Raw genomic sequence first — 55,748 nt, forward strand, 5'->3', positions numbered from 1 at the left:
GAGGAGGGCCAGGAGGTCAAGGAGGGCGACCTGATCGTCGTCCTGGAGGCCATGAAGATGGAACAGCCCCTCAACGCCCACAAGTCGGGCACCATCACCGGCCTCAACGCCGAGGTCGGCGCCTCCGTCACCTCCGGCGCCGGCATCTGCGAGATCAAGGCCTGACCACGGACTGGCCATCGTTTGGCCGCGCGGCCGTCGGAGCCCGTGGACACGTGGTCCGGCGAGCACGCGGGCCGATGGCCACGCAGCCCGGTGAGCACGCAGCGCAGTGGGCACGCAGCCCCATGGGCACGAGGGCCGACGGATGTGTATCCGTCGGCCCTCGGCCGGTGGACGGAGGCCCTCGGCCGGCGTCCCGAGACGCCCGGTGGGCGGCGGGCGGCGACGAATCCGGCGGGCCGCTGCCGTGCGGACCACCGCAGAGGCCCCGTCGTACGGGGAAGGCCGAGCTCTCAGGGCTCGGCCTTCCCCGTATGGCGGGGCCGGAGGATCAGCGGGCCGCCTCGGCCGTCGCCCGGCGGGTCAGCGTCTCGTGCACGTCCGTGGCGTGGTAGTACGCGCGGCCCCCCTCGTTGCGCCGGCGCCACTTGTCGGTGCTGGCGTGACGGTAGACGCTGCCCATCGGCACGCCCCAGAGGCGGGCCACGTCGGCGGGAGCCACCCAGCGGGACGCCTCGGAGGCCGGCACGTGCCCGCCGCCGTCGCCCCCGGCCGGGCGGTCGCCCCGGGCCCGTGCGCGCGGTGCCGCCGGGGAGTGGTGCCGTGCCGCGCCGTGCCGCCGGCTGAGCTGGAGCCAGCGGTGCCCCAGCCAGCGGTGGGACGGATGCGCGTCGCAGCGGATCTCGGCGGGCTGCTCGGGCCGCTCCGGCCACACGACCGCCGTCAGTCCGCCTCCGCAGCCCGGCTCCACGCACGCGCCGATCCCGACCCGCTGGCCCGGCGGCGGGGCGATCGCCCGGCGGGCGCCGCGCGCCGTCCGTGCCACCTCCTCGGACACCTCCCCGGCCGCCTCGTGCGCCGCGAGCCAGGCCGCGTGCCGGACCAGGAAGCCGACGAGCGGGGCGATCGCGCGCCGCGGGGCCGCCAGTTCACGCTCCTCGGCCACCCGGCCGGCCCAGCTGCTCAGGACCTGGAGGATCAGGGTGCGCGTCTCCACGGCCCGGACGTCGAGCGGGGCCTCCGGCACCGTGCTGCCCAGGGCCGGGCCGCCGGTGCGGCCGGCGTCTCCGTCGAGGCGGCGACCGCACTCCTCGTACAGCTCCGCCAGATCCCTCAGCTCCCGGCCCAGCCGCCCGCGGCAGGACGGGCACAGCCGGCTCCCCGCCACCGGCGGGCGGCGGGTCCGGCCCGCCGCTTCCCGGAGGCGGCAGTCGGTGCCCGCGCAGGCGGCCGTGGCCGTGGTCGTAAGGATCGTCCCGTGATGCACCGCATCCCCCTCGTGGTCGCTGGAATCGGTGGCGACGCTAATTCCGCCGCACGGGCGGCGGCAAGAGCGGAAAGCTCATTCTGTACGGCCTCTGACATCCTCCGAAAGGTTTCCTGTCGGTGAAGCGGGGCAGAGGTGGGGGGAGTTCGGCATTCCGTGCCGAGACCCCTCGCTCCTGGCGCCGCGACATCCCCCCGAAGAACAGTCGTGAGAGCGCCTTTTTGCATTCCTCTGACATTCTCCGCACCGGGTTCTGTGCCGAGCGGAAAGACATGACGAAAACTCACAGAGGTATGAACTTGGTCCGGTTGAATTCACCTTTCCCGGCGGACAGGATTGTCATCAGCTTCCGCTGCTCTGCTCTGAGCACACGTCACTCCGGCACACGGGATTCCCCGCGCACCGGAACTCCCACCGAAGGAACCCTTGAGATGGCCGAGGAGAGGTACATGGACGCCGACGCTGCGGTGATTGTCGTGGGCGCTGGTCCGGCCGGGCTGACGCTCGCCGCCGAACTGCGCCTCGCGGGAGTCGACGTCATCGTCCTGGAGCGGCTCGCGGAGCGCACCGGCGAGTCCCGGGGCCTGGGATTCACCGCCCGCACCATGGAGGTCTTCGACCAGCGGGGGATCCTGCCCCGGTTCGGCGAGATCGAGACCAGCCGGCAGGGCCACTTCGGCGGCCTGCCCGTCGACTTCGGAGTCCTGGAGGGAGCCTGGCAGGCCGCCAAGACCGTGCCGCAGTCCGTGACCGAGACCCACCTGGAGCAGTGGGCCGTCAGCCTCGGCGTCGACATACGCCGCAGCCACGAGCTGCTGTCCCTCACGGACGACGGCGACGGCGTCGAGGTGGAGGTCCGCGGCCCGGACGGCGTCCAGACCCTGCGCGCCGCCTACCTGGTGGGCTGCGACGGCGGGCGCAGCACCGTCCGCAAGGCGGCCGGCTTCGACTTCCCCGGCACGCCGTCGACGATGGAGATGTTCCTCGCCGACCTCAAGGGCATCGAACTCGAACCCCGCATGATCGGGGAGACCCTGCCCGGCGGCATGGTCATGGTCGGCCCGCTGCCCGGCGGCATCACCCGCATCATCGTCTGCGAGCGCGGCACGCCGCCCCAGCGGCGGGAGACCCCGCCCTCCTTCGACGAGGTCGCCGACGCCTGGAAGCGGCTGACCGGCCAGGACCTCTCGCACGCCGAACCGGTGTGGGTCAGCTCCTTCGGCGACGCGACCCGCCAGGTCACCGAGTACCGCCGCGGCCGGGTGCTGCTCGCGGGCGACTCCGCACACATCCACCTGCCCGCCGGCGGACAGGGCATGAACACCAGCATCCAGGACGCCGTGAACCTCGGCTGGAAGCTCGCCGCCACCGTCAGGGGCACGGCCTCCCCGGAGCTGCTCGACACGTACCACAGCGAGCGCCACGCCGTCGGCAAGCGCCTGCTGATGAACACCCGCGCCCAGGGCCTGCTCTTCCTCAGCGGACCCGAGGTGCAGCCGCTGCGCGACGTCCTCAACGAACTCATCCGCTACGAGGACGTGTCCCGGCACCTCGCCGCCATGGTGAGCGGACTGGAGATCACGTACGACGTCGGCACCGGCGACCACCCCCTGCTCGGCAAGCGGATGCCCCACCTGGCCCTGACCACCGGGGACCGCACCACCGACAGCACCCGACTGCTGCACTCCGCCCGCGGCCTGCTCCTCGACCTGGCGGACAACCCCCGGCTCCGGGCCCGCGCCGCCGCCTGGTCGGACCGGGTCGACATCGTCACCGCCGAACCGGGCGAGGTCTCCGCCGACAGCGGACTGCGCGGCACCACCGCCGTCCTCGTCCGCCCCGACGGCTACGTCGCCTGGGCCGCGCCCGGCAGCCACCACGACCTCCCCATGGCCCTGGAGCGCTGGTTCGGCCGACCCCGCGCGCTCTGACCAGAGCCCCGTACCCCGCAACCGGTCCCACCCGCCACCCCGGAGGAGCAACCCCATGGCCACGCCGGAAGCAACCGCCACCCGCCCCCCGCAAGCCGGCCCCGCAGAGCAGCGCCGCCACATCGTGCGGACGGCCCGAGACGTCTTCGCCCGCGAAGGCTGGACCCACGCCACCGTGGAGACCGTCGCGGACGAGGCGGGCGTCACCCCGGAGACGGTCACGCACTACTTCAAGGACAAGGAGCAGCTGCTGCTCTCCGTCCTCCTGGAGAGCGCCGCCGCCGTCGCCGCCTCGCTGACCGTCATCGCCGAGGAGCACCTGGTCGACGTCGTCGACCTGGAGCAGGACCTCGCCGCCCTCGGCCGCGCGTGGCTGACGCCGCTGACGAGCTTCCCCGAGCACTTCGCCATCGTCCGGCACATCGGTGCCGAACTCGACCGGCTGCCCGCCGGGGTGCTGGAGATGTGGCAGACCGCCGGCCCCCGGCAGGCCCGGCGCGAACTGGCCCGCCGGCTGAAGCGGCTGGCCGACGCCGGACTGCTCGACATCGCCGACGCCGACCACGCCGCCGACCGGTTCATCCAGCTGGTGGCGCAGGGCGTCGTCCAGCGCTCCTTCCACGGCGCTCTGGAGCTGCCGGACTTCGAGGTCGACGCGCTCATCACGGACGGCGTGACCGACTTCGTCCGGCTGTTCAGCCCCCGAGCCACCCCTTGACGCACGGAAAAGAGGAAGAGATGCACAGCACCCTGATCGTGGCCCGTATGGACCCCGCGTCGACCGCCGATGTCGGCGGGCTCTTCGCGGAGTTCGACGCCACCGACATGCCGCACCGCATGGGCACCCGCCGCCGCCAGCTGTTCGCGTACCGGGGCCTCTACTTCCACCTCCAGGACTTCGACGCCGACAACGGCGGAGAGCTGATCGAGGAGGCCAAGTCGGCCCCCTCCTTCGTGAAGATCAGCGACGACCTGAAGCCCTTCATCACCGCCTACGACCCGCGGACCTGGCGCTCGCCCGCCGACGCCATGGCCACCCGCTTCTACGACTGGACGGCTTCCCGGTGACACCGCGACACGACGACACGAGGGGAGGGCGCGACCAGTGGGCCGCCGCGTAGTGATCACAGGGGTCGGAGTGCTCGCCCCCGGAGGAATCGGCACCAAGAACTTCTGGAGCCTGCTGAGCGAGGGACGCACCGCGACGCGGGGCATCACCTTCTTCGACCCCTCCCAGTTCCGCTCCCAGGTCGCGGCGGAGGTCGACTTCGCCCCCGAACTCCACGGGCTCACCCCGCAGGAGATCCGCCGCATGGACCGCGCCGCGCAGTTCGGCGTCGTCGCCGCCCGCGAGGCGCTGGCCGACAGCGGCCTCGACCTGGCCGGCTTCGACCCGCACCGCACCGGCGTCACGATCGGCAGCGCCGTCGGCGCCACCACCGGCCTGGACGACGAGTACCGGATCGTCAGCGACGACGGCCGGCTCGACCTGGTCGACCACACGTACGCGCCGCAGCACCTGTACAACTACTTCGTCCCGAGCTCGTTCTCGGCCGAGGTCGCCTGGGCCGTCGGCGCCGAGGGCCCCGCCACGGTGGTCTCCACCGGCTGCACCTCCGGACTGGACTCGGTCGGCCACGCCGTCGAGCTGATCCGCGAGGGCACCGCCGACGTGATGATCACCGGTGCCACGGACGCCCCGATCTCGCCGATCACCATGGCCTGCTTCGACGCGATCAAGGCGACCACCCCGCGCAACGACGACCCCGAGCACGCCTCGCGGCCCTTCGACGGCACGCGCAACGGCTTCGTCCTTGGCGAGGGCTCCGCGGTCTTCGTGCTGGAGGAGCTGGAGAGCGCGCGGCGCCGCGGAGCGCACATCTACGCGGAGATCGCCGGCTACGCCTCGCGCTGCAACGCCTTCCACATGACCGGACTGCGCCCCGACGGGCGCGAGATGGCCGAGGCGATCAACGTGGCCATGGCCGAGGCCCGGATGAACCCGGAGTCGATCGACTACATCAACGCGCACGGCTCGGGCACCAAGCAGAACGACCGGCACGAGACGGCCGCGTTCAAGCTGAGCCTCGGCGACCACGCGTACCGCACCCCCGTCAGCTCCATCAAGTCGATGGTGGGCCACTCGCTGGGCGCCATCGGCTCCATCGAGATCGCCGCCTCCGTGCTGGCGATGGAACACCACGTGGTGCCGCCCACCGCCAACCTGCACACCCCCGACCCGGAGTGCGACCTCGACTACGTCCCGCTCCACGCCCGTGAGCACCGCACCGACGCGGTCCTGACCGTGGGCAGCGGCTTCGGCGGGTTCCAGAGCGCGATGGTGCTGGCCCGACCCGAGAGGAGCGCGGCATGAGCGCCAAGGCAGTCGTCACCGGCATCGGTGTCGCCACCCCCAACGGCCTCGGCGTGGACGACTTCTGGGCCGCGACCCGGGTCGGCAAGAACGCCATCGAGCGCGTCACCCACTTCGACCCGGAGCAGTACCCCTCCCGGCTCGCCGGCGAGATCCGCGGCTTCGAGGCGGAGAAGCACCTGCCGAGCCGCCTGCTCCCGCAGACGGACCGGATGACCCGGCTCGCCCTGGTCGCCGCCGACTGCGCCTTCGAGGACGCGGGCGTCCAGCCCGGCGACATCCCCGAGTTCGACATGGGTGTCGTCACCGCCTCGACCTCCGGCGGCTTCGAGTTCGGCCAGAACGAGCTCAAGAAGCTCTGGAACCAGGGCAGTCAGTACGTCAGCGCGTACCAGTCCTTCGCCTGGTTCTACGCCGTCAACAGCGGCCAGATCTCCATCCGCAACGGCATGCGCGGCCCCAGCGGCGTGGTCGTCAGCGACCACGCGGGCGGCCTGGACGCCATCGCCCAGGCGCGCCGGCAGATCCGCAAGGGCAGCAAGCTGATCTTCTCCGGTGGTTTCGACGCGTCGATCTGCCCCTGGGGCTGGGTCGCCCAGATCGCCGGCGGCCGGCTGTCCACCAGCGACAACCCGGACCGCGCCTACCTGCCCTTCGACGCCGCCGCCGGCGGCTACGTCCCCGGCGAGGGCGGCGCGCTGCTGATCCTGGAGGACGAGCGGACCGCCCGCGAGCGCGGCGCCGACAACGTCTACGGCGAGATCGCCGGATACGGCGCCACCTTCGACCCGAAGCCGGACAGCGGCCGGGAACCCGGTCTGCGCCGCGCCATCGAGGTCGCCCTCGCCGACGCGGGCGCCCAGGCCGGCGACGTCGACGTGGTCTTCGCGGACGCGGCCGGCACGCCCCGGCTGGACCGCGAGGAGGTCGACGCGATCACCGCCGTCTTCGGGCCCTCCGGAGTCCCGGTCACCGCCCCCAAGACGATGATCGGCCGGCTCTACTCCGGCGCCGCGCCGGTGGACGTGGTCACCGCCCTGCTCGCCATCCGCGAGGGGCTGATCCCGCCCACCACCAACGTCGAGCTGTCGCCCGCGTACGACATCGACCTGGTGGTCGGACAGCCGCGGACCACCTCGATCCGCACCGCCCTGGTCCTCGCCCGCGGCTACGGCGGCTACAACTCGGCGGTCGTCATCCGGGCCACGGACTGACCCCCCCGAACCGCGCCGGCCGCGGCGTCCAGCCCCCCGCCGACGGCCGGCGCACCCCCCACGTCCCGTACTCCGGTACGCAGTCACCTCGAAAGGACCCTCATGTCCACGCAGTTCACGATCGACGACCTCAAGCGCATCCTCCTGGAGGGCGCCGGTGCCGAGGAGGGCGTCGACCTCGACGGAGCCATCCTCGACACCGACTTCGAGGAGCTGGGTTACGAGTCGCTGGCCCTGCTGGAGACCGGCAGCCGCATCGAGCGCGAGTTCGGCATAGCGCTCGACGACGACGTCTTCACCGACAACCGGACCCCCCGGGCCCTGGTCGCCGCCATCAACGAGACCCTTTCCGCCCTCGCCCCCCAGGCCTGAACCGGCCCGGCACCGTGTGGTGGCCGCCGGCGCGTCCCCGCGCGGCGGCCGCCCGCCCCAGATCCCCTTTGGAGAAGAGAGACATGTCGCAGCAGGACAAGCGGGTCGCCCTGGTCACCGGCGGGACCAGCGGGATCGGACTGGCCGTGGCCCGCCTCCTGGCGAACCAGGGCCACGCCGTCTTCATCGGCGCCCGCAGCGCCGAGAACGTGGCCGAGACCGTCAAGCAGCTCCAGGCCGAGGGCCTGGAGGTCGACGGCACCACCCTCGACGTGCGCTCCTCGGACGACGCCCGCGCCTTCGTGCAGGCGGCGGTCGACCGCTTCGGCACCGTCGACGTCCTCGTCAACAACGCGGGCCGCAGCGGCGGCGGCGTCACGGCGGACATCGACGACGAGCTGTGGAACGACGTCATCGACACCAACCTCAACAGCGTGTTCCGGCTGACCCGCGAGGTCCTCACCACCGGCGGCCTGCGCCACAAGGACCGCGGCCGGATCATCAACATCGCCTCCACGGCCGGCAAGCAGGGCGTCGTCCTCGGCGCCCCGTACTCCGCCTCGAAGCACGGCGTCGTCGGCTTCACCAAGGCGCTGGGCAACGAGCTCGCCCCCACCGGCATCACCGTCAACGCCGTCTGCCCCGGCTACGTCGAGACGCCCATGGCCCAGCGCGTCCGGCAGGGCTACGCGGCCGCGTACGACGCCACCGAGGACGCCATCCTCGCGAAGTTCCAGTCGAAGATCCCGCTGGGCCGCTACTCCACCCCCGAGGAGGTGGCCGGCCTCGTCGGCTACCTGGCGTCGGACACCGCCGCCTCCATCACCTCCCAGGCCCTCAACGTCTGCGGCGGCCTCGGCAACTTCTGACCGGCCCACCCGACCGAACGACCCCAAGGAGCACGAGCATGACGCAGTCCGGCCTGCGCGAGGTGGAGCACGAGATCGCGATCTCGGCTCCCGCCGCCGCCGTCTACCGGCTGATAGCCGACGTGGAGAACTGGCCGCGGATCTTCCCGCCGACCATCCACGTCGACCACGTCGAGAAGGACGAGCGCACCGAGCGCATCCGCATCTGGGCCACCGCCAACGGCGAGCCCAAGAACTGGACCTCGCGCCGCACCCTCGACCCGGAGAACCTGCGCATCACCTTCCGGCAGGAGGTCTCGACGCCGCCGGTCGCCGCCATGGGCGGCACCTGGATCGTCGAGGCCCTCTCCGACACGGAGTCCCGCGTCCGTCTGCTGCACGACTACCGGGCCGTCGACGAGGACCCCGAGAGCATGAAGTGGATCGACGAGGCGGTCGACCGCAACTCGCGCTCCGAACTCGCCGCCCTGAAGAAGAACGTCGAACTCGCGCACGCCACCGAGGACCTGACCTTCTCCTTCGAGGACACCGTGCAGATCGGAGGCTCGGCCAAGGACGTCTACGACTTCGTCAACGAGGCCCACCTGTGGTCCGAGCGGCTGCCGCACGTGGCGACCGTCCGCCTCCAGGAGGACACCCCGGGCCTCCAGGAGCTGGAGATGGACACCCGCGCCAAGGACGGCTCGGTGCACACCACCCGGTCGTACCGGGTGACCTTCCCGCACCACAAGATCGCCTACAAGCAGGTCACCCTGCCGGCCCTGATGACCCTCCACACCGGCTACTGGACGTTCGCCGAGAACGAGCACGGCGTCGCCGCCTCGTCCCAGCACACCGTCACCCTCAACACCGACAACATCGCCCGCGTCCTCGGCCCCGACGCCACCGTGGCCGACGCCCGGGAGTACGTGCGCACGGCGCTCAGCACCAACAGCCGCGCCACCCTGAACCACGCGAAGAGCCACGCGGAAGCCAGGGCCTGACGATGACCGAGGACCGCACGGAGACCCAGGTGGTCGTGGTGGGCGCGGGGCCGGTCGGCCTGATGCTCGCCGGGGAACTGCGGCTGGCCGGCGCGGACGTCGTGGTCCTGGAGAAGCTCACCGCGCCGACCACCGAGTCACGGGCCTCCACCCTGCACGCCCGCACCATGGAGATCCTCGACAGCCGCGGCCTGCTCGACCGGCTCGGCGAGGTGCCGGCGGAGCCCCGGGGGCACTTCGGGGGGATCCCCCTCGACCTCCGGCTCCCCAGCCCCTGGCCGGGCCAGTGGAAGGTGCCGCAGACCCGCCTGGAGGAACTCCTCGGGGAGTGGGCGAGCGGCCTGGGCGCGGAGATCCGGCGCGGCCACGAGCTGACCGGTCTGACCGTGACCGGCGACCACGCCGAGGCCGTCGCGCGCACCCCCGACGGGACGACGGTGTCCCTGCGGGCCAAGTGCGTCGTCGGCTGCGACGGCGAGAACAGCACGGTGCGCCGGCTGGGCGGCTTCGACTTCCCCGGCACCGACGCCACCCGCGAACTGCTGCGCGCCGACGTGGCGGGCATCGACATCCCCGACCGCCGCTTCCAGCGGCTGGCCGGGGGACTGGCCATCGCCGCCCGGCGTCCCGACGGAGTGACCCGGGTGATGGTGCACGAGTTCGGCGCCCGGCCGAGCGGCGGACAGCCCTCCTTCCAGGACGTCGCCGACACGTGGAAGCGCGTCACCGGGGAGGACATCGGCGGCGGCACCCCGCTGTGGGTGAACTCCTTCGGCGACGCCTCCCGGCAGACGACCCACTACCGCGACTACCGGCTCCTCCTCGCCGGGGACGCGGCCCACCAGCAGATGCCGATCGGCGGCCAGGCCCTCAACCTCGGCCTCCAGGACGCCGTGAACCTCGGCTGGAAGCTCGCCGCCCAGGTCGCCGAGCGCGGCCCGGACGGACTCCTCGACAGCTACCACGACGAGCGGCACCCGGTCGCCCGGCGGGTGCTGAGCAACATCAGGACCCAGGCCCTGCTCCTGCTGGGCGGACCCGAGGTCGACGCCGTACGGGAGGTGCTCGCCGAGCTCACCCCCCGTGAGAACGTCCGCACCCACCTCGCCGGAATGATCTCCGGCCTGGACGTCCGCCACGACGTCGGCCCCGGCCGGCACCCCCTGCTCGGCCGGCGGCTGCCGCCCCGACCGGTCACCACCCCGGACGGACCGACCACCAGCGCGCGCCTGCTGCGCTCCGGCCGAGGCGTCCTGCTCGTCCCCTCCGGCGAGGAGGCCGCCCGCCGCCTGCGGGAGACGGCCGCCCCCTGGGCGGCCCTGGTGGACACGGTGGACGTCATCCTCCCGCCGCACGCGACGGCGGAGGACTCCGCCGCCCTCCTCGTCCGGCCGGACGGTCACGTCGCCTGGGCCGGCGAGGAGGCGGACGGCGCTGTCGGCCTCCGTACGGCGCTGCTCCGCTGGTTCGGCACACCGAAGGCCCCGGCGGCCTTCGCCCCCACCCCCTCGAAGACCCCGGCGGCCTCGGCACAGGCCCCGGACACGGCAACAGCGAAGAAACGGAGAACAGACATGGGCAGGCTCACGGGCAGGACGGCACTCGTCACCGGCGCGAGCCGGGGCATGGGCCGCGCGACCGCCATCCGCCTCGCGCAGGAGGGCGCGCTCGTCGCCGTGCACTACGCCACCGGCCGCGAGGCGGCCGAGGACGTCGTCGCCGTCATCGAGAAGGACGGCGGCCGGGCCTTCACCGTCCAGGCGCTGCTGGGCGTCGACGGCGACGTCCATCAGCTCTTCCTCGGCCTGGAGGAGGGACTGCGGGAGCGGACCGGCTCCACCGATCTCGACATCCTCGTCAACAACGCCGGTGTGATGGGCGGCGTCAAGCCCGAGGAGACCACGCCGGAGAAGTTCGACGAGCTGTACCGGGTCAACGCCAAGGCGCCGTTCTTCCTCGTCCAGCGGGCGCTGAAGAACATGCCGGACGGCGGCCGGATCATCAACATCACCTCCGGCCTCACCCGGGTCGCGAACCCGGACGAGATCGCGTACGCCATGACGAAGGGCGCCGTGGACCAGCTCGCGCTGCACTTCGCCAAGCACCTCGGCCCGCGCAACATCACCATCAACAGCGTGGCGCCCGGCATCACCCGCAACGACAACCCCGTCTTCGGCATCCCCGAGGCGGTCGAGCAGATGGCGGCGCTGTCCGCCTTCAACCGGGTGGGCGAGCCCGAGGACGTCGCCGACGTGGTGGCCTTCCTCGCGAGCGACGAGGCCCGGTGGATCACCGGCTCCTTCGTCGACGCCACCGGCGGCACCCTCCTCGGCTGAAGAGCCCCGACGGCCGGCGGACCGGGACCCCACCCCCCGCCGGCGCGGCGGGCCGGCCGCGACCCCCGCACCCCCGCGGCCGGCCCCCCGCCACCCCCACTCCCACCCCCACACCCACTCACCACCACCACACGGAACGGGATCATGACGTCCTCGACGACACCCCGGCCCGGTGCGCCCCGCGCCACGACGGACGGGCACCGGAGCCCGGCCCTCTGGGGCCTGCTGTTCGTGCTCGCCGGCAACATGCTCATCGACGCCCTGGAGGTGTCGGTGGCCCTCGTGGCGCTGCCCTCCATCGGCGACGACCTGGGGCAGAGCGCCGCCCGGACGCACTGGGTGGTCACCGGGTTCGCCATCGGCTTCGGCGGCCTGATGCTCTTCGGCACCCGGCTGGTCGCGATCCTCGGGCGCCGGCCGGTCTACCTCACCGCGCTGGCCGTCTTCGCCGCCGCGTCCCTCGTGGGCGCGCTCACGGACGACTGGTCCCTGCTGATCGCCACCCGCTTCGTGAAGGGCGTCTGCGCGGCGCTCACCGCGCCCACCGGACTCGCCATCATCACCTCGGCGTTCCCCCCGGGGCCCGCGCGCGCCCGGGCGGTGTCGGTCTACTCGTTCTTCGGCGCGTCCGGCTTCACGGCGGGGCTGCTGCTGTCCGGCCTGCTCACCGAGGAGGGGTGGCGCTGGACCTTCGCCTTCCCCGCCCCGGTCGCCCTGCTGCTGTTCGCGGCCGGCCTGCGCCTGATCCCGAAGGACGACCCGGACCGGCCCAGGCCCGGACGGTACGCCGCCCCCTCCGCGCTCGCCCACACCGGGGCGCTGCTGGCCCTGGTGTACGCGATCTCGGCCGTGCCCGGCGCGGGCTGGGGCAACCCGCGCACACTCGCCGCGCTCGCCGCGGCGGCGCTGCTCGCCGCCCTGTTCGTCCGGGCGGAGCGGACCTCGCCCGAGCCGCTGGTACGGCCCGGCCTCCTGGGCCACGGCCCGCTGGTGCGCTCCGCGCTGGGCGCCGCCGCGCTCAACGGCTCGTACCTCGGCCTGCTCCTCGTCAGCACCACCCACCTGCAACGGAGGGCCGGCTGGGGCCCCTGGGAGACCGGACTGGCGTTCCTGCCCGCCGCCCTCCCGCTGGCCTGCGTCGCCCTCGGCTCGGGCCGGCTCGCCACCCGCGTCCGCCCCGCCCTCCTGATCGCGGCCGGCGCCGCCGCCGCACCGCTCGGCTACGCGCTCTACCCGCGGGACGCGCCGGCGGACGTCCGGTACGCCACCGACGTACTGCCCACGATGCTGCTCGTCGGCGCCGCCTTCGTCCTCGCCTTCACCGCCCTCCACCTCCAGGCCACCGCCTCGGTGGCCGAGGAGCTCCGGCCCGCGGCGGGCGGGCTCTACCAGACCGCCGTCCAGACCGGCGCGGCGATCGTCACCGCCCTGACGTCGACCCTCCTCGACACGGGATACGGCCCACCGCTCCTGCTGGTCACCGCCGTCGGCACGGCCGGACTCCTCGTCGCGCTCCGCGGCCTCGCGCCGCGCCCGGCGGCGCACCCGGCCGCCCCCTGATCGTGCAACACCCCGTTGCGCCCCTGTGAAAGGAACCCTTCATGTCCCACGCACCCCTGCGGCTCGCGGTGATCATCAGCAGCGTCCGCGAGGGCCGCTTCGGCCCCGTGGTCGGCACCTGGTTCGCCGGTGAGGCCGAGAGCCGCGCGGACCTGATCGTCGACGTGATCGACCTGGCCGACCACGAGCTGCCGGCCGCGCTGTCCCACAACCCGTCGCCCGAGACCGCCGAGGCGCTGGCGGCCGTGTCGCCGCGGCTGGAGCAGGCGGACGCCTTCGTGGTCGTCACGCCCGAGTACAACCACAGCTTCCCCGCCTCGCTGAAGCACCTCATCGACTGGCACTACACCCAGTGGCGCGCCAAGCCGGTCGGCTTCGTCTCCTACGGCGGCCTCTCCGGCGGCCTCCGCTCGGTGGAGCAGCTCCGCCCGATCTTCGCGGAGCTGCACGCCGTCACCGTCCGTGACGCCGTCAGCTTCCACACCGCCTGGGAGCAGTTCGGCGAGGACGGCCGGCCGAAGGACGAGACGGGCCCGGCCGGCGCCGCCAAGGTGCTGCTCGACCAGCTCGCCTGGTGGGCCACCGTCCTGCGCGAGGGTCGCGAGAAGACCCCGTACCAGGCCTGAGTTCCGCCCCGGGCCACCGCGTCCGGGACGGGGACGCGCGGCACACGCCGCGCGTCCCCGCCGCCCTCGATCACGGGAAGAGCATGACAGCGAACCTGAAGGCGTGCACCGGCTCCGCCGGCACCCGGCCCGCCGACGTGACCGCCCCCGATCCGGGCGCCCTGGCCGCCGCCGACCACGGCGAACGGACGCGGCTGCTCGACCAGTACGTCCGCCAGGAGCTCGGCAGGATCCTCGGCATCGCGCCCCACCGGGTCGACACCACGGGCCGCCCCATGAACAGCCTGGGCATCGGCTCGATCGCCGGCCTCGAACTCCAGCACCGCATGGAGGCGGCGCTGGGGGTCGAACTCCACCTTCAGATGCTGCTGCTCGCCAACAGCGCCGCCGAACTGGTCGACTGCCTGGTCCGGAAGTTCGCACCAGCCGGCGACGGGCCCCGGCACGGCGCCTCGGTGCCGGTATGACGGGGCACGCCACCCTGGCACCGGAGCGGCCGGCCCCCGCCCGGCGCGCCGCCGCCCCGCTCGCGGCCGTGCCGTCCGACCGGCTCGACCTGTGGCTGGTCCGCGCTCCGCGGACGGCGGACGCCGCGGCGCTCGACCGGTCGGACCTCGACGCGGCGGAGCGCCACCGGGCCGACTCCTTCATCCGGCCCGCCGACGGGCTGCTGTACGCGGCGGCCCACGTGGCCCTGCGCAGACTGCTCGGCCACTACACCGGACGGCACCCGGCGGACCTGCGCTTCGTGCGTGAGCCCTGCCCCGGATGCGGCGGGGCGCACGGCCGGCCGGCCGTGGCGGACGCGCCGTCCCTGCACTTCTCCCTCTCGCACAGCAGCGGCCTCGCGCTGGTGGGCGTCGCGGCCGTCCCGGTCGGGGTGGACGTGGAGCGGCTGCCGCGCGACGAGACCGTCGAGCTCTGCGTCGAGGCCCTGCACCCCGGCGAGCAGGCCGAACTCTCCGGCACCGGGGGGCGGGAGCGCACCGAGCTCTTCGGCCGGATCTGGACCCGCAAGGAGGCCTACCTCAAGGGCATCGGCACCGGTCTCAGCCGCGCGCCGTCCGCGGACTACCTCGGCGCCGCGCGGGACCGGCACCCGGAGGGCTGGAGCGTCCTCGACGTGCCCTGCGGCCCCGGCCACGCCGCCTCCGCCGCGGTGCGGGGCCCGGCCCCCCGGGAGGTCGAGGTGCGCACCCTGCCCGGGGCCTGGCTCCAGGGCCGCCCCTATGACCGGACCGCCGCCCCGGCCCTCCCCGCCCGCTGAACCGAACGACTAGGACGTGACAGGATGACCCGCACCGCCTTCGTCTTCCCCGGCCACGGCTCCCAGCGCGTCGGCATGGGGAAGGAACTCCTCGCGCGCCGCCCCGACCTGGCCGACGCCTACTTCCGTCCGGCCGAGGACCTCCTCGGCATCCCGCTGGGGCGGCTCTGCCGGGAAGGGCCCGCCAGGGACCTGGACGACCCGGCGGTCACCCAGCCCGCGGTCTTCCTCACCAGCCTGATCACCCTGGACGTACTGCGCGGGCAGGGCATCGAGCCGGACGCGGTCGCCGGGCACAGCCTGGGGGAGTACGCGGCGCTGGTCGCCGCCGGCGTGCTCGACTGGACCGAGGCGCTCTGGCTCGTCCGGCTGCGCGGCGAACTCGTCGCGACCGTCGGCGACCGGGTGCGCGGCGCCACCGCGGCGGTCCTCGGACTGGGGTACGCCACGGTCGTGCGCCTGTGCGCCGAGGCCGCGGCGGAGACCGGGCAGACCGTCGAGGCCACGGGCGACAACGGCCCCGGGCAGGTCGTCGTGTCGGGCCGGGCGGAGGCGGTGGCCGCGCTCACCCGCGCGGCCCTGCGCGCGGGCGCCTCACGCGTCGCGCCGCTCGACCCCGGGGGCCCCTTCCACTCCAGCCTGCTGCGGTCCGTCCGGGGGGAGTACGCCGAGGCGCTCATCCGGACCGACTTCCGCGAGCCCCGCGTCCCCTTCGTCTCCAGCGTGACCGGGACCCGGCTGTCCACCGCCGCCGAGATCGTCGTCGCCCTGAGCGACCAGCTCACCGAACCGGTGCGGTGGACGAGGACCGTCACCACGCTCTCCGGCATGGGCGCGGAGCGCTTCGTCGAGGTCGGTCCCGGCCTGGTGCTCGGCGGGCTGATCCGCCGGATCGCGCCGGGCGCCGGTGTCCACGCCACCGGCAGCGCGCGCCAACTGGCCCGGACCGAGCGGGCCTTCGCCACCGCCACCGTCTGAAACCCCACGACCGAACGGAGAGGGAAGAGCGACATGTCCACCGCAGAGGGCACGATCCGCAACCGCATCGAGGAACTGAACCAGATCAAGGAGACCGCCCACGAGGGCGACCGGGCCGCCACCGAGCGGCAGCACGCCAAGGGCAAGCTGACCGCTCACGAGCGCATCCGGCTGCTCCTGGACAAGGGCTCGTTCAACGAGGTGGAGCCGCTGCGCCGGCACCGCGCCCAGGGCTTCGGCCTGGAGGACAGGAAGCCGTACGGCGACGGCGTCGTCACCGGCTGGGGCACCGTCCACGGCCGTACGGTCTTCGTCTACGCCCACGACTTCCGGATCTTCGGCGGCGCCCTCGGCGAGGCCCACGCACAGAAGATCCACAAGATCATGGACCTGGCGGAGGCGGCCGGCGCCCCGCTGGTCTCCCTGAACGACGGCGCCGGCGCCCGCATCCAGGAGGGCGTCACCGCCCTCGCCGGCTACGGCGGCATCTTCCGGCGCAACACCCGGGTCTCCGGGGTGATCCCGCAGATCTCCGTGATGCTCGGCCCGTGCGCCGGCGGCGCGGCCTACAGCCCCGCCCTCACCGACTTCGTCTTCATGGTCCGCGAGACCTCGCAGATGTTCATCACCGGCCCGGACGTCGTCAAGGCGGTCACCGGCGAGGAGATCAGCCAGAACGGCCTCGGCGGCGCCGACGTGCACGCGGCGACCTCCGGCGTCGCGCACTTCGCCTACGACGACGAGGAGAGCTGCCTGGAGGACGTGCGCCACCTGCTGTCGCTGCTGCCCGCCAACAACCGCGAACTGTCGCCCGTCGAACGGTCGGGAGACCCGGCGGACCGGCTCAACGACACCCTGCTCGACCTGGTGCCCGCCGAGGCCGGACGGGTCTACGACATCCGCAAGGTCGTCGAGGAGATCGTGGACGACGGCGACTACTTCGAGGTGCACCCCGCCTGGGCGCCCAACATCGTCTGCGCCCTGTCCCGCCTGGACGGACACGTGGTCGGCATCGTCGCCAACCAGCCGGCGGCCACGGCGGGAGCGCTGGACATCGAGGCGTCCGAGAAGGCCGCCCGGTTCGTCCAGTTCTGCGACGCCTTCAACATCCCGCTGATCACCCTGGTCGACGTGCCGGGCTTCCTGCCGGGCGTCGACCAGGAGCACAACGGCATCATCCGGCGCGGCGCGAAGCTGCTGTACGCCTACTGCAACGCCACGGTCCCCCGCGTCTCCCTGGTGCTGCGCAAGGCGTACGGCGGCGCGTACATCGTCATGGACTCCCTCTCGATCGGCGCCGACCTGGCCCTGGCCTGGCCCACCAACGAGATCGCCGTCATGGGCGCCGAAGGCGCGGCGAACGTCGTCTTCCGCCGCGAGATCAACGCGGCCGACGACCCGGAGGCGGTCCGGGCGCAGCGGATCGCGGAGTACAAGGACGAGCTGATGCACCCGTACTACGCGGCCGAGCGCGGCCTCATCGACGACGTCATCGACCCGCGCGAGACCCGCTCCGTCCTGATCCGGTCGCTCGACATGCTGCGCGCCAAGCACGCCGACCTGCCGTCCCGCAAGCACGGCAACCCGCCGCAGTGAGCACCCCGGAGCCCACCGAACGACCCCGAGACGCCCCGCACACCGAACGAGGGAAGGCAGACATGCCGCAGCACAACACCGTCCTGGTCACCGCGGCCACCGGAAACGTCGGCCCGCACGCCGTCGCGCAGCTCCTGGAGGCGGGCGCCACCGTCCGCGCCCTGGTGCTGAAGGACGACCCGAACATCGGCCGGCTGCCCGAGGGCGTGGAGATCCACGTGGGCGACCTCACCGACCCCGACAGCCTCGACGCGGCCCTGGACGGCGTCGACGGCGTCCTGCTGATGTGGCCCTTCTTCACGACCTCCGTCGACACGGCCCCCGAGGTGGTGCGGAAGATCGCGGCCACGGCCCGCAAGGCCGTCCTCGTCTCCTCCGTCGGCGTCCACATCGGCCTGGAGCGGACCGACAACAACTGCCACGCCTACCTGGAGGAGCTGCTGGAGGCCACCGACCTGGAGTGGACCTTCCTGCGCACCACCGGCTTCCAGGCCAACGCCCTGGGCTTCGCCGCCCAGATCCGCGACGGCGGGGTCGTGCGCTTCCCGTACGGGGAGGCCGTCCGGACCTCGGTGCACGAGGCGGACCTGGCCGCGGTGGGCGTGGCCGCGCTCACCGGCGAGGGCCACGGCCGGCGGAAGTACCTGGTCACCGGCCCGGAGGCGCTGTCGCAGCGGGAGCAGGTGGCGATCATCGGCGAGGCCGTCGGCCGCGAGCTCGGCTGGGAGGACGTGGCGCACGACGCGGCCCGCGCCGCCATGGTCGCCACCGGCTGGCCGCCCTCGTACGCGGACGGCGCCCTGGACTACTTCGCGATGCTCACCAAGGAGCCGGAGGTGGGATCGACCGTCGTCGAGGACGTGACGGGCCGGCCGGCCCGCACCTTCCGCGACTGGGCGCGGGAGCACGCCGCCGCCTTCCAGTGACCGTCCCACCCCCACAAAGGAGTTTCCCCATGCCCGACGCACGTGCCGCCCGTCCGGGGCGGGAGGCCGGCTTCGTCTCCTTCGGCGTGCTCAGGACGACCGGGCCGGAGGCCGCCGCCGACCTGGTCGCCGTCCTCAAGGCCGAGGTGACCGCGTGGGTCCGGCACGCGCCGGGCTTCGTCTCCTCGCGGGTGCACCTGAGCGCGGACGGCGCCACGGTCGTCAACCGGGGCGAGTGGACCGACGAGGCCGCCTACCGCACCTCGTTCCAGGACAACCCCGCGGGAGGCGTGCTGCACGGCCTGGGCCGCCGGCCCGGGGTCGTCTCGGCGACCGTCTTCCACGGCGCACCGGCCCCCGGCATCGAGGGCCCCGAGAGCGACGGGCGGCCCGGTGTCGTGGTGGTGGCCACCCGGCACCTGGACGGCCACGGGTCCGCGCGGGCGGTGCTCGACCTGCTGGAGCGCAGCAGCGAGTGGAAGCGCGGATTCCCCGGCTTCATCTCGGCCACCCCGTACGTCGACCGGGACGGCACCACCTTCATCAACTACCCGATGTGGGTGAGCGAGGTGGCGTACCGGTCGTGGATGGCCGATCCGCGCATCTCCGAGGGCCAGGAGGAACTGGCCCGACTGGAAGTCGCACCGCCGGAGTACGTGCTGTGCACCGTGGCCGCCCACATGGACGCGGCCCCCCGAACCGAGCAGGAGAGTGGACCCGCATGACCACGGAGACCCGGACCCCCGAGAGCCGCCGCATCGAGGCGGCCCTGACCGAACTCTGGGAGCGGATCTACGACCCCCAGAGCCGCGCCGTGATCGACGGCCTGCCCGCCGCGGACCGGCGGCGGGTGCTGGAACTGGGGGCCGGCGCCGGATCGATGGCGTACTGGCTCGCCGAACGGGCCGACACCGCCTCGGTCCTCGCCGTCGACACCGACGTCAGCGCCCTCGACACCGACCGCTCACCGAAACTGACGGTGCGCCGGCTCGACGTCACGGAGGCGGAGTTCGAGGAAGGGTCGTTCGACCTCGTCTTCGCCCGGGCCCTCTTCGAGCACCTGGACGGAGCGGAGGAGGTCCTCGCGCGGGCGGTGCGCTGGCTCGCCCCCGGCGGCTGGCTCGTGGTGGAGGACTTCTACTTCCTGCCCAGCGAGCACTGCGCGACCCCCGCGGGCCGGGCCCTGGTCGCGGCCTACCTCCAGGGGTGGAAGGCGGCCGGCGCCGACATGCACTGGGGCCGCAGGCTCCCGTCCACGCTGGCCCGCGCGGGCCTCGAAGCGGTGGACCTGCGGGTGACCCCGCTCGGCCCCGGGCAGCACCCCGACGACAACGAGCTGATGCGCCTGCGCATGGCCCTCCAGGGCGAGGGGCTCGTCGCGAACGGACTCGTCGGGGCCGAGGACCTCGCACAGTTCGTCGCGAACCTGGACGACCCGCGGGCCCGGGACGTCACCACCCTGCTGTTCTCCGCGTGGGGCCGGCGCCCGAGCGCATGAGCACCCCCGCACGGCACGAGAGAGGAACGATGACCGCAGTGACGACAGAGCCCCGCGGACAGGACACGGCGAAACCGGCCGGGGGCCGGCAGGGAGCCACCCTCGTCCTCGCCGGCACCTTGACCATCATGGCCGGGGCGACCGTCGCCCCGGCGATCCCCGGCATCCGCGAGAGCTTCGCCGGCGCCGCCAACGTCGACCTGCTGGCGCGGATGATCACCACCACCCACGCGCTGGCGATCGTCCTGTTCTCGCCCCTCGCGGGACTCTTCGTGGAGCGGGTCGGACGCAAGCGCGCCCTCGTCATCGGCATGCTGGCGTTCGCCCTCGGCGGCAGCTCGGGCTCCTACCTGCCCGACCTCCCCAGCATCCTCGTCGGCCGTGCCGTGCTGGGGATCGGCGTCTCGCTGATCATGACGAGCAGCATGGCCATGATCGCCGACCTGTACGAGGGCGACGAGCGCCGGAAGCTCCTCGGACGGCAGGCCGCCGCGGGGTCGTTCGGCGGAGTGGTGCTGCTCCTCGGCGGCGGCGCGCTCGCCGGCCTGGACTGGCGCGTGGTCTTCCTCATCTACCTGCTCGGCGGCGCGCTGGCCGTCCCGGCCCTGATGTTCCTCCCCGGCAGCCGGCAGGCCACCGCCGCCCCGCGGGCGGCCGGGGCGGAAACCGGCCCGGCCGGCCGGAAGGTCCCCGCGGGGATCGTGGCGGCCCTCCTCGCGATGATGCTGGGCCAGATCGCCTTCTACTCGGTGCCCGTGCAGGTCCCCTTCCTGGTGGAAGGCCACTTCGGGGCCGCCTCGGTGGTGTCCGGCGGCGTGCTGGCCGTCCAGACCCTCACCACGGGCCTGGTCGCCATGCGGTTCGCCTTCTTCGGGCGGCTCGCCGGCGAGTACTCCCTCGCCGCCCTGGCCTTCCTGGCGATCGGCCTCGGCTACGTCGTCCTGGCCCTGGCCCCCAACATCACCGTGCTCGTGCTCGCCCTCCTCGTCATGGGCACCGGCCTGGGCCTGCTCATGCCCAACCTCAACAACTGGGTCCTGGCCGAGGCCCCTGCTGCGGTGCGCGCCCGCTACGCGGGACTGCTGACCACGGCGCTCTTCCTCGGGCAGTTCCTCGCGCCGCTCGTCACCCAGCCGATCGTCGGCTCGCTCGGCATCCAGCCCACCTTCGGGGTGATAGCCGCCGGCGCGGTGCTGGTCGCCGCCGCCTACCACCTGGGTGGCCGCCGCTCGGCCCGCGCCCGGGCCGGAGCGCCCGGCCGGCCGGCCGAACCGCTCCAGGCCGAGCCGAACCCCCACACCACCGAAGGGACCGCCCGGACATGACCACCGCCGACCGCGCCGCCGTGCGCGTCGAGATCACCCTCGACCTCACCTGCGTCCACTCCTACCTCGGCTTCACCCGCTTCGAGCGCGCCGCCCGCCGGCACCGGGACACCGGCGGGACGCTCGACGTCACCTTCCTGCCCTTCCGGGTCTCCCCGGACGCCCCGGCCGCCGGACGGCCGCTGTCCGAGGTCCACGCGGAGTTCTTCGGCAGTGCGGAGAACGCCGCGCGGGCCACCGCGGGGATGGCGGAGACCGGCGCCCGCGAAGGGCTGGAGTTCGACTTCGCCCGCGCCGTCCACGTCGACACCTTCGAGGCCCACCGCCTCCTGGCCGCCGCCGGGGAGCAGGCGCTGGCGGAGCCGATGGCCGAGCGCCTGTTCCGGGCGTACCTGACCGACGGCCTGAACATCGGCGACGCGGCGACGCTCACGCGCCTCGCCGCGGAGATCGGCGTCCGACGGGCCGAGACCGGGCCCGAGGCGGACGCCGAGGCGTCGAGGCTCCGGGCCGAGCTCGACCGGGTGCGGGCGCTCGGCGTCCGCTCCGTCCCCCTCTTCCGGTTCGAGGGCGCCGGCCTCCTTTCCGGCGCGCAGCCGGAGGAGGCGTTCCGCCGCGCGATCGAGACCGCCGCCCGCAACGGCGGCTGAGCCGCCGCCCGTCGGCCGCCCGGGCGGCCCCGGTCCGGACGACCCCGCGCCCGCCCGGCGGGCGTCCGGTCGCGCGCTGCGCCGGCCGTGCCGCGCGGCCCCTGCCGTATCCCCACGTCCCGAGGAGAGACCATGCGTGCGAAGCGCACACGTTCCACCCGCGTCGGAGCGGTGGCCTGCCTGCTGCTCGCCCTCACGGCCACCGCCGGCCCGGCCCCCGCCGTCGCCGCGTCCGCGCCCGCGCCCGCCGCCGTCGCACCGGCGCCCGACGGACGGTCGGCCCAGGTCCTGGACATCAGGTCCTCCGCGGAAGGACTCTCGGCGCCGGCCACCGCCCGGCCCGGCAACGTGACCTTCCGCGTCACCACCACCGACCCCGCGTCCGGCTGGGTCTCGCTGGTGCGCCCGAAGCCGGGGGTGACGTTCGAGGAGTTCCGTTCCAGCCTCCTGAAGATCATCAACCACACGGCGCCGGACATCATCGAGGGCAGCGCCGAGCTGAGGGACCGGGCGGAGCTGCTCGGCGGCACGGTGATCCACCCGAACCTCCCGGCCTCGTTCAGCAAGACGCTGACGCCGGGCACGTACTGGTTCTTCGACTACCAGAACATCCGGAACGCCCAGCCGCGTTTCGCCACCCTCACCGTCGGCGGCGCGCCCGCCACCGCCCCGCGGCCCGTGCCCACCGCGAGCCTGACGGGGCGTCTGGTCGACGGCCGGCCGGTCTGGGACCTCCAGGGCACGGTCCGCGCCGGCCGCCCGCTGGTCTTCCGGAACGCGATGCCCGCCGGGCAGAACATCGAGGCGATCTTCTTCCGGCTCGCGGAGGACACCACGGAGGAGGACCTCAAGGCGTACATCGCCGAGTTCGGCGACCACGGCAAGTTCCCGGACCACTCGGGCGCCCTCGACCTCGCCCAGGGCACGGGCGGCCTCCCGATGAACTCCGGCGAGTCCTCGGTGCTGAACCTGACGCTCCAGCCGGGCCGTTACGCGGTGGTGGACTTCTTCGTGGACGCGAACGACGGCACCATCTTCATCAAGCGCGGCCACTGGAAGATCTTCGAGGTGCGCTGACCGCCGGCCGCCACCCTGTCGGCGTCCCCCACCGCCGGTGAGCGTTCCCTCCACCTGAGGCCCCTGAGGCCCCTGAGGCCCCGGAACCCCCAGAACCCCCGAAGCCCGGCCGCCGTGCGGCCGGGCTGCCGGGGCGCACCCCCCGAGCCGCCCACTCCCCGCCCGCATCGACCCGACTCGACCCGACTCGACGGAGACGATCACCCATGACCCTGCCCGACCTGACCGCCGACAACTTCCTGCGCATCGAGAGGGGTTCCGCCGACCCCGAGGAACTCGCCGCGCTGGTCGCGGTGCTGTTCTCCCGGATGACCGGACCGGAGGAACCGGACGGGACGTCCGCGGGCCGCCCCGTCGCCCGCTGGCAGCGCCTGGAGCGCGCCCCGGGCCACCACACCCCGCGCAGCTGGCGGGCGTCCGCCGCGAAGGCCCAGGCGGCCGCGCACCGCGGGAGGCACGAGTGACGACGCCGCTGCGCGCCGAAGAGGCGAGGATCACCGCGGAGCTGGACCAACTCCGCGCACGTCTGCGCGAGGTGACGGACCGTCTGGAGATCAGGGAGCTCTTCGACCGGTACGTCGTCGCGCTGGACACCGTGTGCGAGCGGGACTACGGCGACGACTGGTTCCGGACCGTCTTCACCGAGGACGCCCAGTTCGTCTTCCCGATCGGGACGCACCGGGGGGTGAGGGGATTCGCGGCCTTCCAGCGCGAGGCCCGCTCCTGGTGGGAGAGGACCCACCACGTCAGCGCCAACCACCTCGTGGAGCTGGACGGCGACCGGGCCACCCTGCGGGCACACCAGCTCGCCACGCACGTGCACGGTCCCGGAGGGCCGGAGGAGCACTTCCGGGTCGGCGGGCACAGTGAGGTCCGCGCCGTGCGCACGGCCGCCGGCTGGCGGTTCCACCGGCTGGTCTTCCGGATCGCCTGGACGTCGGGGGAGCCGCTGGAGTCCATGCGGGGCGTGGACTTCTGACCGCCGGCCGCCGGCCGGTCCGCGGGCGCGAGCCGGGGCGGACCGGCGGCGGGGAGCCTCAGTCGACGGTGAACAGGTGCCGCAGGGCCGGTGGGTACGCGCCCGCTTCGGCGGCGGTCGCGACGAAGCCCCCGACCAGCTCGGTCAGGCGTGCGACGCCCTCCTCGCCCAGCCGGGCGTAGGGGGCGGCGTCGAGGCGGTCCGTGTCGGACTCCAGCTCCTCGCGGAAGCGCCTTCCCCGCTCGGTGGGCGCGGAGTCCGAGCCCAGCAGTCCGCGGGCCCGCAGCCGCTCCTCGGAGGCGTCCCATTCCGCGCTCGTCCAGCCGTGGTTGGCGAGGACGGCCTCCTTGGGCACGCCGTCGCCGCTCGCCGTGTGCAGGACCAGGGCGTCGAGGCCGGCGAGTCCGGCGCCGAGCAGGAGGGCGATGTGTCCGTCGCCCCGGTACTCGCGCAGGCGGGTGGCGGCGTGCCACAGCGCCAGGTGCGGGGCGTCGGGCATCGGCAGGTCGGCCAGCGCGGCGTACATGGGGCGGCCCTGCGGGGCGCAGCCGGAGACGGCCCGTACGGCCAGTCCGGCCGCCTGCGCCATCTCGGGCGAGGAGACGACCTCCTCGCCGAGGAGGCGGCGCAGGAGGGTGTCGGCGGCCTCGGTCCGCAGGGCGACGACGGTCCGCGGGTCGACCCGGTCCCAGACCGCGGGGAGGTGGCGGGCGATCAGCCGGTGCGCGAGGCCGTTGAGCGCGGCGGTGGCCACGCCGGGGCCGACGCGGCCGAGCGCGGCCGTCTCGCAGGCGACGTGGGCGGCGAGGGGGTCCTCCACCCCGTACCCGGCCAGGCTCCGGCCCAGGTCGGGGGCGAAGTAGACGGTGCTGTGGAAGGAGTTGAGGACCGTCTGGCAGCGGCGGGCGACCGGGACGGTTGCGAGTGATGTGCTCATGACATGGCAGGTTAGTGAGGATTGATCCAGTAATGGAAGGGATGTCTGGAAAAATGCCTGAAAGTGAACAAATACTTGCCAGAGGTGAAGCACCCCCGGATGCCGGCCCCCCGCCCCCCGAGGCCCCGGAGGTGCGCCCCGTCGTCCTCGACGCCGGGGGCGTACCGGTCTCGGGGCTGCTCGCCGAGCCCCTGCGGACACCGCCCCGGGCCGTGGTGGTCGCCGTCCACGGCGGCGGGATGAGGGCCGGGTACTTCGACAGCCGGGCCCGTCCCGGCCTCTCCCTGCTCACCCTCGGTGCCGAACTGGGCTTCACCGTCCTCTCCCTCGACCGTCCCGGCTACGGCGTCTCCGCCCCCCACTTCCCCGAGGGGCTGCCGCTCGCCGACCAGGCCCGGACCCTCTACGCGGCCCTGGACGACTTCGCCCGCACCCACCCGCTCGGCGCCGGCTTCTTCCTGGTGGCGCACTCCAACGGCGGCAAGCTGGCGCTGACCGCCGCCGCCCAGGAACGCGGCGACTCCCTCCTCGGCCTGGACGTGTCCGGCCTCGGGACCCGGCTGGCCGTCACCCCCGACCAGCTCCCCGGCGCGGGCGCCCCCGGGGCCTGGCGCCGGCACTGGGGCGCCCTGCGCCTCTACCCGCCGGACGCCTTCCGGCTCGGCCGCGAACTGGTCGCCCCGGTGCCCGCGGTGGAGGCCCGGGAGGCGCCGCTGTGGCCCGAGGCGTATCCCGACCTCGCCGCCCGGGTGCGCGTGCCGGTGCGCTTCACCTTCGCCGAGCAGGAGCAGTGGTGGCGCTTCGACCCCGGGGCGGTGGCGGCGCTGACCGCCCCGCTCGCCGCGCCCAAGGTGCGGGTCGACCAGCTCCAGGACGCCGGGCACAACATCAGCCTCGGCTGGGCGGCCCGCACCTACCACCTCCAGGCGTTCGGGTTCCTGGAGGAGTGCCTCCTCGCCCGCGACGCGGCGATACCCCGGCCCCGGGACGGGGCCCTGAGGAGCCAGAGCCCCACGGCGGGAACGGAGCGGATCCACGCGGCCCTCCACCGGACGCGCGTGCCCGTCCCGGCGCCGGAACGCGCGGCGTGCTGAGGCCCGCGCGGAGCCAGGGAGGCCCGCGCGGGCGCGGGCCCCGGCGGCCCGCACCCACGAACCCGGGCCCGGCGCCCTCCTCCCCCCGGCGGCCTCGCCCCGCCGGCCGGACGGCGGAGGGGCCGGGCACCGGATCCCGAACGAGCAGCGGAACGACGACGAGAGGCTGGGACGCATGAACACCGACATCAGGGAACACGACACGGCCGGCGCGGAGCGGATCGTCCACGTGCGGGCCGCCCTGCTCGCCGGAGAGGAGGAGGAAGCGCCCGACCTCCACATCTTCCGCGGCCTCGACTGAGGCCCGCGCCCTCCGCCACGGCCGGATTCCACCCACGCGAGGAACGATGAAGCGCCCCCTGCACCACACCTTCCAGTCCCTGACGGTACGCAACTTCCGGCTGTTCACGGCGGGCCAGCTGGTCTCCGTGACCGGCACCTGGATGATGGTCGTCGCCCAGGACTGGCTCGTCCTGTCCCGGACCGGGAACTCGGCGACCGCCCTGGGGGTGGTCACGGCCCTGCAGTTCGCGCCGCTGATCCTGCTCACCCTCTGGGCGGGCGGGCTCGCCGACCGGTACGACAAGCGCCGGCTGCTCATGGCCGCCAACCTCGCCTCGGGCGCCCTCGCCCTGGGGCTGGCCGCCCTGGTGCTGGCGGGCGACGTGCGGCTGTGGCAGATCTACCTGTTCGCGCTCGGGCTGGGCACCGTCAACGCGGTCGAGGTGCCCGCCCGGATGTCCTTCGTGAGCGAGCTCGTCGGCCCCGAACTGGTGCCCAACGCCTCCGCGTTGAGCGCCGTGTACTTCAACGTGGCGCGGGTGGTCGGGCCGGGGGTGGCGGGCCTTCTGATCAGCCGGGTGGACACCGGCCCGGTGATGCTGGTCAACGCCTTCAGCTACCTCGCCACCTGGGTCGGGCTGCGCCTGATCCGGCCGGCCGAGCTCCACCGCGCCGCCCGGCGGCCGGCCCGGGCCCCGGTGGGGGAGGGGATCCGGCACGTGCTCTCCCGGAGGGACCTGGCGCTGCCGATGGCCCTCGTGGCGGTGGTCGGCATGTTCGGTTTCAACTTCCAGCTCACGCTGCCGCTGCTCGCCAAGGTGGTCTTCCACGCCGACGCCGCCGCCTTCGGCCTGCTGACCACGGCGCTGGCGGCCGGGTCGCTCGTCGCCGCGTTCGTGACGACGGGGCGCCGGACCAGACCGGGGCTCGGCCACGTCGTCGCGGCGGCGGCCGGTTTCGGAGTGGTGGAGGCCCTGGCGGCCCTCGCCCCCGGCTTCGGGGCGGCGGCCGCCCTGCTCTTCCTGACGGGCTTCGGGTCGATCTACTTCTCGCAGGCGGCCAACCACTGCGTCCAGCTCGGGGCGGACCCCGCGTACCGCGGCCGGGTGATGGCGCTGTTCACGCTGGTCTTCCAGGGCACCACACCGTTCGGCGCACTGCTCGTCGGTGCCCTCGCCGAGAGCCACGGCGCCCGGTCGGGGCTCCTCCTCGGCGGGGTGGCGTCGGCGCTCGCCGCCGCCGTGGTCCTCGGAGTCCACCGGACGCTCCCGCCGGGGGTGTCCCCGGAGCCGGGCGCGGCCGTCCCGGACCCGGCCGGCGGTGACCCGCGCGGGGCGCAGGCGTCCGCGGACCGGGCTCCCTGACCCCGGGGTGCCGACGCGGTCAGACGGTGTAGGGCTGTTCGAGGCGGGCGGTGCGCAGCGCCCTGCCCCACCAGGCCACCTGGTCGATCAGCTTCTTCGCGGCCCCGTCGGCGCCCTCGGGCGCGCCGCCGTCCTCGCCGAACGCGCCCCACGGGTTGTGCAGGCTGACCATCTCGCGCACCGTCATCGCGTGCACCTCGGCGAAGACCTGGCGCAGGTGCTCCGCCGCGCGCAGGCCGCCGCCCATCCCGCCGTACGAGACGAGTCCGACCGGCTTGGCGGCCCACTCCTGGAGGTGCCAGTCGATGACGTTCTTCAGCGAGGCCGGGTACGAGTGGTTGTACTCCGGGGTCACCACGATGAACGCGTCCGCCGCCGTGAGCCGCGCCGACAGCGCGTCCTTGACCAGCCGGACCTCCTCGGCCGGCGCCTCGCCCATCGCGGGCATGGCCAGGGGCAGCGGGTGGTCGAGGACGTCGATCACGTCGACGGTCACGTCGTCCCGGCCGCGGGCCTGGTCGGCGACCCAGTGGCCGACCTTCTCGCCGAGACGGCCGCCGCGGACGCTGCCGATGATCACGGCGAGGGCCAGGGGCTGAGCGGACATGGGATACCTCCAGGGGGACGGCGTGGACCGGGGGAAGGGCGGGCCTTCCGAAAAGTAAACTACACCGTGCAGATCAGAAAGTCAGCCCTTTGCCCCGTACAGACGGAGGAAGGCGTCGACGCCCGCGTCGACCGACGCGTCCACCTCGGCCTGGGGGAGGGGGAGGGCGCCGTGGAAGGAGCGCTCGTACACCTCCGAGGTGGCGAGCTGGGTGAAGTGCGCGGCGGCGCGCGCCGGGTCGTCCGCGCGCAGGTGGCCGGCGGCGGTGAGTCCGGCCAGCCGGGCGGCGAGCCGCTCGGCGATGCGGCGGGGTCCCTCCTCCCGCCAGCTGTCGATGAACTCCGGGGGCAGCCGCGGCGCCTCCGCGAAGATCACGCGCACCAGCGCGAAGTGACCCTCGAAGCCCTCCTGGGGGGTGGCGAGCGCGCGGCCGAGCGCGGTCAGGCCCGCCGTCAGGTCCGCCGGGTCGGACAGGTGCCGGTCGATGAGCTCCTCCTGATGGGCGGCGACCGCGTGGGTGCTCTCCCTCAGCACGCTCAGGAAGAGCTGCTCCTTGTCCTGGTGGTGGTTGTAGATGGTGCGCTTCGAGACCCCGGCCTCGGCGGCGATGGCGTCGACGCTGGCGCGGGTGAAGCCCTCGCGTCCGAAGACGGCGCGGGCGGCGCAGTCGATGGCGGCGCGCTTCGCCGGCCGTCCTGAGCGGGGTGCGGTGGTCTGCTCCACGGGGCTCGCCTTCTCTGAAAATGCACTGGGTGGTGTACATGAGGTACTGCACGGTGTAGTTTACATCTGCGGGCGGGATTCCACGAGGAAATCCGACCCCCGTCTTCCGCGTGTCCGTCCCGCCCGCATCCCCCAGTCGTCCGCCCCGCCACGGCGGGGCGCGCTCCGAGGAGACGCCATGTTCGGCAAGCTCACCGTCACCAAGATCTTCTGCACCGACCTCGACACGATGGTCGCCTTCTACCGCGACCGGCTCGGACTGGCCGTCCGCGAGGAGTACCCGGGGCACACCGTGGTCTTCGACACCGGCCACGGCGGCGAGCTGATCATCAGCAAGGGCGACAAGCCCGTCCACATCGCCTTCACCGAGGCCGAAATCCCCGCCGCGCACGCCGCGCTGAAGGACCTCGGCGCCACCGAGATCGTCCCCCACAAGACCGGTGAGCGCTTCGAGCTGACGGACCCCGAGGGCAACCACCTCATCTTCGTCAACGCCTGACCCCGGCCGCCGCGTTCGGCCCCGGCCCACCGGCCCACCGGCCCACCGGCCCGAGCACCGGCCGGCTCTCCGCCCGACCCGGCCCATCGGCCCGGCCCATCGGTCCCGCGCATCGGTCCGCTCTCCGTCCGGCCCGGCCCACCGGTCCGCCGACCGTCCGACCCGGCCCACCGGCCACCGGTCCGCCCACCGTCCGACCCGATCTCTCTCCTCCCCCCTCTCCGGGCCCCGCCCCGGCGGCCCGGCCCCGCACGTACCGGTCCGCGCCGTCGTACGCCCCGCTCCGCCGGGGCGGCCCGCGCCTCCCCCCACCCGTCCACGAAGGAAGAGGCCCCCATGCCGCACTCGCTCACCTCCCCTTCGAGCGCAGCCCCCGGACGCACGCGCCGAAACCTCCCCCGCTACCTCACCTATCTGGCCGGCTGTCTCGTCTTCGCCGCGGGAGCCACCCTGTTCATCCACTCCGGCCTCGGCGTGGACCCGCTGGACGTCCTCTCCCTCGGCCTGCTGGAGCACTTCCCGCTCACCATCGGCCTGGCCCAGGCGCTCATCGCCGCCGTCTGCATCGTCATCTGGTCGCTGTGGAACCGCTGCCGCCCGGTCCTGATGCCCTTCGTCACCTTCCTCCTCTGCGGCAGCCTCATCGATCTGATGCGCCTGGCGGACCTGGACGCGATCGCCCCGGTGCCCGCCCTGGTCGTGGCCGTCCTGCTGTGCGCCTACGGATCGGCCCTCATCATCATGAGCGGCACCGGCATCCGCGCCATGGACCTCCTCGTCATCTCCCTGCACCGCAAGTGGCACCTCCCCTTCTGGGGGGCCAAGATCGGCGTCGAGGCCGTCCTCCTCGGGGCCGGGTGGCTCCTCGGCGGCCCGGTGGGCGTCGGCACCCTCGCCTTCCTCGTCTTCGTCGACGGACTGATCCAGCCCCTGATGGCCTTCAACACCCGGGCCCTGCACCTGCCCAACCTCGGCCTCGCCCCCGCCCCCCGCACCCCCCGCGGCGACCTGGCCCTGGGCGGTGCCCGATGACCACCGCCGCCAAGCCGCCCACCGGCACCGCGGACCGGGCACCGTCCCCCACGCCCCGTTCCGGCACCCTGCCGCTCGTGCTCTTCGCCTCGACCCTCACGGTGATGGCGGGCTCCATCCTCGCCCCCGTCGTCCAGGTCATCCGCGAGGACCTGGCCCTCAGCGGCACCGCCGCCGGCCTCATCGTCACCGCGCACAGCCTCGCCATCGCCGTCGCCAGCCCGCTGGCGGGTTGGATGCTCGACCGCTGGGGGCTGCGGCTCCCCCTCGCCGGCGGCCTCGCCGTCTACGGTCTGGCCGGCGCCACCGGCCTCGTCACCGAGGACTACGCCACCCTCATCGCCGGCCGGATGGTCTTCGGCGTGGGCGCGGCCCTGGTCTTCACCGGCACCACCCTCGCCCTGCTCAACCTCTACCAGGGGAGCGACCGGGAGCGGGCCATGGGCTGGCGGTCGACGGCGACCAGCATGGGCGGAGTGCTGTGGCCGCTCCTGGCCGGCGCCGTCGGCGGGATCTCCTGGCACCTGCCGTTCGGCGTCTACCTGCTGGGCCTGCCGCTGGGCCTGGCCACCCTCTTCCTGCTGCCCGGCGGGAGCCCGGCCGGCGAGGGCGGTCCGGCGGAGCGGATCGGCACGAGGCCGCTCCTGCGCCGCCACCGCGTCCTCCTCGTCTGGTACGCCCTGCAGTTCTCCGCCTCCCTGCTGCTCTACGCGCTGCTGCTCTTCCTCCCCCAGCGCCTCTCCGAGACGGGCGTGGACGATCCCCTGCTGGTCTCCCTCTACACCGTGGGCATGTCCGCCACGATGAGCGTCATCGGCCTCTTCTACGCACCGCTCGGCGCCCGGCTGGGCAGGATGACGCTGCTGCGCGGCGCCCTGGCCCTGTGGGCGGCGGCGTTCCTCCTCCTGGCCGCGGCGCCCTCGGCCCCCCTGCTGTTCCTGGCCCCGGTGCTCTTCGGCCTCGGCCAGGGGGTGTTCTTCCCGGTGACCACCGTCCTGATCGGGGAGGAGGTGCCCGTCGCGGTCCGCGGCAAGGCCACCGCCCTGTCGGGAACCGCCGCCTTCGCCGGGCAGTTCGTCTCCCCGCTCCTGGTGGGCCCGCTCATCCAGGCCACCTCGCCCACCACGGGCTTCCTGGTGGCGACGGCGCTGCCGGTCCTGGCGCTGGCCGCGGTGTGGCGGGTGCGCGTCGAGGGTGCCAGGCCGGCCGAGGACGCCGGCGACGGCCCCGAGGTCGCCGCGGCCACTCCGGCGGCCCCGGCGCCCTGACCATCGGAAGACATGGGCGAGAAGCACCTCGCACACGCGAAGCCCCGGCCGGGATCCCCGAGCCGGGGCTCCGCCATGGCCGACCGCGACGGGGGATTCGCCGCGTCATGCCGAGCGCGGGGCGCTCTCGGATCCGGACACCGACCGGCCCGGTGTCGGCCTACGAGGTCATGGACGAAAGTGGGCTTCGCAGGGTCCGTCTGTACGATGCACGGGCGTCGTGCTCGACCTTCCCGGCGACCAGCGGGGTGCCGGATCACCTGCTCGCGATGCGGGCCGGGCACACGAAAGTGAAGACGACCCGGCGGTGGCACGTGACCGGACGTGGCGGACCTGCTCCCAGCAGCGGAAGCATGGGGAGGTCTGGCGGGGGGTGTGTGACAGATCGTGACAGATGAAGGTGTGAACCGGTGAGCGAGACCAAGATAGATACGCTGCAGTACCGCGTGGACGGGCCGGAACAGGCCCCCGTCCTCGTCCTGGGGCCCTCCCTCGGTACCACGTTCCACATGTGGGACCGCCAGATCCCGGAGCTGACCCGGGACCGGCGCGTCGTCCGGTTCGACCTGCCCGGCCACGGCGGCGCCCCCGCACAGCCCTTCACCTCCGTAGCGGAGCTCGGCGACCGGCTCCTCGCCACCCTCGACCACCTCGGCGTCCAGCGCTTCGGCTACGCCGGCTGCTCCCTCGGCGGCGCCGTCGGCCTCGACCTGGCGCTGCGCGCCCCGCACCGGGTGGCCTCGCTGGCGCTGGTCGCGACCGCGCCCCGCTTCGGCACCGCCGACGAGTTCCGCCAGCGCGGGGTGGTGGTCCGCACCAACGGCCTGGAGCCGATGGCCCGCTCCGCGCCCGAGCAGTGGTTCACCCCGCACTTCGCCGCCAACCAGCCCGCCATCGTCGACTGGGCCGTGCAGATGGTGCGGACCACCGACGCCCCCTGCTACGTCGCCGCCTGCGAGGCCCTCGCCGTCTTCGACGTCCGGGCCGCGCTCGGCAGCATCGGGGTGCCCGCGCTGGTCCTGGTCGGCTCCGAGGACCGGGTCACCGGCCCGGCCGAGGCCCGTACCCTCGTCGCCGGCATCGCCGACGCCAAGCTGGCCGTCGTGCCGGGCGCCTCCCACCTCGCGCCCGTCGAGCAGCCGGCCGCCGTCACGGACCTGCTCCTGGAGCACTTCTCGGCGACCGGCCACGACACCAGCGGCACCCTCGCCGTACCGCCGCCCGTCCCCGCGGCGCCGCCGGCCCCCGCCGAGCCCGTCCCCGCCCCGGCCGACGCCGAGGAGGGTGAGGAGGCGGAGGAGACCCGCCCCGACCCGTACGAGAAGGGGCTGGGGCTCCGCCGCGAGATCCTCGGCGACGCCCACGTCGACCGGGCCCTCGCCGACGAGGACGCAGGCGACTTCCAGGAGCTCGTCACCCGGTACGCCTGGGGCGAGGTCTGGGCCAGGGAAGGGCTCGACCGCCGCACCCGCAGCGTCGTCACCCTCACGGCCCTCGTCGCCGGCGGGCACCGGGAGGCGCTCGCCGACCACACCCGCGCCGCGCTCCGCAACGGCCTCTCGCCCGCCGAGATCCGCGAGATCGTCCTGCACACCGCCGTCTACTGCGGCCTCCCCGCCGCGGAGAGCGCCCTCGGCACCGTCGGCCGCGTCATCACCGAGGAGACCACGCCCCCGGCGTAGGCCGCCACCCCCTCCTCCGGACCCCGCCGCACTCGCGGCCCGGGAGCCGCCGACGTTCCACCCGAGCCGGGCCCGCACGCCCGGCGTAGGGTGGGGCCGTGAAGCTGACCAAGAAGTCCCACGCGTGCGTGCGGCTGGAGAAGGACGGGCGGACGCTCGTCCTGGATCCCGGGGCGTTCACGGAGCAGGACGCGGCGCTCGGCGCCGACGCCCTCCTCGTCACCCACGAACACCCGGACCACTTCGACGAGGGCCGGCTGCGTGCCGCGCTCGACGCCGACCCGGCCGTCGAGCTCTGGACCCTCCGCAGCGTCGCCGCCCGGCTGGCCGCCGCGTACCCCGGCCGCGTCCACACCGTCGGACACGGCGACACCTTCACCGCCGCGGGCTTCGACGTCCAGGTCCACGGCGAGCTGCACGCCGTCATCCACCCCGACATCCCCCGCATCACCAACGTCGGCTACCTCGTCGACGGCTCCGTCTTCCACCCCGGCGACGCCCTCACCGTCCCCGGCACCCCGGTCGACACCCTGCTGCTGCCCGTCATGGCCCCGTGGAACAAGATCTCCGAGGTGATCGACTACGTCCGCGAGGTGAAGCCGCGCCGGGCGTACGACATCCACGACGCCCTCCTGACCGACCTCGCCCGGCCCCTCTACGACCGGCAGATCGGCGAGCTCGGCGGCACCGACCACCGGCGGCTCGACCCCGGCGCCTCCGCCGAGCTGTGAACCGGCTCCGGGCCGCTGTCGGTGCCCGCCAGTAGGCTGGGCGTCATGCGCATCGCGACCTGGAACGTCAATTCGATCACCGCCCGACTGCCCCGGCTGCTGGCCTGGCTGGAGAGCAGCGGCACCGACGTGCTCTGCATCCAGGAGACCAAGTGCACCGCCGAGCAGTTCCCCACCGAGGAGCTGCGCGCGCTGGGGTACGAGTCGGCGGTCAGCGCCACCGGCAGGTGGAACGGCGTGGCCCTGCTCTCCCGCGTCGGCTTCGAGGACGTGGTGACGGGCCTGCCCGGCGGCCCCGAGTACGACGGCGCGCAGGAGCCCCGGGCCATCTCCGCCACCTGCGGCCCGGTCCGCGTCTGGTCGGTCTACGTGCCGAACGGCCGCGAGGTCGCCCACGAGCACTACGCCTACAAGCTGCGCTGGCTGGAGGCGCTGAAGGCGGCCGTCGGCGAGGACGCGGCGGGCGAGCGCCCCTTCGCCGTCCTCGGCGACTACAACATCGCGCCGACCGACGCCGACGTCTGGGACATCTCCCTCTTCGAGGGCGCCACCCACGTCACCGAGCCCGAGCGCGCGGCCCTCGCGGGGCTGCGCGAGACCGGCCTCACTGACGTCGTCCCGCGCCCGCTCAAGTACGACCACCCGTACACCTACTGGGACTACCGCCAGCTCGCCTTCCCCAAGAACAAGGGCATGCGCATCGACCTGGTGTACGGCAACAAGCCCTTCGCCGAGGCCGTCAAGGACAGCTACGTGGACCGCGAGGAGCGCAAGGGCAAGGGCGCCTCCGACCACGCCCCGGTCGTCGTCGACCTCGACCTCTGACCCGGCCCCCGATCCGGGTTTCCGGCCTCGGTGACCTGCGCGGGCGGTCCATAACGATCTCAGCGTGCCGGGTGGTGGTCCGGCGGGTGGCGGTGCGACGCTGTTCCGATGAACATCCCGTTTCTCGACCATTGGCGCAAGCGGCGCGAACCGGACCCGTCCCCGCTGGCCGCGGCCTTCGACCGCGACCCGGAGGGCGTGACGGAGCTGCTCGCCGAGTGCGAGCTGCTCCGCGCCCGCGTCGAGGCGGCGGGCGTGGCGCTCGACGACACCCCGCGCTCGCTCCAGGAGCTGGACCAGCTCCCGCCGCGCTGGCGTGACGATGCCGAGGAACTGCCCTGGTTCGGCAACGACGCGGGCCTCTACCTCGGCACCGTCGTCGTCCGGAACGTGCCGGGCGCCCACTGGCGGGTGTGGCCGGGCGGCGGCCCGGTCGTCGTCCTGGAGTCCGGCCGGGAGATCCCCGTCGTCGAGTACGGCGTCGAATGGGCGATGTCCGGTGCCCCCCAGCTCTCCCAGGTCTACGCGGAGGCCGCCGAGGAGTGAGCCCTCCTCGCGCCGCGCCCTGCACCACCCGATTGCCGTAAATACGGCTAATACCGTCTTGCCCGCTTTCAGGCGTGTCGGGTGTGAAGTCCCTTTTCTCGGCGGATAGTTTGCGCTGTCTCGACACAACGCGTCGGCACACCGCTGAGAAATGGGGCAGGGCAGCGTATGACCGTCGATCCGCTGATCGAACTGCGTGGCGTGAACAAGCACTACGGCGCGCTGCACGTCCTCCAGGGCATCGACCTCACCGTCGGCCGCGGCGAGGTCGTCGTCGTCATCGGCCCCTCGGGCTCCGGCAAGTCCACCCTCTGCCGCGCGGTGAACCGGCTGGAGACCATCGAGTCCGGCGAGATCCGCATCGACGGGCGGCCCCTTCCCGAGGAGGGCAAGCAGCTCGCCCGGCTGCGCGCCGAGGTCGGCATGGTCTTCCAGTCCTTCAACCTCTTCGCCCACAAGACCGTCCTCGCCAACGTCTCCCTCGCCCAGATCAAGGTCCGCGGGCGGAAGAAGGAGGAGGCCGACCGGCGCTCGCGCGAGCTCCTGGACCGGGTCGGCCTCGCCGCCCACGCCGAGAAGTACCCGGCGCAGCTCTCCGGCGGCCAGCAGCAGCGCGTCGCCATCGCCCGCGCCCTCGCCATGGACCCCAAGGCCCTCCTCTTCGACGAGCCCACCTCCGCCCTCGACCCCGAGATGATCAACGAGGTCCTGGAGGTGATGCGGCAACTCGCCCACGAGGGCATGACCATGGTCGTCGTCACCCACGAGATGGGCTTCGCCCGCTCCGCCGCCAACCGGGTCGTCTTCATGGCCGACGGCCGGATCCTGGAGGACCGCGCCCCCGAGGAGTTCTTCACCGCCCCGCGCAGCGACCGCGCCAAGGACTTCCTGTCCAAGATCCTCTCGCACTGACCGGGGTGGGAACCATGCAGCGCTCGCACCGACGTCCGGCCGCCCTCGCCCTCGCCCTGCTGCTCGCCGCCACGGGCTCCCTGCTCGCCGGCTGCGGCCGGCCCGGCAGCCCGCCGGTCAAGGGCCCTCAGCCCGACCAACTCCCCTCCTATCGCGTCCGGTCGGACTTCCGGCTGCCGGAGTCCTCCACGTGGAGCCGGGCGCGCAAGCGCGGCCGGCTGGTCGTCGGCGCCAAGGAGGACCAGCCGTACCTCGGCGAGAAGGACCCCGCCACCGGCCGCTACTCCGGCTTCGACATCGAGATCGCCAAGATGATGGCCGCCTCGCTCGGTTTCGACCCGGCGACCGGCGTCGAGTTCCGCACCATCGCCTCCGCCAACCGCGAGACCGCACTGCAGAACGGGCAGATCGACTACTACGTCGGCACCTACACCATCAACGACAAGCGCAAGGAACTCGTCGGCTTCGCGGGCCCGTACTACGAGGCCGGCCAGTCCCTCCTCGTCCGCACCGACGAGGACGACATCCACGGCCCCCAGGACCTCGACGGCAAGCGCGTCTGCTCGGCCGCGGGATCCACCCCGTACCAGCGCATCCAGCAGGACTACCCGAAGGCCGACCTCGTCGCCTACGACACCTACTCGATCTGCGTCGACAACCTCCTCACCTATCAGGTCGACGCCGTCACCACCGACGACACCATCCTCATGGGCTACGCCGCCAAGGTCCCCGACGAACTCAAGCTCGCGGGGAAGCCGTTCTCGAAGGAGCCGTACGGGATCGGCGTGCCGCGCGGTGACACCGCGCTCCGCTTCGCCCTCGACGACGCCATCGCCGCGCACGAGAAGAACGGCGACTGGAAGAAGGCGTACGACGCGACCCTCGGTCTCTCCGGGGTCCCCGCCCCGACGCCGCCGCCCATCGACCGCTACCCGGCCAACTGAGGACCCCCACCGCTGACATGGACGTACTGACAGAGAACTTCTCGCTCTACGGCGAAGGTTTCCTCGGCACCCTCCAACTCACCGTCTACGCCTCGGCGCTCGCCCTCGTCCTGGGCTTCGTCATGGCGGCCTTCCGGGTCGCACCCGTCGGCTCCTTCCGGGTCTTCGGCACGGTCTGGGTCACCGTCCTGCGCAACACCCCGCTCACCCTGCTCTTCTTCGCGGTGATGCTGGGCCTGCCGCGCTTCGGACTGGTGCTGCCCTTCGAGGTGTTCGCCGTCCTCGCCCTCGGCTGCTACACCTCCGCCTTCATCTGCGAGGCACTGCGCTCGGGAATCAACACCGTCCCCGTCGGGCAGGGCGAGGCCGCCCGCAGCCTCGGGATGAGCTTCACCCAGACCCTCGGCGCGGTCGTCCTCCCGCAGGCCTTCCGCTCGGTGATCCCGCCGATCGGCTCCACCCTGATCGCCCTCGCCAAGAACTCCGCCATCGCCGGCGCCTTCAGCGTCACCGAACTCCTGGGCACCTACAAGACCTTGAGCGAACTCGGCTACAACATCATCTGGACCTTCGTCTGGATCGCCGTCGGCTACCTGATCATCACCCTCGCCATCAGCGCCGTCTTCAACGTCATGGAGAAGCGCTGGGGGGTGGCCCGATGAGCCGCACGCCACACGCCAGCGCCCTCTACGACATCCCTGGACCCCAGGCCCGCCGCCGCCACCTCCTCTACGGCCTGGCGTCCACCGCCGTGATCCTCGGCATCGCCGCCTGGATCCTCTATCTGCTCTTCGACACCGACCAGTTCACCGCGGTGAAGTGGCGCCCCTTCCTCTACGAGGGCATCCAGGAACTGCTCCTCGAAGGGCTCGCCAACACCCTCAAGGCGTTCGCGCTCGCCGCCGTGTTCTCCCTGGCGCTCGGCGCGGTCCTCGCCGTCGGGCGGCTCTCCGACCACCGGCCGGTGCGCTGGATCGCCACCCTGCTCGTGGAGTTCTTCCGCGCCATGCCGGTGCTGGTGATGATCTTCTTCATCTTCGTGGCGCTCAAGGTGCAGCCGCTGCCCGCGCTCGTCGCCGGACTCACCCTCTACAACGGCTCGGTGCTCGCCGAGGTCTTCCGCACCGGCGTGCACGCCGTGCCCCGCGGGCAGGGGGAGGCGGCGTACGCCCTGGGCATGCGCAAGACCCAGGTCATGACCTGGGTCCTGGTGCCGCAGGCGGTCCGCGCGATGCTGCCCGCCATCATCAGCCAGCTCGTGGTGGCGCTGAAGGACACCTCGCTCGGCTACCTCATCACCTACGAGGAGTTCCTCCAGGCCGGCAAGCTGATCGCCTCCAACCTCGACTACGACCTGCCGTTCATCCCGGTCGTCCTCGTGATCTCGCCGATCTACATCGGCATGTGCATGCTGCTCTCCTGGTTCGCGACCTGGGTCGCGCGACGGGAGCGCCGCGACCCCCGCACCAAGGGGGTGGACGTCGCTCCCGCCGCACCGGTGACCACGCTGCCGGGCCGCGAGTGACCCCCGTACGGGCCCCCGCACGGGCCTGAAACCGGCCCGGCAGCAGCCGTGATCACTCCTCCCGCATCGGCACCGACAGGTACGAGGGATCGGACGCGGGGGAGGAGAAGGTCAGCTGCGCGCCGGCCGGGTTGTGCTCGATGTACAGCGGGTCGACGGTGTCGACCACGAGCGCCAGCCGGTGTCCGGCCGGGACGTCGTAGGCCGTGGAGAAGAGCTCCAGGTCCACGGCGAACGGCTTGCCCGGCGTCTTGTCGTGGAAGGTGTACGGGGCGTTGCTCACCAGCTTCCCGACGCCGAGCGGGCCCACGTCGTAGAGGTACGCGACGAAGGTGCCGCTGGACCTCGTCGGCGTGACCGTGGTGTGCAGCACCGGCGTGCCGCGCACCGCGGCGCCCGAGCCGTACCGCCCGGACTGCCAGACGGCGGCGAAGGAGCGGGGGAGGAGGGGGACGGAGACGGCGGGCGGGGTCTGCGCCAGCTGGTCGAGGAGGTTGCTGAGCAGGACGATGCCGCCGTTGGCGCCGGAGTCGACGTTGGCCCAGACGTGCTCGGAGTCGTTCAGGGCGAGCCGCTCGCGGTGCGCGTTCACCGACTTCCAGTCGGCGTACCCCTCGTAGCCGCCGTCGGAACGGGGCTTGAGCTGGACGGGCGGCTCGCGGTCGATGCCGTTGTCGGTGCCCTTGAGGTAGCGGTCGAACCAGCGGTGGGCGCTGGTCCAGGTGTCGTTGGGCAGGCCGAGGATGCCGGTGGCCTCGGCGGTGGCGTGGTCGCCGGGGCGGAACTCCAGCCGCTTGGGGCCCTTCAGCTTCTCGTAGAAGCTCGCGTACTGGTTGGGCGGGAAGATGGTGTCGCCCCAGGCGTTGCCGAGCATGACGGCGGCGCCGTTGGCGTTGATCCGGTCGAGGTACGTGGCGGCCGACCGCTGCCGGCCCCAGGCGATCATCTCGTCCTCCTGGTCCAGGTTCGACGAGAGGAAGTCGCCCAGGATCTTCTCCAGTTCGGGGCCCGGCCTGCCGGTCAGGTACCCGGCGCCGCCGAGCAGGGCGGCGGCCTGGAGGTGCTGGGTGCGCCCGCTGTAGATGGACTCGATGAGGTCGGCCCAGCCGCTGAGCGCGGCGACGGCCTTGATCCGGGAGTCGTGGGCGGCGGCGAGCAGGGAGATTCCGGCGCCGTAACTCACCCCGGCCATGCCGACCTTGGCGGGATCGGCCGGGGTGTTGGCGAGCGCCCAGTCGATCACCTTCGTCGCGTCGGCGACGTCCTTGGGTCCGGCGGTCTCGATCTCGCCGCCGGACTCCCAGAAGCCGCGCGAGTTGTAACTCACCACGACATAGCCGGAGTCGGCGAGCTTCCGGGCCTGTGCGAGGTACTCGATCTGGGGCATGGCCCAGCTGGTGGGCAGCACGATCACGGGGTAGCGGGCGGAACCGCCGGCACCGGCGGGTGTGACGACGTTGGCCTTGAGGACGGTGCCGCCGTCGCCGGCGATGTCCACGAACCGGATCGACGTGCCGCTCTCGGCGGCCTGGACGGCGGGCGCCACGGACAGGGCCGTCCCGGCCACCAGGACGGCGGAGGCGGCGAGGGCCAGGGATGTGCGCACGGGCCACTCCTCGATGGGGGGTCACTGATGGGGGGCAGTGAAGTGGCCCGACGCTATCCGCGGTGTGCTACCCGTGGTAACCGGTCGGTAAGTTACGTGCGGGTAACGATTGGGGGGCGGGTGCGGGTGCGGGTTCGGGATGGTGGTCGGCGGGCCCGGAGGGGCCCGGCGGGGCGGGGCAGGGCTTCGGGCCCGGCGCCCTGCCCCCACCCCATGCCACCCCGCCCCGCCGGGCCCGTGCCGCCTACCCCGCCGCCGCGGGCACGGTCGCCGGAGCCTCGCGCAGCGCCTGCGCCGCAGCGAAGTCCGCGTACGCCTCCCCGTGCATCCCGGCCGCCAGCAGCATCGCCGACCGGTCCGTCAGCGCCCGGGCCTCCGCCGCCGGGGAGAGCCGGCGGGCCAGCGCCACTCCCTCGTCGAAGAGCGGACGCAGCGGGCCGTGGACCCGGCGGGTGCCGCCCTCGGTGCGCAGTGCGACGCGGAGCGTGAACCGCCGGTGCGCGGTCACCAGTTCCGGCAGCCCTCGGTCCGGATCGGCCTCGGTCCGCCGCCTCAGCTCCGCCACCCGCGCCTCCAGGGACTCCGTCGACCCGTCGAACGCACGTCGCACGTCGGGCGTCCAGTGCATCGGGTCCTGGCCGAGGAAGGGGACCGGCGCCTCCGCCGAGGCGGGCGGCTCGTCCGCGCGGCCCGACAGCAGGAGGAGCGTGACCCACCAGGCGAGGGTGTTGCCCCCGCGGGGGTCCCCCTCGGCGGCGAGCCGGGCGAGCGCCTCGCCCGCCTCCCCGCGGTGTTCCGCCGCCTCGCGAACCCTCCCGGCCCGGTCCAGCACCTCGGCCTGCCGCACCAGCGACCACACCAGGAACGCCGCGGTCGTGCGCCCCTCGGCCACCGTCGTCCGCAGTTCCGCCAGGAACGCCCCGAACGTCTCCACCGCCTCCCCGGCCCGCCCCGCGGCCTCCAGCACCGCCGACGTCTCGACCGCCCCCCAGAAGTCGGATCCCGCCGGCCGCCCGTGCCACTCGGCCGCCTCCGCGTACCTCCCCTCCTCCATCAGCACCGTGACCAGCCGCCCGCTCATGGCGTGGGGCTGCCCGGTCCGGCCTCGCTCGTACTCCGCCCGGCCGAGCGCGGCCAACTCCTCGCACAGGGCCCGGCCCTCGGCGCGCCGCCCCAGCTCGAACAGCGCCCGCTGGTGCCGGTCGAGGGCCCGGCGCAGCGTCTCCGCCCGCTTCGCGTGGTCCTTCCGCATCAGGCGCGCCACCTCGACCGCCTCCCCGGCCAGCTCCTCGCTCCGTGCGGGCGTCGCGCCCGTCTGGCTCAGCGCCGCCCCCAGCGACCAGGCCAGCTTCGGCGCGTACGCGTCGGGGCTCACCCGTGCCAGCACCCGGTACGCCTCCACCTGCTGAGGAATCGACAGCCGCCACGACGCCAGCAGCAGCACCCGCGCCCTCAGCACCTCGTCCTCGTTCACGGCCCTCACGTTCCCCGTCCCACCCCTGTGTGTCATGGCGGAGATTCTGGGCGTCGGCCGACAGCCCGGACAAGGCGCGCGAACTGTGCGTTCCGTCCTACGAAAACCGGCTCTGACCTGTCATGATGGACACGTCTTCACCCCTCCTCCAGGCTGGACCCGTGAAGCGGACGAGCCTTCCCGACGTGTTCGACCCACGGATCCACGCCGCAGGGCCGCCCCACGACGCCTACCGGGAACTCCGGGACCGGGCGCCCGTCGCCCGGCAGGACGAGCCCGCGGTGCTCGGCTGGCCGGCCGGTCCGGGGTTCTGGGCGGTGACCCGGCACGCCGACGTGGTGCGGGTGCTCAAGGACGCGGGGACGTACTCCTCCTGGCTCGGGGCCACCCAGATCCGCGACCCCGACCCGGCCGACCTGCCGTTCATCCGGCGCATGATGCTCAATCAGGACCCGCCGGAGCACGGCCGGTTGAGACGGCTCGCCAGTCGCGCCTTCACCCCCCGGCGGATCGAGCGCTTCGAGGCGACCGCCCGCGCGCGGGCCAGGCGGCTGCTCGCGGCGGCGCGGGAGGAGGGTGGCGAGGTCGATCTCGTCCGGGCCGTCACCGACGACTACGCCCTGCTCAACCTCACCGACCTCCTCGGGGTGCCGGCGGGCGACCGGGCGCTGCTGCACGCCTGGACCGAGCGGGTCATCGCCTACCAGGACCCGGACGAACCGCCGGTGCTCGGCGCCGACGGGAGGCCCGTCAACCCCAGGTCACCGGCGATGCTCGCCGAGATGTTCGGATACGCGCAGGAGCTCGCCGCGCACAAGCGCGAGCACCCCGCCGACGACCTCATGACCGCCCTCGCCACCACCGAACTCGCCGGCGCCGAACTGGAGATGTTCTTCTTCCTGCTCACCGTCGCCGGCAATGACACCGTGCGCTCGGCGGCGCCGGGCGGGGTGCTCGCCCTCTGCGGGCACCCCGGCGAGCAGGACCGGCTGTGGCGCGGCGAGGTGGGCATGGACACCGCCGTGGACGAGCTGCTGCGGGCGCACCCGCCGGTGCTCTCCTTCCGCCGCACCGCCGCCCGGGACGCCGAACTCGCCGGGGTGCGGATCGCGGAGGGCGACAAGGTCGTCGTCTTCCACGTCTCCGCCAACCACGACGAACGCGTCTTCGCCGACCCGCACCGCCTCGACCTCGGCCGCCGCCCGAACCCGCACGTCTCCTTCGGCGACGGACCCCACGTCTGTCTGGGCGCCCACTTCGCCCGGTTGCAGCTCCGCGTGCTCTACGAGGAGCTGAGGGACGCCTGCGCGGGCGTCGAGGCCGCCGGGACGCCCCGACGGCTCGTCTCCAACTTCATCAACGGGATCAAGTCGCTGCCGGTACGGCTGCGGGAGCCCTGAGCGCCGCCCGCGTCACGTCGGCCACCAGCTCGACGACGTCGGGGCCGTACGCCTGGGAGTTGACGACCTTCAGCAGCAGGACGAACGACCCGCCCCGGTGGGTGCGGGCCAGCCGCTCGTGGTGGCGGGCGAGGTAGCGGGTCGCCGCCTGGTTGGTGATCGCCCGCTGCCCGCAGAAGAGGAAGACCGGCCGCCCGCCGTCGCCCGCCGCGATCCGCGCGAGCACCACGTACTCGACGGCGCCCGGGTCCATCAGATACCGCTCGCCGCCGACCTCGATCGCGCCCCGCTCCTCGACCGGGTCCTTCTCCGTGTTCATGGAGAGCCCCGGCAGCAGGGTGCCGAGGTGGGCGGCCGACCGGCGGTTCGACCCCGGCCCGCCGAGGCAGAACTCGGTGCGGTCCCCGAAGCCCAGGTGGGTGCGGTCGTGCTGGACGATCTGCGCCTGCGCCCCGCAGTCCTTCACCAGCGCGGCGAGTTCGAGCAGCGCGAAGACGTCGAAGCGGTGCACCGCCCCGTCCCCGCCCGCCTCCCGGTTCACCACGAGCAGGCACTCCGCGTGGCCGGGCAGGCCGAAGAACGCCTGCTTGCGGCGGAGCCGCCGGCGCCACACGTAGGTCCGGGTGAGCCAGCCCAGGGACGCGCTGAGGCCGGTCGCCAGCACGCCGAGCACGATGTTCCGCAGGTCCTCGTCCATAGGGGCGCATGCTAGCGGCGGTCGGGTGACCGTTCGAGAGGGCCGGAAAGCGGTCCTGACCTCCGGGCGCCGGGGAAGTTACGCTGCGTGGAACGACGTTGACGGGAGGTCAGGGATGTCCGCATCCGGCCGGCGGTACGGGGTGATCGCGGCGGCGGTCGTGGCGGCGCTCTCGGTGGGTGCGGCGGCCCCGCCCACGACCGCTCCGCCCGGCGCGCCGGGCGACGTGCCCGTGAGGACGTCCGCCGGCGTGCCCGCGAAGGTGCCCGTCGCCGTCGGGTACGGCGGGGCCGTCGCCAGCGTCGACGCCGACGCGAGCGCCGCCGGCATCGAGGTCCTGCGGCGGGGCGGCAACGCGGTCGACGCGGCCGTCGCCGTCGCCGCCGCCCTCGGCGTCACGGAGCCGTACTCGGCCGGCATCGGCGGAGGCGGCTACCTCGTCCACTACGACGCCCGGAGCCGTACGGTCCACACCGTCGACGGCCGCGAGACCGCCCCCGCCTCGGCCGACGCCGGCCTCCTCACCGAGAACGGCGCGCCGCTCCCCTTCGCCGAGGCGATGACCAGCGGGCGGGGCGTCGGCACCCCCGGCACCCCCGCCACCTGGGCGACCGCGCTCGACGCCTGGGGCAGCAAGCCGCTCGGCGAACTTCTCGCCCCGGCCGAGCGCCTGGCCCGCGAGGGCTTCACCGTCGACGCGACCTACCGGGCCCAGACCGCGGCCAACGAGGCCCGCTTCCGCGACTTCCCGGCCTCCGCCGCGCTCTTCCTGCCCGGCGGCCGGCTCCCCGAGCTCGGCTCGGTCGTGAAGAACCCGGACCTGGCCGACACCTACGCGACCCTCGGCGAGCGGGGCGTCGGCGCGCTCTACCGGGGACCGATCGCCCGGGACATCGTCCGCACCGTGCGCACCCCTCCGGTCCGCGCGGGCGCGGACCGCGTCGTCCGGTCCGGCGACCTGACGGAACGGGACCTCGCCGCGTACCGGACGGTCCGGCGCGCGCCCACCGAGACCGCCTACCGGGGACTGCGCGTCCTGAGCATGGCCCCGTCGTCCTCCGGCGGCACGACCGTCGGGGAGGCGCTCAACATCCTGGAGTCCACGGACCTCTCGGCCGCCCCGGAGCCGCGTTACCTCCACCGCCTCATCGAGGCGAGCCGCATCGCCTTCGCCGACCGGGGGCGCTGGGTCGGTGACCCCGCCTTCGAGCGGGTGCCCGTGCGGGGTCTGCTCTCCCAGCGGTACGCCGACTCCCGTGCCTGCCTGATCCGCGACGACGCCGTCCTGCGCAGCCCGCTCGCTCCCGGCGACCCGCGTCACCCGGTGCCGTGCGGCACCGCCGGGGCCGCGGCGCCGACGACGTACGAGGGCGAGAACACCACCCATCTGACCGTGGCGGACCGGTGGGGGAACGTCGTCGCGTACACCCTCACCATCGAGTCCACGGGCGGCAGCGGCATCACCGTCCCCGGGCGTGGCTTCCTGCTCAACAACGAACTGACCGACTTCTCCTTCGTCCCCGCGAACCCGGCCGTCCACGACCCGAACCTGCCCGGGCCCGGCAAGCGCCCCCGCTCCTCGATCTCCCCGACGATCGTGCTCGACCGGCACGGCCTGCCGGTCGTGGCGCTCGGCTCACCGGGCGGCGCCACCATCGTCACCACGGTGCTCCAGACCCTCACCGGCTTCCTCGACCGGGGCCTGCCGCTCGTCGACGCCATCGCTGCCCCGCGTGCCAGCCAGCGCAACCAGGCCGACACCGAGCTCGAACCGGGCCTCTGGGACAGCCCCGTACGGACCCGGCTCGAAGCCCTCGGGCACACCTTCCGGCAGAACCCGGAGATCGGCGCCGCCACCGCGATCCAGCGCCTCCCCGGCGGGCGCTGGCTCGCGGCGGCGGAGACCGTCCGCCGGGGCGGCGGCTCCGCGATGGTGGTCCGGCCGGACCGCTGACCGGGCGCCTTGGCCGGTCCGGAAGGTGCGGCCCGGAGTGCCGTGAGGATCCGGGTGCCGCGGCGGTCCGGCCCGGAGTGCGGACAGGCGGGGCCCGGCGCCCCGGCGGTCCGGCTCAGAGCGCCGTGAGGATCCGGGGGCCCGCGTCCGTGACGGCGACCGTGTGCTCGGCGTGGGCGGCCCGGGAGCCGTCGAGCGTGCGGATCGTCCAGCCGTCCCGCGCCGTGTAGTGGCCGTCGCCGCCGCCCCCGACGAGCATCGGCTCGATCGCCAGGACCATGCCGTGCCGCAGCCGCATCCCGCGTCCCGGCCGCCCCTCGTTGGGCACCCCCGGGTCCTCGTGCATCTCCCGGCCGATGCCGTGTCCGCCGAAGCCGTCCGGGACGCCGTACCCGGCCTTCCGGCACACCGTGCCGACGGCGTGCGCGATGTCGCCGATCCTGTTGCCGACCACCGCCGCCGCGATGCCCGCCGCGAGGGCCTCCTCGGCGGCCCCGATCAGCCGGGTGTCCTCGGGGCGGGCACGGCCGACGGTGAAGCTGATCGCCGCGTCCCCGACCCAGCCGCGCAGCCGGGCCCCGCAGTCCACGGAGACCAGGTCCCCGTCCCGGAGGACGGTCCCGTCCGGGATGCCGTGCACGATCGCGTCGTTGACGGACACACAGACGACGCCCGGGAAGGGCACCGGGGCCCAGTCCGGGTGGTAGCCCAGGAAGGGCGAGCTCGCGCCCGCCCCGTCCAGCACCTCGCGGGCCGCCCGGTCCAGGGCGGCGGCCGGCACGCCCGGCGCCGCCAGCTCGCGCGCCGCCGCCAGGGCGCGCGCCACGATCCGGCCCGCCTCGCGCATGGCCGTCAGGTTCTCTTCGGTCTTGATCTCCACCATTCCCATTACTATACCGGTATAAAAATGGGAGGGGGTCGGTAGAGTGGTGAGCATGGTGCGCACCCCCCTGACCCCGGAAGAGCGCGAGCGCGGCGAGCGGCTCGGCCGACTGCTCCGCGACGCGCGCGGCGAGCGTTCGATGGTCGAGATCGCCGCGGCGGCCGGCCTCTCGGCCGAGACCCTGCGCAAGATCGAGACCGGCCGCGCCCCCACCCCGGCCTTCTTCACCGTCGCCGCCCTCGCCGGCGTCCTCGACCTGTCGATGGACGAACTGATCGTCCACTGCGCGCTGCTGCCCGTCTGAACACGGGCGGCGGCGGACCGCGAAGGGGCGGACCGCGAAGGGGCGGGCCGAGGCGCCGGGGCGCGGCGCGCCGCCCGGTGGCCGCCGCCCCTGCCGGGGTGGAGGCTGGAGGTGGGACGTCCGGGTGGACCGAGGCGTACCGCACGGAGCCTCCGCCCGGCGGGAAAGGGGCCGTGCCATGCGCATGCTCCTCAAGGTCGAGATGAACACCGAGTACTCCAACGACCTCATCCGGCAGGGCGCCATCCAGGGACTCATGCGGGAGGCGCTCGGGCGGATCCGTCCCGAGGCCGCCTACTTCACCGTCGAGAACGGCTGCCGCACCGGCTACTTCTTCTTCGATCTGGCCGAGACCGCCGACATGCCGTCGATCGCGGAGCCGTTCTTCATGCGGCTCGGCGCCAAGGTCCACTACTCGCCGGTGATGAACCAGGAGGAGATGGCCGAGGGCCTCAGCCGCATGTCCGGACGCGGCTGATCCCCGGCCGGCCCCGCGCGGCGGCTGGTCAGGGCGCCGCGACCGCGAGCTGGACCCGGCTGTGGAGGGGCCGCTCGATCTCGTCGAGGAGAGCGAGCGCCAGATCGGCGTGCGCGATCCGGCCCGGACCGTCCACGACCGCGCCGACCGCCGTCCGGTAGCCGCCGGCGGGCTCCGCCTCCGCGTTCAGGTCCAGCGGCGGCACCACCATCAGCCAGTCGAGCTCCGGCCCGGCCGTCGCCGTCAGCAGCTCGAACTCCACCACATGACCCTGCGCGAACGCCCGCCACGGCGCGGGGAAGTCCGGCGCGTCCATCAGCCGCACGCCGGCCGCGTCCTCCAGGGTGGTGGCGATCCCGAGCGTCAGCAGCCGGCCCACACCGGCCGCGGTGAGCCCGGCGGCCAGCGCCTTCGCCGTCGCCGCGAAGTGCTCCTCCGACGGCACGTCGAGGCGGACGGAGGCGTGCACGGCCGCGTCGTGCCCGGCGGCGAGCCCCGCCACCGACTCCCGGTCCGTCGCGTCCCCACGCGCCACGGTCACGCCCGCCCGCCCCAGGTCCGGATGGCGGGCCGGATCCCGCACCACGGCCGTCACCCGGTGCCCCCGGGCCACGGCCTCCGCCACGGCCGCCCGGCCGACCCGCCCGCCGGCGCCGAACACGATGATCTTCTTGCTGCTGTCGTCGTCGCTCATGGCCGGGACGGTAGGACGGAGGTGCCCGGTTACTTCAACGGTACCGGCGCGGCTACCGTCGGACCCATGAGCCAACTGCCCCCGATCCCCGTCCTGTTCGACGACCCGGAGTGCGCGGACGGCGCCGTCCAGCCGTTCCGCGTCGGCGACAAGTGGACCGGCGTGGTGCTGCGCTGCCTGGAGGCCGGCGCCGCCCGCCGCTTCGGCGAACTCCGTACCGCGCTGCCCTGGATCACTCCCAAGGTCCTCACCGAGACCCTCCGCTCCATGGAGCGCAGCGGCTTCCTCACCCGGAGCGTGTACGACGAGAACCCCCCGCGCGTCGAGTACGCCCTCACCCCGCTCGGCCGCTCCCTCCTCGGCCCGCTCGACACCGCCTGTGCCTGGGCCCGCGCCCACGGCGGCGAGGTGGGTGACGCGCGCGCGGCGTATCCGGGCCCGTGACCCGCACCCCGGCGCCCACCCCCTAGGGCCTGTCGTCAAACTCCCGTCTGCCCCGCGACGCCATGCACGCGCTCTCGCCGCACCGGACACAAGCCCGAGTACCCCAGTACGAGGGCATGTGCCCGGCGCTCCCCCAGCCTCCGGCCGGGGGGACCCCCAGAGCACGCACCTGACGCCGCGGGGCCGCCCTTCGGGCGACGACGGGAGTTTGACGACAGGCCCTAGGCTCTCCGCTCATGACGACCGACGACACCCCCGACAACACCCCCACCCCCGCGCCGCGCCTCCCCGACGAGCTGCGGCGCGGCCGCTACCTCAGTCTCACCACCTTCCGGAAGAACGGCACCGGCGTCGCCACCCCCGTCTGGTACGCCGTCGAGGGCGAGCGGGTGTACGTGTGGACCCGCACCGACTCCTGGAAGGTCAAGCGCCTGCGCAACGACCCCCGCGTCGAACTGGCCGTCTGCGATCTGCGCGGCAACGTCCCCGAGGGCGCCGTCAGGACCCCCGGCACCGCCCGGCTCGTCACGGGGGAGGAGCTGCGGCACGTCCGCAAACTGCTCTCCCGCAAGTACACCTACCAGTACTGGCTGGTCGACTGGCCGGCCACCCTCGCCCGCCTCGGCAAGCGCCCCCACACCGGGATCGTCGTCACCCTCTGAACCGGGCCGGGCCCACCCACCGGCAGGGCGCCGATGTGGTCCCCGGGGCACGGAAAGGAAAACGGTCCGTAGCCGTCCCGTAACACGACTGCGGTGCAATGCCCTGCGGCGGACCGGAAGGTCCCCTTCTACGGCAGGGCAGGTGCGCAGGCATGACGGTCACTCACATTCCGTCGGAGATGGCGGAGTTCACGCACTGGCTGGGCGGGCTCGCGGGCCGGGCCGAGCGGGTCGGCGGCTGGTGGGCCGTCTTCGCCGAACGGGACCCGGAAGGACTCCGCGCCTGCCTCGACGGCGCCGAACTGCTGCCCTGGGACGTCGTCGAGTCCCTCCTCCAGGACGTGGGGGAGGGAGCGGAACGGGGGCGGGAGCTGTACGCGGCGGCCGCCGGCGTCCACGACCGGAGGGCCGGCGGCGCCGCCGCGCTCGCCGCCCGCCGCGAACTGATGGAGCGCGAGCGGCGCCACGCAGAGGCCCGGATCCGGGAGCTGGGGGAGCTGCCGCCGGCCGCCGACCCCGAGGAGGCGGCACGGTTCGCGCACGACCTCGCCTGGACCCGCGACGACCACGCCCGCGCCACCGCCCGGATCGTGGACCTCACCGACCGCCTCGACCGGCTCCACGCGGTCCCGGCGCCGGGCGGCGACGCCGCGGGACCGGAGCGGCGGCGGCCCCGCGGAGCCCGGTACGCGGGGGCGGAGGGCGCCCCCGCCGAAGGGCCCGAGCCCGCCGTCGTACCCGGACTTCCCGTCGGCGCCGCCGCGCCGCGCGGCGCCCGCTTCCGCGTCCGCACCTCGGCGCGCACCGCCGACGCGCCCGAGCCGGCCGCCGCCCCGGCACCCGGCCCCGACGAGACGGAGGAGGCCGCGCGCGCAGCCGCCAACGCCGTCTACGCCCTCCGGCGGCTGCGCGCCCAGGGCCGTACCGGCGAGGTGCACGTGCTGCTCTGCGAGGCGCTCGGCGGACCGCCCGGCCGGCTGCCCGCGCTCGCCGCGGAGCTGCACCGCGCCGGGTTCGGCGCCGACTGGGGCACCCTGCTCTGGGAAGCGGCCTCGCTGCCGCCCGCCCGGCTCGCCGCCGTCGCCGGGGCGCTCGCCGACGCGGGCCGCGCCGACGACTGCGAGCAACTGCTGCGCCAGGGGCTCGCCCGGCCGGTGGAGGAGCTGGCCGGGGCCGTCGCCGGGCTCGTCACCGACGGCCACGACCGGGAGGCCCACGCGCTGCTCACCGCCTTCCTCCGGGTCCGCACCCCTGAGGAGGCGGCGCGGCTCGCGGCCGTGGACCCCGCGCTCCTCATGCCCCGGCTCGGCGCCGCGGCGCGCGGCCTGTCGCCCGCCGACGACCGTGCCCTGCGGCACGCGCTGCGGGTCGCCGGCGTCCTCGGCCCCTGAGGCCGGCCCCGTACGAGGGCGGAAAGGTGTGAGCGGGGAGGACTCATCCCGTGTCGGTACGTGTCCGGTGTGGACCACTCCGGTATGAAACATGATCGACTGCACTGCTTCCGGGCGGCAGTCTTGCTCCGGGGTGTGACGGGGCTTACGTTCTCCTCCTACGCATCGTGTCTACGGGCGTAGAGGCTCATCGACGCCGTGCCGAAGGAGCTGCTCATGACCGTCGTACGCGCCGCCCTCGTCCAGGCGACCTGGACCGGCGACACCGAGTCCATGATCGCCAAGCACGAGGAGCACGCCCGCGAGGCGGCCCGCCAGGGCGCCCGGGTGATCGGCTTCCAGGAGGTGTTCAACGCCCCCTACTTCTGCCAGGTCCAGGAGCCCGAGCACTACCGCTGGGCCGAGCCCGTGCCGGACGGCCCCACCGTCACGCGGATGCGGGAACTCGCCCGCGAGACCGGCATGGTGATCGTCGTCCCGGTCTTCGAGGTCGAGTCCGAGGGTTTCTACTACAACACCGCGGCCGTCATCGACGCCGACGGCAGCTACCTCGGCAAGTACCGCAAGCACCACATCCCGCAGGTCAAGGGCTTCTGGGAGAAGTACTACTTCCGCCCGGGGAACGCGGGCTGGCCGGTCTTCGACACCGCCGTCGGCAAGGTCGGCGTCTACATCTGCTACGACCGCCACTTCCCCGAGGGCTGGCGCCAACTCGGCCTCAACGGCGCCCAGCTGGTCTACAACCCCTCCGCGACCCACCGCGGCCTCTCCTCCTACCTCTGGCAGCTGGAGCAGCCCGCCGCCGCCGTCGCCAACGAGTACTTCGTCGCCGCCATCAACCGCGTCGGCGTCGAGGAGTACGGCGACAACGACTTCTACGGCACCAGCTACTTCGTCGACCCGCGCGGCCGGTTCGTCGGCGACGTCGCCTCCGACAAGGAGGAGGAACTCGTCGTCCGCGACCTCGACTTCGGCGTGATCGAGGAGGTCCGCCAGCAGTGGGCCTTCTACCGTGACCGCCGGCCCGACGCGTACGACGGGCTGATCCGGCCGTGACCGCACTGCACGCCCGCCACCGCGCCGTCCTGCCCGACTGGCTGGCGCTCTACTACGGCGAGCCGATCGAGATCACCCACGGCGAGGGCCGGCACGTCTGGGACGCGGAGGGCCGCCGCTACCTCGACTTCTTCGGCGGCATCCTCACCACCATGACCGCCCACGCCCTCCCCGAGGTCACCAAGGCGGTCGCCGAGCAGGCCGGCCGGATCGTCCACTCCTCCACCCTCTACCTCAACCGGCCGATGGTGGAGCTGGCCGAGCGGATCGCCGCACTCTCCGGCATCCCCGACGCCCGAGTCTTCTTCACCACCTCCGGCACCGAGGCCAACGACACGGCCCTGCTCCTCGCCACCGCCTACCGCAGCTCGAACCAGATCCTGGCGATGCGCAACAGCTACCACGGCCGCTCCTTCTCCACCGTCGGCGTCACCGGCAACCGCTCCTGGTCGCCCACCGGCCTCTCCCCGCTCCAGACCCTCTACGTGCACGGCGCGGTCCGCGGCCGGGGCCCCTTCGCCGGCCTCACCGACGAGCGGTTCACCGAGGCCGCCGTCGCCGACCTCGAAGACCTCCTCGGCCACACCCACCGCACCGCCGCCCTCATCGCGGAACCCGTCCAGGGCGTCGGCGGCTTCACCTCCCCGCCCGACGGCCTGTACGGCGCCTTCCGCCGGGTCCTCGACCGGCACGGCGTCCTCTGGATCTCCGACGAGGTGCAGACCGGCTGGGGCCGTACCGGCGACCACTTCTGGGGCTGGCAGGCGCACGCCCAGGCCGGACCGCCCGACATGCTCACCTTCGCCAAGGGCATCGGCAACGGCATGGCGATCGGCGGAGTGGTCGCCCGCGCCGAGATCATGAACTGTCTCGACGCCAACTCCATCTCCACCTTCGGCGGTTCACCCGTCACCATGGCCGCCGGCCTCGCCAACCTCGGCCACCTCCTCGACCACGACCTCCAGGGCAACGCCCGCCGGGTCGGCGGCCTGCTCATCGAACGGCTCCGCGCCGCCGCCGCGGGCGTCGACGCCGTCCGCGAGGTCCGCGGCCGCGGCCTCATGATCGGGATCGAGCTGGCCGACCCGGTCACCGGGCGCGCCGCCCCCGAGGCGGCCTCCGCCGTCCTGGAGGCGGCTCGCGAGGGCGGCCTCCTCATCGGCAGGGGCGGCGGCCACGACACCAGCGCCCTGCGCGTCGCGCCCCCGCTCTCCCTCACCGTCGCCGAGGCCGAGGAGGGCGCCGCCATCCTCGAACGAGCCCTCCGATCGCTCTAGTTGACAGGGAGTACTGGCGTGAGCAATCGAACCCTGATTACCGGTGGTCTCGTGATCACCGCCGCGGACGAGGTGCACGCGGATGTGCTGATCGAGCACGGCCGGGTGGTGGCGCTGGCGGCGCCGGGGACGCAGCAGTGGACGGCGGACCTGGTGATCGACGCCTCGCAGAAGTACGTGATCCCGGGCGGGGTGGACGCGCACACGCACATGGAGCTGCCGTTCGGCGGCACGTTCGCCTCGGACACGTTCGAGACGGGAACGCGGGCGGCGGCGTGGGGCGGGACGACCACGATCGTCGACTTCGCGGTGCAGGCGAAGGGCGAGTCGCTCCACGCCGGCCTGAACGCCTGGATGGAGAAGGCGGACGGGAACTGCGCCATCGACTACGCGTTCCACATGATCATGTCGGACGTGAACCCGTCGACGCTCCGGGAGATGCCGAAGCTCATCGAGCACGGCGTCTCCTCGTTCAAGCTGTTCATGGCGTATCCGGGCGTCTTCTACTCGGACGACGGCCAGATCCTGCGGGCGATGCAGGTCGCCGGCGACACCGGCGGACTGATCATGATGCACGCCGAGAACGGCATCGCGATCGACGTCCTCGTCGAGCAGGCGCTCGCCCGGGGCGAGACCGATCCCCGGTACCACGGGGAGGTCCGCAAGGCCCTCCTGGAGGCGGAGGCCACCCACCGGGCGATCCAGCTGGCCCGGGTCGCCGGCTCCCCGCTCTACGTCGTCCACGTCTCGGCCGAGGATGCGGTGGCCGAGCTGGCCCTCGCCCGCGACAAGGGGCTGCCGGTCTTCGGCGAGACCTGCCCCCAGTACCTGTTCCTCTCCACGGACAACCTGGCGGAGCCGGACTTCGAGGGCGCCAAGTACGTGTGCTCGACGCCGCTGCGCCCGAAGGAGCACCAGGCGGCGCTGTGGCGGGGGCTGCGGACGAACGACCTCCAGGTGGTCTCCACCGACCACTGCCCCTTCTGCTTCGTGGGCCAGAAGGAACTGGGCCGGGGCGACTTCTCGAAGATCCCCAACGGGCTGCCCGGCGTGGAGAACCGCATGGACCTCCTCCACCAGGCCGTGGTGGACGGGCACATCTCGCGCCGCCGCTGGATCGAGATCGCCTGCGCGACCCCGGCGCGGATGTTCGGCATCTACCCGCAGAAGGGCACGATCGCGCCCGGCGCCGACGCCGACGTGGTCGTCTACGACCCGCACGCCACGCAGACGCTGTCGGCGGAGACCCACCACATGAACGTCGACTACTCCGCGTACGAGGGCAGGACGGTGACCGGTCAGGTCGAGACCGTCCTCTCGCGGGGCGAGGTCGTCGTCGACCGGCGGAAGTACGTGGGTCACGCGGGGCACGGGGTGTTCGTGCCGCGCGGTCTCTGTCAGTACCTGGGCTGAGCAAGCCCGGGGTCTCAACGCACCGACTCGAACTGGGAGGTCCCGCGTGGACTTCGGACTCGTCCTGCAGACCGACCCGCCCGCCTCGCAGGTCGTCGGCCTGATGCGCAGGGCGGAACGCAACGGCTTCCGCTACGGCTGGACCTTCGACTCCGCCGTGCTGTGGCAGGAACCCTTCGTCATCTACAGCCAGATCCTCGCCAACACCACGACGCTGCACGTCGGCCCCATGGTGACCAATCCGGGCACCCGCACGTGGGAGGTCACCGCCTCCACCTTCGCCACCCTCAACGACATGTACGGCAACCGCACCGTCTGCGGCATCGGCCGCGGCGACTCCGCCATGCGGGTCGCCGGCCGCAGGCCGAACACCCTCGCCCGCCTCGGCGAGGCCATCGAGGTGATCCGCGACCTGGCGGAGGGCCGCGAGGCGCAGGTCGACGGCAACCCGATCCGCATCCCGTGGGTCAGAAACGGGAAGCTGCCCGTGTGGATGGCGGCCTACGGCCCGAAGGCGCTCGCCCTCGCCGGCGAGAAGGCGGACGGCTTTATCCTCCAGCTCGCGGACCCCTTCCTCACCGAGTGGATGGTCAAGGCGGTCCGCGAGGCGGCCCGGGACGCCGGTCGCGACCCCGACGCGCTCACCATCTGCGTCGCCGCCCCCGCGTACGTCACGGCCGACGACTCGTCCGAGGCCCTGGCACACGCCCGCGACCAGTGCCGCTGGTTCGGCGGCATGGTCGGCAACCACGTCGCCGACCTGGTGGCCAGGTACGGCGAGCACTCCTCCATGGTCCCCGAGGAGCTGACCGCGTACATCAAGGACCGGCACGGCTACGACTACTCCCACCACGGCCGCGCCGGGAACCCCGACACCGCCTTCGTCCCCGACGAGATCGTCGACCGCTTCTGCCTCCTCGGCCCCGCCGAGGCCCACATCGACAAGCTCCGCCACCTGAAGAGCCTGGGCGTCGACCAGTTCGCCGTCTACGACATGCACGACAACCGCGAGGGCACCATCGACGCCTACGGCACCGACATCATCCCGGCCCTG

At 73.6% G+C, this 55,748-nt stretch carries 58 protein-coding genes (1 of these 58 running past the window's edge); 49 read left to right on the top strand and 9 right to left on the bottom strand.

Annotation, left to right across the window (positions count from 1 at the left end; genetic code table 11):
• Positions 1-165, top strand: a 165-nt coding sequence (locus ACFYT9_RS23215; RefSeq protein WP_389167189.1) for an acetyl-CoA carboxylase biotin carboxyl carrier protein subunit, incomplete at its 5' end; no start/stop codon positions are given.
• A 328-nt stretch (positions 166-493) separates the two neighbouring features.
• Here the strand turns inward: ACFYT9_RS23215 and ACFYT9_RS23220 are convergent.
• Positions 494-1,429 carry a hypothetical protein gene (locus ACFYT9_RS23220; protein ID WP_389166770.1) on the bottom strand — a complete coding sequence of 312 codons (936 nt, stop codon included), beginning with the start codon at positions 1,427-1,429 and terminating at the stop codon, positions 494-496.
• A 431-nt stretch (positions 1,430-1,860) separates the two neighbouring features.
• On the opposite strand from ACFYT9_RS23220, the gene ACFYT9_RS23225 reads away from it, so the two are divergent.
• The 23 genes from ACFYT9_RS23225 (at position 1,861) to ACFYT9_RS23335 (ending at position 23,990) form a co-directional block, all read left to right on the top strand.
• Positions 1,861-3,360, top strand: a complete 1,500-nt coding sequence (locus tag ACFYT9_RS23225; RefSeq protein WP_389166773.1) for an FAD-dependent monooxygenase — start codon at positions 1,861-1,863, stop codon at positions 3,358-3,360.
• A gap of 55 nt (positions 3,361-3,415) precedes the next feature.
• On the top strand, positions 3,416-4,078 hold the full coding sequence (locus tag ACFYT9_RS23230) for a TetR/AcrR family transcriptional regulator (protein WP_389166776.1): 663 nt from the start codon (positions 3,416-3,418) through the stop codon (positions 4,076-4,078).
• A 20-nt stretch (positions 4,079-4,098) separates the two neighbouring features.
• Positions 4,099-4,428, top strand: coding sequence for a TcmI family type II polyketide cyclase (locus tag ACFYT9_RS23235; protein WP_389166779.1), 330 nt, complete (start codon positions 4,099-4,101; stop codon positions 4,426-4,428).
• Between the two features lie 37 nt (positions 4,429-4,465).
• Positions 4,466-5,734: a beta-ketoacyl-[acyl-carrier-protein] synthase family protein gene (locus ACFYT9_RS23240; protein WP_376603531.1), complete on the top strand. Its 1,269-nt coding sequence runs from the start codon at positions 4,466-4,468 to the stop codon at positions 5,732-5,734.
• Positions 5,731-6,948 carry a ketosynthase chain-length factor gene (locus tag ACFYT9_RS23245; protein ID WP_387275837.1) on the top strand — a complete coding sequence of 406 codons (1,218 nt, stop codon included), beginning with the start codon at positions 5,731-5,733 and terminating at the stop codon, positions 6,946-6,948. The genes ACFYT9_RS23240 and ACFYT9_RS23245 overlap by 4 nt, the downstream gene beginning before the upstream one ends.
• Before the next feature lie 102 nt (positions 6,949-7,050).
• Complete coding sequence (locus ACFYT9_RS23250; protein ID WP_387275835.1) at positions 7,051-7,320, top strand: acyl carrier protein; 270 nt, start codon at positions 7,051-7,053, stop codon at positions 7,318-7,320.
• Between the two features lie 83 nt (positions 7,321-7,403).
• Positions 7,404-8,189: a 3-oxoacyl-ACP reductase FabG gene (fabG, locus tag ACFYT9_RS23255; protein WP_376604924.1), complete on the top strand. Its 786-nt coding sequence runs from the start codon at positions 7,404-7,406 to the stop codon at positions 8,187-8,189.
• 38 nt (positions 8,190-8,227) lie between these two features.
• Complete coding sequence (locus ACFYT9_RS23260; protein ID WP_376604922.1) at positions 8,228-9,172, top strand: aromatase/cyclase; 945 nt, start codon at positions 8,228-8,230, stop codon at positions 9,170-9,172.
• 2 nt (positions 9,173-9,174) lie between these two features.
• Entirely contained in the window at positions 9,175-11,508 is a 2,334-nt protein-coding gene (locus tag ACFYT9_RS23265; protein WP_389166783.1) for an SDR family oxidoreductase, read from the top strand.
• A gap of 144 nt (positions 11,509-11,652) precedes the next feature.
• On the top strand, positions 11,653-13,068 hold the full coding sequence (locus tag ACFYT9_RS23270; protein WP_389166786.1) for an MFS transporter: 1,416 nt from the start codon (positions 11,653-11,655) through the stop codon (positions 13,066-13,068).
• Between the two features lie 41 nt (positions 13,069-13,109).
• A complete protein-coding gene (locus ACFYT9_RS23275) occupies positions 13,110-13,694 on the top strand; it encodes an NADPH-dependent FMN reductase (RefSeq protein ID WP_389166789.1) in 585 nt (194 codons plus the stop codon).
• Positions 13,695-13,777: 83 nt separating this feature from the next.
• The gene (locus ACFYT9_RS23280; RefSeq protein ID WP_389166792.1) at positions 13,778-14,161 is read left to right on the top strand and encodes an acyl carrier protein; all 384 of its coding nucleotides are present in this window, start codon (positions 13,778-13,780) and stop codon (positions 14,159-14,161) included.
• Positions 14,158-14,961 (top strand): 4'-phosphopantetheinyl transferase family protein, encoded by an 804-nt coding sequence (locus ACFYT9_RS23285; protein ID WP_387275825.1) that lies wholly within the window; start codon positions 14,158-14,160, stop codon positions 14,959-14,961. Before ACFYT9_RS23280 ends, ACFYT9_RS23285 begins: the two co-directional genes overlap by 4 nt.
• 24 nt (positions 14,962-14,985) lie before the next feature.
• On the top strand, positions 14,986-15,939 hold the full coding sequence (gene fabD / locus ACFYT9_RS23290; RefSeq protein WP_376602860.1) for an ACP S-malonyltransferase: 954 nt from the start codon (positions 14,986-14,988) through the stop codon (positions 15,937-15,939).
• Between the two features lie 33 nt (positions 15,940-15,972).
• Complete coding sequence (locus tag ACFYT9_RS23295; RefSeq protein WP_359176650.1) at positions 15,973-17,535, top strand: acyl-CoA carboxylase subunit beta; 1,563 nt, start codon at positions 15,973-15,975, stop codon at positions 17,533-17,535.
• Positions 17,536-17,597: 62 nt separating this feature from the next.
• Positions 17,598-18,461: an NAD(P)H-binding protein gene (locus ACFYT9_RS23300; protein ID WP_387275822.1), complete on the top strand. Its 864-nt coding sequence runs from the start codon at positions 17,598-17,600 to the stop codon at positions 18,459-18,461.
• A 29-nt stretch (positions 18,462-18,490) separates the two neighbouring features.
• Positions 18,491-19,186, top strand: a complete 696-nt coding sequence (locus tag ACFYT9_RS23305) for a putative quinol monooxygenase (protein ID WP_376602862.1) — start codon at positions 18,491-18,493, stop codon at positions 19,184-19,186.
• Positions 19,183-19,959 (top strand): class I SAM-dependent methyltransferase, encoded by a 777-nt coding sequence (locus ACFYT9_RS23310; protein WP_387275818.1) that lies wholly within the window; start codon positions 19,183-19,185, stop codon positions 19,957-19,959. Before ACFYT9_RS23305 ends, ACFYT9_RS23310 begins: the two co-directional genes overlap by 4 nt.
• Positions 19,960-19,997: 38 nt before the next feature.
• Positions 19,998-21,284: an MFS transporter gene (locus tag ACFYT9_RS23315; RefSeq protein WP_376602864.1), complete on the top strand. Its 1,287-nt coding sequence runs from the start codon at positions 19,998-20,000 to the stop codon at positions 21,282-21,284.
• Positions 21,281-21,934 (top strand): DsbA family protein, encoded by a 654-nt coding sequence (locus tag ACFYT9_RS23320; protein ID WP_389166799.1) that lies wholly within the window; start codon positions 21,281-21,283, stop codon positions 21,932-21,934. The genes ACFYT9_RS23315 and ACFYT9_RS23320 overlap by 4 nt, the downstream gene beginning before the upstream one ends.
• Positions 21,935-22,066: 132 nt before the next feature.
• Positions 22,067-23,011, top strand: coding sequence for a hypothetical protein (locus ACFYT9_RS23325; protein ID WP_389166802.1), 945 nt, complete (start codon positions 22,067-22,069; stop codon positions 23,009-23,011).
• Between the two features lie 206 nt (positions 23,012-23,217).
• On the top strand, positions 23,218-23,475 hold the full coding sequence (locus tag ACFYT9_RS23330) for an acyl-CoA carboxylase subunit epsilon (RefSeq protein ID WP_389166804.1): 258 nt from the start codon (positions 23,218-23,220) through the stop codon (positions 23,473-23,475).
• On the top strand, positions 23,472-23,990 hold the full coding sequence (locus ACFYT9_RS23335) for a nuclear transport factor 2 family protein (protein WP_387275810.1): 519 nt from the start codon (positions 23,472-23,474) through the stop codon (positions 23,988-23,990). Before ACFYT9_RS23330 ends, ACFYT9_RS23335 begins: the two co-directional genes overlap by 4 nt.
• A 58-nt stretch (positions 23,991-24,048) precedes the next feature.
• Here ACFYT9_RS23335 and ACFYT9_RS23340 read toward each other — a convergent pair whose 3' ends face one another.
• Positions 24,049-24,927, bottom strand: a complete 879-nt coding sequence (locus ACFYT9_RS23340) for a hypothetical protein (protein WP_389166807.1) — start codon at positions 24,925-24,927, stop codon at positions 24,049-24,051.
• 53 nt (positions 24,928-24,980) lie between these two features.
• Between ACFYT9_RS23340 and ACFYT9_RS23345 the strand changes: the two genes are divergently transcribed.
• The 3 genes from ACFYT9_RS23345 to ACFYT9_RS23355 all read left to right on the top strand — a co-directional run bounded on the left by ACFYT9_RS23345 (position 24,981) and on the right by ACFYT9_RS23355 (position 27,667).
• Positions 24,981-26,021, top strand: a complete 1,041-nt coding sequence (locus ACFYT9_RS23345) for an alpha/beta hydrolase (protein ID WP_389166810.1) — start codon at positions 24,981-24,983, stop codon at positions 26,019-26,021.
• Between the two features lie 175 nt (positions 26,022-26,196).
• Positions 26,197-26,322: a hypothetical protein gene (locus ACFYT9_RS23350; RefSeq protein WP_387275804.1), complete on the top strand. Its 126-nt coding sequence runs from the start codon at positions 26,197-26,199 to the stop codon at positions 26,320-26,322.
• A gap of 46 nt (positions 26,323-26,368) precedes the next feature.
• Positions 26,369-27,667, top strand: a complete 1,299-nt coding sequence (locus ACFYT9_RS23355) for an MFS transporter (RefSeq protein ID WP_387275802.1) — start codon at positions 26,369-26,371, stop codon at positions 27,665-27,667.
• Between the two features lie 19 nt (positions 27,668-27,686).
• On the opposite strand, the gene ACFYT9_RS23360 is transcribed toward ACFYT9_RS23355, so the two are convergent.
• Entirely contained in the window at positions 27,687-28,274 is a 588-nt protein-coding gene (locus ACFYT9_RS23360; RefSeq protein WP_376603904.1) for an NADPH-dependent FMN reductase, read from the bottom strand.
• Between the two features lie 81 nt (positions 28,275-28,355).
• On the bottom strand, positions 28,356-28,997 hold the full coding sequence (locus ACFYT9_RS23365; protein ID WP_376603902.1) for a TetR/AcrR family transcriptional regulator: 642 nt from the start codon (positions 28,995-28,997) through the stop codon (positions 28,356-28,358).
• A 178-nt stretch (positions 28,998-29,175) separates the two neighbouring features.
• Between ACFYT9_RS23365 and ACFYT9_RS23370 the strand changes: the two genes are divergently transcribed.
• From ACFYT9_RS23370 to ACFYT9_RS23420, 11 genes are all read left to right on the top strand, one after another.
• The gene (locus ACFYT9_RS23370; protein ID WP_389166814.1) at positions 29,176-29,496 is read left to right on the top strand and encodes a VOC family protein; all 321 of its coding nucleotides are present in this window, start codon (positions 29,176-29,178) and stop codon (positions 29,494-29,496) included.
• Between the two features lie 336 nt (positions 29,497-29,832).
• On the top strand, positions 29,833-30,528 hold the full coding sequence (locus ACFYT9_RS23375) for a YitT family protein (RefSeq protein ID WP_376603898.1): 696 nt from the start codon (positions 29,833-29,835) through the stop codon (positions 30,526-30,528).
• On the top strand, positions 30,525-31,796 hold the full coding sequence (locus ACFYT9_RS23380; protein WP_389166818.1) for an MFS transporter: 1,272 nt from the start codon (positions 30,525-30,527) through the stop codon (positions 31,794-31,796). Before ACFYT9_RS23375 ends, ACFYT9_RS23380 begins: the two co-directional genes overlap by 4 nt.
• Before the next feature lie 410 nt (positions 31,797-32,206).
• Positions 32,207-33,478: an alpha/beta fold hydrolase gene (locus ACFYT9_RS23385; protein ID WP_389166821.1), complete on the top strand. Its 1,272-nt coding sequence runs from the start codon at positions 32,207-32,209 to the stop codon at positions 33,476-33,478.
• A 98-nt stretch (positions 33,479-33,576) separates the two neighbouring features.
• Positions 33,577-34,209, top strand: a complete 633-nt coding sequence (locus ACFYT9_RS23390; RefSeq protein ID WP_389166824.1) for an MBL fold metallo-hydrolase — start codon at positions 33,577-33,579, stop codon at positions 34,207-34,209.
• Positions 34,210-34,254: 45 nt separating this feature from the next.
• The gene (locus ACFYT9_RS23395) at positions 34,255-35,034 is read left to right on the top strand and encodes an exodeoxyribonuclease III (RefSeq protein ID WP_376600439.1); all 780 of its coding nucleotides are present in this window, start codon (positions 34,255-34,257) and stop codon (positions 35,032-35,034) included.
• Positions 35,035-35,142: 108 nt separating this feature from the next.
• Positions 35,143-35,580 (top strand): DUF6278 family protein, encoded by a 438-nt coding sequence (locus ACFYT9_RS23400; RefSeq protein ID WP_387275790.1) that lies wholly within the window; start codon positions 35,143-35,145, stop codon positions 35,578-35,580.
• A gap of 168 nt (positions 35,581-35,748) precedes the next feature.
• Complete coding sequence (locus ACFYT9_RS23405; protein ID WP_376600436.1) at positions 35,749-36,492, top strand: amino acid ABC transporter ATP-binding protein; 744 nt, start codon at positions 35,749-35,751, stop codon at positions 36,490-36,492.
• Between the two features lie 14 nt (positions 36,493-36,506).
• Positions 36,507-37,436 carry a glutamate ABC transporter substrate-binding protein gene (locus ACFYT9_RS23410; protein ID WP_389166828.1) on the top strand — a complete coding sequence of 310 codons (930 nt, stop codon included), beginning with the start codon at positions 36,507-36,509 and terminating at the stop codon, positions 37,434-37,436.
• A gap of 17 nt (positions 37,437-37,453) precedes the next feature.
• The gene (locus ACFYT9_RS23415) at positions 37,454-38,098 is read left to right on the top strand and encodes an amino acid ABC transporter permease (protein WP_389166831.1); all 645 of its coding nucleotides are present in this window, start codon (positions 37,454-37,456) and stop codon (positions 38,096-38,098) included.
• Positions 38,095-38,961: an amino acid ABC transporter permease gene (locus ACFYT9_RS23420; RefSeq protein WP_376600430.1), complete on the top strand. Its 867-nt coding sequence runs from the start codon at positions 38,095-38,097 to the stop codon at positions 38,959-38,961. Before ACFYT9_RS23415 ends, ACFYT9_RS23420 begins: the two co-directional genes overlap by 4 nt.
• A 52-nt stretch (positions 38,962-39,013) precedes the next feature.
• Here ACFYT9_RS23420 and ACFYT9_RS23425 read toward each other — a convergent pair whose 3' ends face one another.
• A complete protein-coding gene (locus tag ACFYT9_RS23425) occupies positions 39,014-40,567 on the bottom strand; it encodes a CocE/NonD family hydrolase (RefSeq protein ID WP_389166834.1) in 1,554 nt (517 codons plus the stop codon).
• Positions 40,568-40,811: 244 nt separating this feature from the next.
• Positions 40,812-42,041, bottom strand: coding sequence for a hypothetical protein (locus tag ACFYT9_RS23430; RefSeq protein ID WP_389166836.1), 1,230 nt, complete (start codon positions 42,039-42,041; stop codon positions 40,812-40,814).
• A 125-nt stretch (positions 42,042-42,166) separates the two neighbouring features.
• Here ACFYT9_RS23430 and ACFYT9_RS23435 point away from each other — a divergent pair, with 125 nt between their 5' ends.
• Complete coding sequence (locus ACFYT9_RS23435) at positions 42,167-43,441, top strand: cytochrome P450 (RefSeq protein ID WP_389166839.1); 1,275 nt, start codon at positions 42,167-42,169, stop codon at positions 43,439-43,441.
• On the opposite strand, the gene ACFYT9_RS23440 is transcribed toward ACFYT9_RS23435, so the two are convergent.
• Positions 43,407-44,138 (bottom strand): hypothetical protein, encoded by a 732-nt coding sequence (locus tag ACFYT9_RS23440; protein ID WP_376600424.1) that lies wholly within the window; start codon positions 44,136-44,138, stop codon positions 43,407-43,409. The genes ACFYT9_RS23435 and ACFYT9_RS23440 overlap by 35 nt on opposite strands.
• Positions 44,139-44,253: 115 nt before the next feature.
• Here ACFYT9_RS23440 and ggt point away from each other — a divergent pair, with 115 nt between their 5' ends.
• Complete coding sequence (gene ggt, locus ACFYT9_RS23445; RefSeq protein WP_387275778.1) at positions 44,254-46,092, top strand: gamma-glutamyltransferase; 1,839 nt, start codon at positions 44,254-44,256, stop codon at positions 46,090-46,092.
• Between the two features lie 115 nt (positions 46,093-46,207).
• On the opposite strand, the gene map is transcribed toward ggt, so the two are convergent.
• Positions 46,208-46,975: a type I methionyl aminopeptidase gene (gene map / locus ACFYT9_RS23450; RefSeq protein ID WP_389166843.1), complete on the bottom strand. Its 768-nt coding sequence runs from the start codon at positions 46,973-46,975 to the stop codon at positions 46,208-46,210.
• Between the two features lie 52 nt (positions 46,976-47,027).
• On the opposite strand from map, the gene ACFYT9_RS23455 reads away from it, so the two are divergent.
• Both ACFYT9_RS23455 and ACFYT9_RS23460 read left to right on the top strand, forming a co-directional pair.
• Positions 47,028-47,279 (top strand): helix-turn-helix domain-containing protein, encoded by a 252-nt coding sequence (locus ACFYT9_RS23455; protein WP_376605057.1) that lies wholly within the window; start codon positions 47,028-47,030, stop codon positions 47,277-47,279.
• Positions 47,280-47,457: 178 nt separating this feature from the next.
• Positions 47,458-47,757, top strand: coding sequence for a hypothetical protein (locus ACFYT9_RS23460; protein ID WP_389166846.1), 300 nt, complete (start codon positions 47,458-47,460; stop codon positions 47,755-47,757).
• Between the two features lie 28 nt (positions 47,758-47,785).
• Here the strand turns inward: ACFYT9_RS23460 and ACFYT9_RS23465 are convergent, their stop codons facing one another.
• On the bottom strand, positions 47,786-48,451 hold the full coding sequence (locus tag ACFYT9_RS23465; RefSeq protein ID WP_389166849.1) for an NAD(P)-dependent oxidoreductase: 666 nt from the start codon (positions 48,449-48,451) through the stop codon (positions 47,786-47,788).
• Positions 48,452-48,517: 66 nt separating this feature from the next.
• Between ACFYT9_RS23465 and ACFYT9_RS23470 the strand changes: the two genes are divergently transcribed.
• The 7 genes from ACFYT9_RS23470 to ACFYT9_RS23500 form a co-directional block, all read left to right on the top strand.
• Positions 48,518-48,895: a winged helix-turn-helix transcriptional regulator gene (locus tag ACFYT9_RS23470; protein WP_389166852.1), complete on the top strand. Its 378-nt coding sequence runs from the start codon at positions 48,518-48,520 to the stop codon at positions 48,893-48,895.
• Positions 48,896-49,131: 236 nt separating this feature from the next.
• Positions 49,132-49,557: a PPOX class F420-dependent oxidoreductase gene (locus tag ACFYT9_RS23475; protein WP_389166855.1), complete on the top strand. Its 426-nt coding sequence runs from the start codon at positions 49,132-49,134 to the stop codon at positions 49,555-49,557.
• A gap of 152 nt (positions 49,558-49,709) precedes the next feature.
• Complete coding sequence (locus ACFYT9_RS23480) at positions 49,710-50,948, top strand: UL36 very large tegument protein (protein WP_389166858.1); 1,239 nt, start codon at positions 49,710-49,712, stop codon at positions 50,946-50,948.
• A gap of 216 nt (positions 50,949-51,164) precedes the next feature.
• On the top strand, positions 51,165-52,004 hold the full coding sequence (locus tag ACFYT9_RS23485; protein WP_376596275.1) for a nitrilase-related carbon-nitrogen hydrolase: 840 nt from the start codon (positions 51,165-51,167) through the stop codon (positions 52,002-52,004).
• On the top strand, positions 52,001-53,281 hold the full coding sequence (locus tag ACFYT9_RS23490) for an aspartate aminotransferase family protein (RefSeq protein ID WP_389166862.1): 1,281 nt from the start codon (positions 52,001-52,003) through the stop codon (positions 53,279-53,281). The genes ACFYT9_RS23485 and ACFYT9_RS23490 overlap by 4 nt, the downstream gene beginning before the upstream one ends.
• 18 nt (positions 53,282-53,299) lie before the next feature.
• Positions 53,300-54,694, top strand: a complete 1,395-nt coding sequence (gene hydA, locus ACFYT9_RS23495; RefSeq protein WP_389166865.1) for a dihydropyrimidinase — start codon at positions 53,300-53,302, stop codon at positions 54,692-54,694.
• Positions 54,695-54,740: 46 nt separating this feature from the next.
• Positions 54,741-55,748, top strand: the 5' portion of a protein-coding gene (locus tag ACFYT9_RS23500; RefSeq protein WP_389166868.1) for a TIGR03842 family LLM class F420-dependent oxidoreductase. It continues 6 nt past the right edge of the window; only the first 1,008 of its 1,014 coding nucleotides appear in the window; the start codon lies at positions 54,741-54,743; its stop codon lies beyond the right edge, outside the window.

The organism is Streptomyces sp. NPDC004435 (assembly GCF_042873895.1).
Taxonomy (GTDB): Bacteria; Actinomycetota; Actinomycetes; order Streptomycetales; family Streptomycetaceae; genus Streptomyces.

Coding starts and splice junctions, on each gene's coding strand:
- ACFYT9_RS23225 (WP_389166773.1), top strand. CDS start 1,861: ATGGCCGAGGAGAGGTACATGGACGCCGACGCTGCGGTGATTGTCGTG.
- ACFYT9_RS23230 (WP_389166776.1), top strand. CDS start 3,416: ATGGCCACGCCGGAAGCAACCGCCACCCGCCCCCCGCAAGCCGGCCCC.
- ACFYT9_RS23235 (WP_389166779.1), top strand. CDS start 4,099: ATGCACAGCACCCTGATCGTGGCCCGTATGGACCCCGCGTCGACCGCC.
- ACFYT9_RS23245 (WP_387275837.1), top strand. CDS start 5,731: ATGAGCGCCAAGGCAGTCGTCACCGGCATCGGTGTCGCCACCCCCAAC.
- ACFYT9_RS23250 (WP_387275835.1), top strand. CDS start 7,051: ATGTCCACGCAGTTCACGATCGACGACCTCAAGCGCATCCTCCTGGAG.
- fabG (WP_376604924.1), top strand. CDS start 7,404: ATGTCGCAGCAGGACAAGCGGGTCGCCCTGGTCACCGGCGGGACCAGC.
- ACFYT9_RS23260 (WP_376604922.1), top strand. CDS start 8,228: ATGACGCAGTCCGGCCTGCGCGAGGTGGAGCACGAGATCGCGATCTCG.
- ACFYT9_RS23265 (WP_389166783.1), top strand. CDS start 9,175: ATGACCGAGGACCGCACGGAGACCCAGGTGGTCGTGGTGGGCGCGGGG.
- ACFYT9_RS23270 (WP_389166786.1), top strand. CDS start 11,653: ATGACGTCCTCGACGACACCCCGGCCCGGTGCGCCCCGCGCCACGACG.
- ACFYT9_RS23275 (WP_389166789.1), top strand. CDS start 13,110: ATGTCCCACGCACCCCTGCGGCTCGCGGTGATCATCAGCAGCGTCCGC.
- ACFYT9_RS23280 (WP_389166792.1), top strand. CDS start 13,778: ATGACAGCGAACCTGAAGGCGTGCACCGGCTCCGCCGGCACCCGGCCC.
- ACFYT9_RS23285 (WP_387275825.1), top strand. CDS start 14,158: ATGACGGGGCACGCCACCCTGGCACCGGAGCGGCCGGCCCCCGCCCGG.
- fabD (WP_376602860.1), top strand. CDS start 14,986: ATGACCCGCACCGCCTTCGTCTTCCCCGGCCACGGCTCCCAGCGCGTC.
- ACFYT9_RS23295 (WP_359176650.1), top strand. CDS start 15,973: ATGTCCACCGCAGAGGGCACGATCCGCAACCGCATCGAGGAACTGAAC.
- ACFYT9_RS23300 (WP_387275822.1), top strand. CDS start 17,598: ATGCCGCAGCACAACACCGTCCTGGTCACCGCGGCCACCGGAAACGTC.
- ACFYT9_RS23305 (WP_376602862.1), top strand. CDS start 18,491: ATGCCCGACGCACGTGCCGCCCGTCCGGGGCGGGAGGCCGGCTTCGTC.
- ACFYT9_RS23310 (WP_387275818.1), top strand. CDS start 19,183: ATGACCACGGAGACCCGGACCCCCGAGAGCCGCCGCATCGAGGCGGCC.
- ACFYT9_RS23320 (WP_389166799.1), top strand. CDS start 21,281: ATGACCACCGCCGACCGCGCCGCCGTGCGCGTCGAGATCACCCTCGAC.
- ACFYT9_RS23325 (WP_389166802.1), top strand. CDS start 22,067: ATGCGTGCGAAGCGCACACGTTCCACCCGCGTCGGAGCGGTGGCCTGC.
- ACFYT9_RS23330 (WP_389166804.1), top strand. CDS start 23,218: ATGACCCTGCCCGACCTGACCGCCGACAACTTCCTGCGCATCGAGAGG.
- ACFYT9_RS23340 (WP_389166807.1), bottom strand. CDS start 24,927: ATGAGCACATCACTCGCAACCGTCCCGGTCGCCCGCCGCTGCCAGACG.
- ACFYT9_RS23345 (WP_389166810.1), top strand. CDS start 24,981: ATGCCTGAAAGTGAACAAATACTTGCCAGAGGTGAAGCACCCCCGGAT.
- ACFYT9_RS23350 (WP_387275804.1), top strand. CDS start 26,197: ATGAACACCGACATCAGGGAACACGACACGGCCGGCGCGGAGCGGATC.
- ACFYT9_RS23355 (WP_387275802.1), top strand. CDS start 26,369: ATGAAGCGCCCCCTGCACCACACCTTCCAGTCCCTGACGGTACGCAAC.
- ACFYT9_RS23360 (WP_376603904.1), bottom strand. CDS start 28,274: ATGTCCGCTCAGCCCCTGGCCCTCGCCGTGATCATCGGCAGCGTCCGC.
- ACFYT9_RS23370 (WP_389166814.1), top strand. CDS start 29,176: ATGTTCGGCAAGCTCACCGTCACCAAGATCTTCTGCACCGACCTCGAC.
- ACFYT9_RS23375 (WP_376603898.1), top strand. CDS start 29,833: ATGCCGCACTCGCTCACCTCCCCTTCGAGCGCAGCCCCCGGACGCACG.
- ACFYT9_RS23380 (WP_389166818.1), top strand. CDS start 30,525: ATGACCACCGCCGCCAAGCCGCCCACCGGCACCGCGGACCGGGCACCG.
- ACFYT9_RS23395 (WP_376600439.1), top strand. CDS start 34,255: ATGCGCATCGCGACCTGGAACGTCAATTCGATCACCGCCCGACTGCCC.
- ACFYT9_RS23400 (WP_387275790.1), top strand. CDS start 35,143: ATGAACATCCCGTTTCTCGACCATTGGCGCAAGCGGCGCGAACCGGAC.
- ACFYT9_RS23405 (WP_376600436.1), top strand. CDS start 35,749: ATGACCGTCGATCCGCTGATCGAACTGCGTGGCGTGAACAAGCACTAC.
- ACFYT9_RS23410 (WP_389166828.1), top strand. CDS start 36,507: ATGCAGCGCTCGCACCGACGTCCGGCCGCCCTCGCCCTCGCCCTGCTG.
- ACFYT9_RS23415 (WP_389166831.1), top strand. CDS start 37,454: ATGGACGTACTGACAGAGAACTTCTCGCTCTACGGCGAAGGTTTCCTC.
- ACFYT9_RS23420 (WP_376600430.1), top strand. CDS start 38,095: ATGAGCCGCACGCCACACGCCAGCGCCCTCTACGACATCCCTGGACCC.
- ACFYT9_RS23435 (WP_389166839.1), top strand. CDS start 42,167: ATGGACACGTCTTCACCCCTCCTCCAGGCTGGACCCGTGAAGCGGACG.
- ACFYT9_RS23440 (WP_376600424.1), bottom strand. CDS start 44,138: ATGGACGAGGACCTGCGGAACATCGTGCTCGGCGTGCTGGCGACCGGC.
- ggt (WP_387275778.1), top strand. CDS start 44,254: ATGTCCGCATCCGGCCGGCGGTACGGGGTGATCGCGGCGGCGGTCGTG.
- map (WP_389166843.1), bottom strand. CDS start 46,975: ATGGTGGAGATCAAGACCGAAGAGAACCTGACGGCCATGCGCGAGGCG.
- ACFYT9_RS23455 (WP_376605057.1), top strand. CDS start 47,028: ATGGTGCGCACCCCCCTGACCCCGGAAGAGCGCGAGCGCGGCGAGCGG.
- ACFYT9_RS23460 (WP_389166846.1), top strand. CDS start 47,458: ATGCGCATGCTCCTCAAGGTCGAGATGAACACCGAGTACTCCAACGAC.
- ACFYT9_RS23465 (WP_389166849.1), bottom strand. CDS start 48,451: ATGAGCGACGACGACAGCAGCAAGAAGATCATCGTGTTCGGCGCCGGC.
- ACFYT9_RS23470 (WP_389166852.1), top strand. CDS start 48,518: ATGAGCCAACTGCCCCCGATCCCCGTCCTGTTCGACGACCCGGAGTGC.
- ACFYT9_RS23475 (WP_389166855.1), top strand. CDS start 49,132: ATGACGACCGACGACACCCCCGACAACACCCCCACCCCCGCGCCGCGC.
- ACFYT9_RS23480 (WP_389166858.1), top strand. CDS start 49,710: ATGACGGTCACTCACATTCCGTCGGAGATGGCGGAGTTCACGCACTGG.
- ACFYT9_RS23485 (WP_376596275.1), top strand. CDS start 51,165: ATGACCGTCGTACGCGCCGCCCTCGTCCAGGCGACCTGGACCGGCGAC.